This is a genomic window from Streptomyces sp. NPDC046977, from assembly GCF_040644455.1.
Lineage (GTDB): Bacteria > Actinomycetota > Actinomycetes > Streptomycetales > Streptomycetaceae > Actinacidiphila.
Genome location: NZ_JBEYWO010000046.1, coordinates 1 through 47894 on the forward strand (window position 1 = coordinate 1; position 47894 = coordinate 47894).

Genomic DNA, 47894 nt, shown 5'->3' on the forward strand with positions numbered 1-47894 from the left:
TCGACACACCCCGACCAACGCCATACGACCGGCCCAGGACACTCCCGGACCGGTCACACCATACGAATCAACGACCCGCGAAGTACGGGTCTAGAGTGCGTGCGGTAGTAGGCCACAGATCTTTGGAGGGTTCGCTCGTCATGTCCGCTGAGATCCACGAGTTCCAGGTGGAAGCGCGTCAGCTGCTGCAGTTGATGATCCATTCGATGTATTCGAACAAGGATGTCTTTCTGCGGGAACTGGTTTCCAACGCCTCCGACGCGCTGGACAAGCTGCGCCTGGAGTCGTTGCAGAACGACGCACTCGGCGCGGACGTCTCCGACCTGCACATCGCCCTGGACGCGGACGTTCAGGCGCGGACGCTGACGGTCCGCGACAACGGGGTGGGCATGTCCCGCGACGAGGTCGTGTCCCTCATCGGCACGATCGCCAGTTCCGGGACGGCGAGGCTGCTGCAGGAGCTGAAGGACACCAAGGACGCGGATGCCGCGGCCGGCCTGATCGGCCAGTTCGGCGTCGGGTTCTACTCGGCCTTCATGGTCGCCGACGAGGTCACCGTGGTGACCCGGAGGGCGGGGGAGAGCCGGGGAACCCGCTGGACCTCGCGCGGTGAGGGAACGTACACGGTCGAGGCCGCCGACGACGCGCCGCAGGGGACGGCCGTGACGCTGCACCTCAAGCCCGTCGACGCGGAGAACCAGCTGCACGACTACACCGACGGCTGGAAACTCCGGGAGATCGTCAAGCGGTACTCGGACTTCATCACCTGGCCCATCCGCATGCCGGCACAGGCCCCGGCGGCGGCCGCCGACCCGGAGGACGACGGAGGCGAGCAGGCTGCCGCGCCGGAGACCGTGAACTCGATGAAGGCGCTGTGGGCACGCTCGAAGGAGGAGGTGACCGAGGAGGAGTACCACGAGCTGTACAAGCACCTGGCCCACGACTGGCTGGACCCGGCCGAGACCATCCTGCTGCGGGCCGAGGGCACCTTCGAGTACCAGGCGCTGCTGTTCATCCCCTCCCACGCCCCGCACGACCTGTTCACCGCCGATCAGCGGCGCGGCCTGCAGCTGTATGTGAAGCGCGTCCACATCATGGACGACTGCGAGGAACTGCTGCCGCCCTATCTGCGCTTCGTCAAGGGCGTCGTGGACGCGCAGGACCTCTCGCTCAACGTCTCCCGCGAGATCTTGCAGCAGGACCGGCAGATCCAGATGATCCACCGGCGTCTGACCAAGAAGGTCCTGTCCACCCTCAAGGACCTGATGACCGGCGCACCCGACCGCTACGCCACCGTGTGGCGCGAGTTCGGCTCCGTGCTGAAGGAGGGCCTGCTCAGCGACTTCGACAACCGGGACACCCTGCTGTCGCTGTGCTCCTTCGCCTCCACGCACGACGCGGAAGCGCCGACCACGCTGGCGCAGTACGTGGAGCGCATGAAGGAGGGCCAGGAGGAGATCTACTACCTGACCGGCGACTCCCGGGAGGCCGTCGAGAACTCCCCGCACATGGAGGCCTTCCGCGCGAAGGGCATCGAGGTACTGCTGCTGACCGACTCCGTCGACGAGGTGTGGGTCACCGCGGTGCCCGCCTTCGACGGCAAGCAGCTGCGCTCGGTGGCGAAGGGCGAGGTCAACCTGGACGCCGGCGAGCAGGACACGCAGACCGTCAGCGATCGCGAGAACCAGCAGAAGGAGTACACCGGCCTGCTGTCCTGGATGACCGAGGTACTCACCCAGGACGTGAAGGAGGTCCGGCTGTCCACCCGCCTGACCGTCTCCCCGGCCTGCCTCGTCTCCGACACGCACGACATCACCCCGGCGCTGGAGAACATGTACCGGGCCATGGGCCAGGACGTCCCGCACACCAAGCGCATCCTCGAACTCAACCCGGGCCACCCGCTGGTCGGCAGCCTCAACAAGGCCCACGCCGAACATGGCGGGGACCCGGCCGACGCCGGCCTCGGCGACATCGCGGAACTCCTCTACGGCATGGCCCTCATCGCCGAAGGCGGCGCGCTGAAGGACCCGGCGCGCTTCGCCAAGCTCATGGCCGATCGCCTCACCGTCTGACCCGACCCGCCCTGCGTGGGCCTTTCGGACCGGTGGGGTCGCTGCCCACCGGGCCGAAAGGCCTAGCGCATTCACGTCTGCCCGAACTCCGATGAGTTCCGGCAAGTTTTGAGGTCTTCAGGACATCCCTTTGCGCGCGAAAACCGGAGGAACCTTGAAGCTCTTGCTCACGTCAGGCGGCGTCACGAACCCGAGCATCCGCACGGCGCTCGTGAAGCTTCTCGGCAAGCCGATCGCCGAATCCCACGCCCTCTGCGTCCCGACAGCACAATGGGGTCACCCGATGTGCGGTCCGACGTCGGTGCGGGGCCTCTTGGCCGCCGAGCCCACGTGGCAGCACCTGACCGGCCTGGGCTGGGCGTCGCTCGGCGTCCTCGAGCTCACCGCACTCCCCACCATCGGCGCCGAGCGGTACGTCCCCTGGATCCGGGAGGCCGACGTGCTCCTGGTCGACGGCGGCGACGCGACGTACCTGTGCCACTGGATGCGCGAGTCCGGAGTGGCCGACCTGCTGCCCGCACTGCCCGACACGGTCTGGGTGGGAGTCAGCGCCGGAAGCATGGTGATGACACCGCGGATCGGTGCGTACTTCGTCGAGTGGGCGTCCGCGCCGGACGACCGCACCCTGGGAGTCGTCGACTTCTCGATCTTCCCGCACCTGGACGCCTTCCCGGGCAACACCATGGCCGACGCGGAGCGGTGGGCCGCCGACATCGGCGTCCCGGCCTACGCCATCGACGAACAGACGGCCATCAAGGTGGTCGACGGCGTCGTCGAGGTGGTCTCCGAAGGCCGATGGACCAAGTTCGGGTCATAGCCGCCCGGCATCAGCTGCGCGCCCGCAGGGCCTGTGCCAGCCAGTGGTGGTCGGGGTTCGCCGCGGGCCCGGGCTCCTCACCCCGGATGACCGCCAGGAGGTGTTCGTACCTGTCGGCCTGCGTGTCCAGGGCGGCCTCGATCCGTTCCAGGACGTCGCTACGGCGAGGCGACCCGGGCCCCGTACCCAAGAGGTCGTCGAGCACGGTGGCGGCCTCGTCGGACGCTGGATCCGTGCCGTTCTCTCGGGCCGGGGTGACGAGCAGGGCGATCTTCTGGGCGAAGAACAGGAAGGCGCCGGGCTGCCGGGCTGGCCCGTTCCGGTCTCCTCGCCCCTGGGCGTGGCGCTCCATCATGTGCCGCATGCGGGTGCGGAAAGCGGGGTCGGCGACCAGTTCGGCCAGTTCGATCCATGCGTCGACCTGTTGCGGGGTCGGGTCGTCGGGAAGCTGCGGGGGCAGGCTGCGTACCCGGGCCTGAAGGAGAGGATCGGCATCGAGGCCGTCGAAGACCTCACGGGCGAAGTCCTCGATGATCGCTGTTCGCTCCTGGGCGGAGAGCCGTGCGAGGTGGTTCATGAGTTCCATTTCCTCCGTGTCGGACTGCCGTCCGGCCACCGTGGCAAGGACGGCCCGGTTCAGCCGCAGGGCGCGGATCTGTACGTCCAGGGCCTGCACATGTGCGGCGGCGACCTCGGCGACGGTGGCCTCCCGCTCCACGACCTGGCGCACCTCTTCCAGCCCGAGCCCCAGCTCACGCAAGGTGCGCACGAGCTGGAGGCGGGCCACGCCCTCGGCGTCGTAGAGTCGGTAGCCGCCGCCGGACCGGTCGGCCGGGGGCACGACGCCGAGGTCGGACCAGTAGCGGATCGTGCGTACCGGCATGCCGGTACGCCGGGCCAGCTGCCCGATGGTCAGCAGCGGAAGGCTGTCGTCGTTCACGTCAGGAGTGTGGGCCTTCCAGTCGGTGGAGACTCAAGAGCCGCCGGCCGTGCTCACCCGGGCCGGCTGAACAGGTCAGCCGTCATGCCGGCTGGGCCGTCGCACACTGCCCTGCGGCCAACGTGTCACAGACCGGAGCGCCGTCCGGTCTAGTACCCCGACAGACAAATACCTCAGGTCGTCGGCAATCAGGGCTGTGCGACGGACGCCCGTGGTCCGCCTGCCGCCCCGGCAGCGGATGTCGGGGCACGTGCAGCCCACGACAAGGCTCATCGACCACGAGGACCGTACCGCCGCGGTGGCCGTACGTCTGTGACTCCGGCGGCTCGGGTGCTCCCAGTCCACGTACCAATTGAAGGGTCCGACCATGTCGAATCGTCCGGCAGTCGACTTCACCGGCCGAGTGGTGATCGTGACCGGCGCGAGCTCGGGAATCGGCCGTGCAGCGGCCATGTCCTTCGCCGATGCCGGGGCAGCCGTCCTCGGGACCGGCCGCAATGCACAGGCTCTCGCCGAGCTCTCCGACGCACACCCCTCGATCGAGACCATCCGCTGCGACATCAGCGAGCAGGACGTACCCCAGTCGATCATCCGAACTGCCATGGACCGCTGGGGCCGCCTGGACGTCCTGGTCAACAACGCCGGCGTCTTCATGTCCATGCCGCTGCGCGAGGTGGCGGCCGACCGCGTCAGGCAGATCTTCGACACCAACGTCGTCGCCCCCAGCCTGCTCGCCGGCGCCGCACTGCCGTACCTGGCCCAGTCCCGCGGGTCGATCATCAACATCGCGAGCACCTTCGGGCACCGTCCCCTTGCCGTCGCGAGTCACTACGGTGCGTCGAAGGCGGCGATCGAGCACCTGACCCGTAGCTGGGCGCTCGAACTCGCCCCGGAGGGCATACGGGTGAACGCCGTCGCCCCTGGGCCCGTTGAGTCCGGCGCACTGGCCTCTTCCGGCTTCTCCCCGGCCGAAGTCCAGGAGATCAAGGACGCCGAGGCCGCCCGCATCCCCCTCGGCCGCCGCGGCCGGCCGGAGGAGGTCGCCGTGTGGGTGCTCCGGCTCGCCGACCCCGCGGTGGAATGGGTCACCGGCCAGGTCCTCACCGTCGACGGCGGCCTGGAGAACACCTGACGCGCCCGCCCGCAGAAGCTTGGTCCGCAGGCCCACTCACGTGTGGTCTCCCAGCCAGTCCGCGAGGAGTGGGCCGACGATTTCGGGTGCTTCCACCTGGGGGAAGTGGCCGACTGCCGGAGCCTTGTCCAGGACGGTGAGCGCCGCGTGGGGCACGACCTCGAGGATACGGGGAATCACGTGTGCGCCGCTGACGGGGTCGGCCGGTCCCCAGATGAAGTGCTGGTCGCCCTGGTAGGTGCACAGTGTCCCGGTCCAGCGGGTGCTGTTCTCCCTGCGTTCTTGCATGTAATTCAGGAGCGACGGCAGGATTCTGAAGCCGTCACGTGAGCGTGCGCCGAGCCACATGTCGTGCAGCAGGTCGGCCGGCAGGGGCCGTTCGCCGGTGAGGCGCTTGATGGCTGCGGTGAACTTTTCCTCGTCCACGTGGCGTGCTGCCTCCGTACCGCCTGGGCCGGCAAGGAGGTTCTGCTCGGGGATCGGATGATGCAAATCGGGCCAGATGCCTCCGTTGAACCACATCATGGACGTCACCCTGGCCGGTTCCCGGGCCAGCAGTTCCTGCGCGACGGACACCCCGTAGTCGTGGGCGACCAGGGCAGTCGTCTCACGGCCGGTGAGCCGCCAGAGGGCTTCGACGAGGTCGGCCTGCTCACATACCGAATAGTCATGGGGGTACGGCTTGTCGCTCTCACCGAAACCTAGGAAGTCCGCTGTTGTCACCCGGCACCCGGCAGCCACGAGGTAGGGGACTACGGCACCCCAGTCGTGCGAGGAGGTGGGAAAACCGTGCAACAGGGTCACGGGACGGCCGGACACGGGCCCGTCCTGTCGCACGAATACCGCATGCGGGAATCCGGGGAGGGGTCGGCGGCTGCCCCCGGCGATCCACTCCTCGCGGGATGGAAAAGTTTCGGTCATGCTCATTCCTGAATTCTGGCGGGATATGATTCTGCGCTCTCTCCCTCCGTGTCTGTGTGAACTGGCGCTCTTTCGGTAAATCATGGTAGGCCGCTCATCGCGGCGCATCCTGAGACGTTCCGTGAGTGCGCCAACTCGGTCCGGAACAGTCCCGTCCGCCCGTCGTGCTCGGTTGCGTGGAGTCGTTCACCTGCTTCCAACGGCGTAATCGACGACACCGAACCGGCGTTGTGCGGCCCCGAGGGCTCAGCCCGCCGCCACCGACCAAAACAGGCCGACCGCATCGTGGGACGGCAGGGGCGGTGACCGGGGTGCAGCAACGCACCGATGCGGAACGCCCCGAGATGGTGCAGGGTGGGGAGGAGGGCCGAGTGGCCGGGAAAGCGCCCCCCAGGGCCTGCATCCCGAGGTGAGCGCGGAACTCGAGTGCTGTCGCTTGGTGTCGTAACAATCCGCACCGGACAAGGAAGAGACATCGTCTTTCCGGACCGGAATGTGCTTCGGCAGGACACCCCGCGATACCGGAATATTCGTCACACCAGTGGTGCGTATCGCGTGAGGAGCACAGGTGGAAATCTCGAAGACCGACACGGCCGTTGTGTTCATCGACCCGCAGAACGACGTGCTGAGCGAGGACGGAGCTGCCTGGGACGCGGTGGGGGCGAGCGTCACGGAGAACAGGACCGTCGAAAACATGGAGAGAATCTTCGAGGCGGCGAAGGCGGGCGGATACGAGGTCTTCATCTCGCCCCATTACTTCTATCCGACCGACAGCGGATGGCGAATGAACGGCCCCCTCGAGACCAGCGAGCTGGAGAACCACACGTTCGCACGTGCGGGACAGCTCGATCTGACGGGTTTCCGGAACTCCGGTGCGGACTGGGTGGAGCGCTTCAAGCCCTATATCGAAGACGGAAGAACGGTCGTTGCCAGCCCGCACAAGGTGTTCGGGCCGGAAAGCAACGACTTGGTACTGCAACTGCGCAAGCGGGGAATGCAGCGCATCATTCTCGGCGGCATGCTGGCGAACATGTGCGTCGAGTCCCATATGCGTCACCTCATCGAGGAGGGATTCGAGGTCACCGTGGTCAGGGATGCAACAGCCGGACCCCGCCACCCGGTCTGGGGCGACGGATATCAGGCGGCGATCATCAACTACCGCTTCTTCGCCCATGCATTGCTGTCGACCGACGAAGTCCTCGATGCCATGCGATGAGGCGCCTGCCGGCGGAACTCGTACGTGCCCGCCGGCTGTGCACTGACGCCGTCCGGTGCCGCAGGGCGAGGATCCGCCGATCATCGCTGCGGCTCGATGCCCAGCCGGACGGGTACCGCTGATCTTCGAACGCCGGTCCTTCGGCAACGGGCCGGGGCGGAGTCACCCGGCCCTGCGGCGCGACCGACGGTCCGCGGCTCGGCTTCGTCCATCCACTGCTGGTGCGCCGCCGCGTCAACGACCCTTCCCCGATCTCCTCCCTCGCCTTCCACGCTCACCGTGTCATGAGCCTGATCGGCCCGACTCAGCCGAGGACGACTCCGGGTATGAGCGCAGGCAGCCTTGTTGGCTGCCTGCGGGCCTGGTGCCAAGTCCCGCTGAGACATGGCGAATTCGCCTCGCCCACTGTTCCGCCGCCCGGTGCCGTCCCGACACCGGTAGCTCGTGGCGGCACATCCGCATGCCTGCGTCCTGACACAGTCCATCTTGACAGCGATTTCCATTTTTATTAGGACTGGCTTCGGCGAAACTCGCTTCGTCGCCGGTGGGGCACCTCCGCATCGGCACATGAACGACTCTTCCGGAGACCGCATTGCACCCCCCGAGGACCTCCTGGTCCACCAGGCGCGGACTGTCCGCCCTCCTGGCCGTGCTCAGCGCGGCCGCACTGGTCGTGCTGGGAGTGCAGACTCCCGCACAGGCGACGCCGCATCAGCCGGCACCACTCGCCGCCCCGGCAGCAGGAGGACACTCCGACGCCCGTAACAGTCCGCTGACCGTCATCGTCGCGAAGGACGGCTACCAGCCGACGGTCGCGAAGGGCGACGCCCTGGTGAATGACTTCACGCTCAAGAAGGCCTGACTCAGGGCGCTCGCGCCGAAGCCCGGACGGACCGTCGTGCCGACGGCTCGTCCGGGCTTCGGCGTCGTCGCGTGACCGTCTGCTGCGACCTGCGGGGCATGGCACCATCGATAACTTTATTGATCAATCCAGAATCGTGTTAGCCTTCCCCGTGAGGCGGAGCGAACGCTTGACCCTGATCGTGGTCGGCTGGGGCGGGCCCGCGTTCCGGACGTCTCGCGGTGGGGATGGGCGTCGCCCGGCGGGCGGCCATGGTCGGGCTCCGGCTTGTGCGGCGCATGCCGGGTTCCGCCTGCCGTAATTCTGTATTGATCAATCCACAATGGAGCTTCATGGAACTGCACTCCGAAAGCAAGGCCGGGGTCGTCGCCGACACCGGTGCGACCGCCGGCCCGACGGCCGGCGATGCGATCACCCCCGAGCCGATCCTGCAGCTGGGCCTGGGATTCATGGCGTCGAAAACGCTGCTGAGCGCGGTGGAACTGGGGGTGTTCACGACCCTTGCGCGGGGCGGTAGGGACCGCGCGTCGCTTGCCGGGGAAGTGGGCCTTCACCCCAGGTCGTCGGCGGACTTCCTCGACGCCCTGGTGTCGCTGGGCATGCTGGAACGCGACGATGACGGCGTGTACCGCAACAGCCCCGCGTCGGACGTGTTCCTGGACCGGGCCAAGCCCTCGTACGTCGGTGGAATCCTGGAGATGGCCAATGCCCGCCTCTTCGGTTTCTGGGACAACCTCACCGATGCCCTGCGAACCGGCACCCAGCAGAACGAGGTCACGCTCACCGGGGCCCCCTTCTTCGCCACGCTGAGCCAAGACCCCGTTGCCTGGCGCAACTTCCTCAACGGCATGAACGGAGTCAGCACCCCCCTCGCCGGTGCACTCGCCGCCGACTTCGACTGGACCGGCCGCCGGCACGTGGTCGACCTCGGCGGCGCTCTGGGGGCGGTACCCGCGGCCGTACTGCGATCGCACCCCGAGATGACCGGAACGGTCTTCGAACTGCCCCAGGTGCGGCCGGTGTTCGAGGAATCCGCGCATGCGCGCGAGCTGGGCGACCGCCTCTCCTTCCACAGTGGCGACTTCTTCGCCGACCCCCTTCCTCCGGCCGATGTCTACGTCATGGGGCAGATCCTGCACGACTGGGCCCCCGAGCAACGGCAGTTCCTGCTCCGCAAGGCGTACGAGGCCCTGCCGGCGGGAGGCACGCTCATCGTCTACGACGCCATGATCGACGACGGCAGGCGGCACAACACCTACGGTTTGCTGGTGTCGCTGAACATGCTCATCGACACGGAAGCCGGCTCCGAGTACACCGTCGCCGATGCCACTCATTGGCTGGAGGCGGCGGGCTTCTCCACGACGGTGGCCCGTCCCCTCATCGGGGGCTACACGGCTGTCTACGCCACCAAGTGATCTGACGGTGGGGCCCGTCGTGCCACCACCCCGTGGTGGGGATGTGCGGGTTGGGCGTCATCGGCTTCGTCGGCGGGCCCGCCGGCAGTGCGCGGGCAGGGTCCGCCGGTGTCCGTGTGCACAGGGGCGCGTTCCGGGTTCGGTGGTCGGCGCGGGGCCACGGCGGCCGGTGGGGGAGGGGGGCGACGCGGTCCGGGTGCAGCCGTGACCGCGGTGGCGGGCCGTCTTGGGGCGGGGCTGCACTTCACGTACGCCCGCCCCTTTCCCCCGTATGAGCCATGTCTCACCCGCTGCGGCGCCTGGCCCGGGGCCTGAGAACGAGAGTCTGAACACCATGTATGGTTTCTCTCCAGTGACGCCTGGACCGAAGCGGGGAGTGATCTCACCGGCCGGGCAAGGAACCAGTTCTTGTGAAGGCAGGGCACAGCTATGACGCTCATCACCACGCCGTTCGGCATGCGGGCCACCGCTGCTGAGGTACTCGACGGAGTCGACCTCAGTGGGCGCCGGATGATCGTCACCGGGGGGTCGTCCGGTCTCGGTGTCGAGACGGTGCGCGCGCTTTCCGGTGCCGGGGCGCAGGTCACGATCGCCACACGGAACCCCGCTGACGCCGAGCCGCTGGTCAAGGAGCTGCCGGGCACGCGGGCCGTCGCACTCGACCTGGCCGACCTGGCTTCCGTCCGCGCCTTCTGCGACGACTGGAGTGGGCCGCTCGACGGCCTCATCGCCAACGCCGGCGTGATGATGCTCCCGACTCATCAGCTCAATGCGCAGGGATGGGAGATGCAGCTCGCCACCAACTACCTCGGCCACTTCGCCCTGGCGGTCGGCCTGCACTCCGCCTTGCGAGCCGCCGAGAAGCCGCGTGTGGTCGTGGTCAGTTCCGGCGCCCAACTGCGGGCGGGGTTCGACTTCGACGACCCGCAGTTCGAACGGCACGCCTACAACCCGTTCGTCGCCTACGCGCAGTCCAAGACCGCGGACGTGCTGCTCGCCGTCGGGATCAGCAGTCGGTGGGCAGAGGACGGCATTGCCGCCAACGCTTGCGCGCCGGGGGTGATCCACACCAACCTGGCCCGCCACATGGACCAGGCGACCATGCAGGCCCTGGGTGCCATGGACGAGGACGGCAACCTGGTCACTCCCGACCACTTCAAGACCCCGGCCCAGGGAGCCGCCACCACCGTGCTGCTGGCCGCTTCGCCGCTCCTGGACAACGTGACAGGGCGGTACTTCGAGGACAATCAGGAGTCGGAGGTCGTCGACGGGGGCCCCGACGTGATGGTGGGTGTCGCGAAGTGGTCGGTGGACCCCGCCGCCGCGGACCGGCTGTGGGACTACGCCCTTCCCGTGGTGCGCTGACCCGGGAACGCCCGTGCACAATGGGGGGGCCGGCCCCACGGCCGTACGAAGCCGCAGGCCGGCCCCCATCGGGCGTGCGGCCGTTTCCACGCCGGGGAAGATGGAGCGAGCCCCTGCGCAGGGACACTGCGGCACGGGTCGGTTCGAGGCACGACATACACCGGAGGACGCCTGATGCGACCCGTGACCCGCCGCCAGGCAGACAGCTATGCCGCGCGGTCGGCCGCGACCCGGTCGCAAGTGACGTCCACCCTGGAGCGGCTGCTCGATTCCGGCACGGCCTTCTCCGACATCAGTGTCCAGCAGCTTCTCGAGGAAGCGGGCGTCTCCCGGGCCACGTTCTACGCGCACTTCCAGAGCAAGTCGGACGTCCTGGTACGGCTCACCGAGGGCCTGCGGGAGTCGCTGCTGGCGCTCGCACGCCAGTGGGACCCTGCCGCAGGCGAGGACGGAGCAGACCGCTTCGCCCGGTTCTTCGAGGAAGTGATCAGGATCCACCGTGCCAACCAAGGGGTGCTCACGGCGGTCCGGGAGGCGGCGTCGTACGACTCCGCTGTGAGCGATTTCTACACCGCCAACCTCGAAGGCTTCGAGGAGACGACGCTGCGCACCGTACTGTCCGAGCAGGCCGCCGGCATGACGACGGCCGACCTCGACGCCGTTGCCGCCAGCCGGATCATCGTGTGGGGCGGCGCCCAGGCGATCGCGCACCACATCGAAGTCGACGACGGCAGTCATGACGCCGTCCTCGCCCGTGAACTCGCCCGGATCTGGTGGTACGGCGCCTACCGTCGCCCCGCCCATGGCGAACAGGACACGAAGCCCGCCTGAGCGGGTGGGCTGCCCCTCCCCAGTAATGCCACCAGTGGTAGCATTGCCACCATGAAGCCGTCATCGGAGAAGAAGGCGATGAGCCTCCGGTTCCCCGACCCGGAGCAGTACGACGCCATCGCCGCGGCCGCGAAGGCCGCCGACATGAGCCTGCAGGAGTACGTGCTGTCCGCGGCCTACGACCGTGCCACGGCCGTTGAGCGGGTCTTCCTCGACGCCGCCCGGCAGGCCTCGGAGTACACCCGTGAGGCCTTCGCCGAACTCGGCGACGACCGGCCCGACACGGACCGCCGTGCTGCGGCCCAGGCCGCGCGCAACCGCCTGGCCGAGCTGGACGGCGCCGAGGCCGGCCACGGGAACGCCGCGTGATCCACCGCATCGACGTGCCGTTCCTGCTGCACGTCGCCGAGCAGATCGACGGCGACCCGCAGGTGCACGAACTGGGGGTGCTGTACGCCGCGGTGGCCCGCGTCCACTCCAGCGCCATGGACCGCGACTGCTACGGCTCGGACCACCTCAAGGCGGCCGCGCTCCTGCACCAACTCGCCCGCATCCATTGCCTGGAGCACTCCAACCTGCAGTTCGCCTGGGTCAGCACCTTTGGGTTCCTGGCCCTGCAGGGCCACCGCCTGGAGTACCCGCCCAAGGAGGCCGCCGCTCTCGTCCGCGACACGGAGGCCGGCCGGGTCACCGTGGAGGAGATCGCTGTGACGCTGCGCGGGTGGACCGTCCGATAAGTCGTATCGCGGCTCCGGACGTGGCTCGGCCCGCCCTCGCTCTCGGCGGCGTCCGGGTCGGGTACGGATGCAGACCTTGGTCCCGTGGATGTTCTGGCTGTCGAGGATGCCGGTGACCTTGGTGCTTCCACGGCTTGCTGTCGTGGCGGGTCATCCCGGCGATCCCGCGCCCGCTGAGGATGCGCTCCGCCGGCAACTCCTGTTCTGCAGCGGCAGGTCGGCAAGCCCACTTTCATCACCACCGACCGTGCCGCACTCGCAGGCCTCTTTCACCGCCTGACGGCAGTTCCTGGATGTCCGCGCCCGATCTTGTGAGCGGTGTCAGCCCAGTCCGAGCCGGGGTATTTCGCGTCCCGGGGAGCGGTCCATGACCATGAGCAGACCGGCTTCGCGGGTTCTGTCGTAGGCGGCCGTGTCTGTGACGCCGAGTTGGAACCAGACTGCTTTGGCGCCGATGGCCACGGCCTGGTCTGCGATGGTCCCGGCGAGGGCCGAGTTGACGAAGACGTCGACGACATCGACCGCGAAGGGGATCTCGGCAAGGGAGGCGTAGCCCTGCTCGCCGTGCACTGACTCGGCCTTCGGGTGTACGGGCACCACCCTTTTGCCGATGCGTTGAAGCTTCTCGGCCACGCGGTAGGCGGCTCGTTCGGGGTTGTCGGACAGGCCCACCAGGGCCCAGGTGTCTCCCGCAGCGGTGAGGATCCGCCTCATTGTCGCGTCGTCGCCATAGGTCGCCATGCTCAGCTCCGCCGTGCGCTGGTCATGGGGAGTGTCGGGTCGGTGCACTTGGTCAGCAGCATGAGTAGACGTTAGCCTGACAGGATACTGTATGCAATACCTCCGGTGCCTATGGTGCCCGGTCCAGCTGGCGCCCCAAACGTCGCGGTGCGGATTTTCCAGCCCCCCAGGCCCGCACCGGCGATCCGGAAGGACAGCCCAGAGCGGCCTTCCCCCGACAGCGGTGGGCGGCTGGTGACCATGCACCGCGCCGGCCGCACAAGGGAATGCGCGGACGGAGGGTCGAGAAGTGCGGCTTTCACCGCACTTCATGTGATTTATGCAAGGATTTGTTCATGAATGGGGTCGGTGGTGCGGAAAGGGGCGGGGACGGTGGTGTGCGGTTTCCGTTGGATCCGGGCCTGCAGAGGATCTCGGCGGAATTGCGTGACCTGGGGAGGGCGCAGCGGCGTTTGCAGGTGCTGATGGCGGCGATGCTCGCGGTCAGCCGGGAGCTGGATCTGGGGGTCGTGCTCTCGCGGGTGGTGTCGGCCGCGGTGGAGGTGACACGTTCCAGATACGGGGCGTTGGGTGTCCTCGACGAGGACGGGGTGGGGCTGGCGGACTTCATCACGGCGGGGCTGGACAAGGAGGAGCAGGAGCGGCTTGAGGGGACGGAGCTGCCGCGAGGGCGGGGGTTGCTGGGGTATCTGATCCGGCATCCGGAGCCGTTGCGGGTGGACGACATCGCGCGTCATCCGCAGTCGGTGGGTTTCCCGGAAGGGCATCCGGCGATGAGGACGCTGCTGGGGGTGGCGGTCCGGGTGCAGGAGCGGGTGTACGGGAATCTGTATCTGTCCGAGCGTCGGGACGGTCTGCCGTTCGACGAGGAGGACGAGGCGATGCTGGTGGCGCTGGCCGGCGCGGCGGGGGTGGCGATTGAGAACGCCCGGCTGTTCGAGCGGGTACGGGACAGGAGTGAGGAGTTCCAGCGTCTGTTCCTGCCGCGCCTGCCGGATCTTCGGCCGTTCGAGGCTGCCGCGGTGTATCGGCCGGCGGGCCGGCCTCAACGTATCGGTGGTGACTGGTACGACGTGTTCGTTCTTCCGGACGGCGCCTGTGCCGCGATCATCGGTGATGTCGCGGGGCACGACCTGCATGCCGCGGCGGCCATGGCGCAGACCCGCAGCATGCTCCGCGCGCTGCTCTGCGACCGTCCGGTGCCGCCCAGTTCCATCCTGAAGCGGCTGGACGCCACCGAGGACACACTCGACGTGCAGTGCCTGACCACCGCGTGCCTCGCCCGGATCGAGCCCGCTGGGCCGGACGAATGGACGCTCACCTGGAGCACGGCCGGCCATCCCCCGCCCCTGCTGGTCACCCCGGACGGGCAGGCCCGTTACCTGGCCCTCGAACCGGATCTGCCCCTGGGCGTCGACCCGCTGGGACACCGGTGCGATCACACGCGCCGGCTGCCGCCCGGTACCACCGTGGTGCTCTACACCGACGGGCTGGTGGAGCACCATCAGCGGCCCATCGACGCCGGCATGCGCACGCTGGCCGAACTTGCCGCGGCACACGTGGGTCTTCCGCTGGCGGAGTTGTGCGACGTCCTGGCGGACCGGCATCCCAGCGACGGCCACGACGACCTGGCGGTTCTCGCCCTGCGCACGCCTCCCGCCCGCTGACGCGGAGATATCCGGCGGAGCCCCCGGTCTCCGGAGGACCTTATGTGCGGCACCGTCACTCGGAAGTGTCCTGCGGTGCAGCGGGGCTGCCGAGGCCCTGCCGGTCGGGCTGGGACGCGATGTGGTGGAGGAGCGGGTCGGGCAGGCGTGCGGCGGCGAGACGTTCCAGGGCCTCGGTGCGGTCGGTGATCGGTGGCCGGCGGCCCGGGGGTGCCGCTGAGAGCAGGCTGCGGAGAAGGGCATTGAGGCGCCGGACGGTTTGCGGGGTGGAGGAGCCGTACAGGAGGGTCTCGTCGAGTGCGAGGGAGACGAGGTCGTCCCATCGAGGCGCGTGCAGTCTGACACGGGGTGTGGCGTGCGCGTCGACGAGCCAGACGGGGCCGAGGGGCCGGTCCGCGAGTCGCAGCAGGGCGTTCTCGATCTGGTCGAGTGCCTGGACCGCGGTGGTGGGGTCGTTGATCCCGGGGGACAGGGCTCGGATGGCGATGTCGGCCAGGAGCCGCAGTCCGTATGCGGGGTCCTGCTGAAGGCTGCGGCTGGGACCGTAGCGGACGCAGGCGCTGACCCGACGCGCCAGGCGCGGATCGGTGTCTGTTCCTTCCGCCTCCACGTCGGCCACGACCTGGCCCGTCCCGACGAAGTCGCCCACGGCGTGGGTGAGGCGGATGCGGAGGTGGTGGCGGGTGGCGAGCCGGGTGATGCGTTCTTCGTCGATCCACGTGATCATGGAGGGCCGCCCCCGATGAACGGCGGGAAACGAGTTCACCTGGTCCTCGTGGAACGGACCTGGTTCCGGACCGGTCTCGGCGGCCGCGGGATGGGCCAGATCGACGGCCGCGCGCAGACGTTCCCCGACGGCTCGGGAGAGACCGCCGCCGGTGACGGCGTGACGGAGCGAGGCCAGGAGGCGCAGGACGATGACAGCGTCCAGGAGTACCAGGACAACGGCCAGCGTCACGCTCAGGCGCGGGACGCTGTCGCCACGGACATGGCTGAGCGTGACCAGCGCGTAGAGAGCCGTGCCGATCAGCAATCCGAACAGTACGAGGTAGCGGCTGAAGTGCCCCAGGGCCGCGACGAGCCGTGGCGACATGGCCTGGACGGTCTGCACGATGAGGGTGATGGCGGTGACGATGAAGCCCGCCAGCGTGATCATGCTGCCCGCGACAGAGGCGAGTGTCGCCTGCGCCGTACTGGTGTCGAATCCCAGACCTGGTGTCGGCAGATGCCGTTCCCACAGCGGCAGGAACCACCCCAGCAACCCGCCTCCCACGACCAGGATCAGCGCGACGCTTCGACCGTGCAGGCGCCGGGCATGGTGGATACCCCGGGAATGAACAGGGCGTCGGGTTGTCACCTGGGCCGCCATGAGCACATCGCCGAACCGGTGCTTTCGGCGTCACTGGGGCCGGCTCCCATGATCCGGCGGTTCCGGGCCAGGGAGGAGCGCGGCCTGCCGCACGCGTGCCACCCGGTCACGGGCCGACCTCCTCGCTTCTCAACCCTGGGACCATGGAACCTCGATCCTTCAGCGCGGTCGGCCGTCGTGCGAGCCGGCCCGGTCCGCTCGGATGAGGCCTCGCGGGCGGCAGGGCTGCGTCAGGCCCCCCGACAGCGCAGCACCGCTGGTGGAGCCGCAGATCCCGGGCGAGGATTCGAGGCGTCACGACACATGCCGCGGTCGCCGATCGTGCTCCGGGCCTGCGAGGGAGACTGCCTTGTCCCAGCACAGCGGAGCCAAGCCCGTCCAGCCCGCCGTCGCCCGGGCCAACGAGCAGGTGAGATCGCGCTTCCCGTTCGACGACACCCAGGACCTGGCCGATGCCCGGCGCGGATTCCTGGGCACCGCCTCGGACGACGTCATCCGCGACCGTGCGGGGCGCTCGGTGTGGGATCTGGGCGCCTACGGCTTCCTCGACCAGGACTGCCCGGACACCGCCAACCCGAGCCTGTGGCGGCAGAGCCGGCTCTGCGCGGACCACGGCCTGTTCCAAGTGACCAAGGGCATCTACCAGATCCGCGGCTTCGACCTGTCGAACATGACGCTGGTGGAGGGCGACCGCGGGGTTTTCGTGATCGACCCCTTGCTGTGCGCGGAGACCGCGGCAGCCGGCCTGGCGCTGTATCGCAGCCACCGCGGTCAGCGGCCTGTCACGGGAGTGCTGTACACGCACAGTCATGCCGACCACTTCGGCGGCGTGCGCGGGGTGGTCGGCGAGCAGGACCTCACCGACGGCGTGCCGGTGCTGGCCCCACAAGGATTCCTGGAGCACGCCGTCAGCGAGAACGTGTACGCGGGTACCGCCATGGGCCGCCGCGCCGCCTACATGTACGGAGCGGCACTGCCCAAGGGCGGCAGTGGGCAGATCGGCGCCGGTCTGGGTCTGACAACGTCGACCGGAGCTGTCGGCCTGATCCCGCCGACTGTCGACATCACCCGCACCGGACAAGCAGAGACCGTCGACGGCATTCGCATGGTCTTCCAGCTCACCCCGGGTACGGAGGCACCGGCAGAGCTGAACATCCACTTCCCCGACCACGCGGCACTGTGCATGGCCGAGAACGCCACCCACAACCTGCACAACTTGCTGACGCTCCGGGGCGCCGAAGTACGCAACCCGCGAGTGTGGGCCCGCTACCTCACACAGGCCGTCGAGTTGTTCGCGGGGGCCAGCGATGTCGTCTTCGCCTCGCACCACTGGCCGACCTGGGGCCGCGAACGCCTCACCGTGTTCCTCACCCAGCAGCGCGACCTGTATGCCTACCTTCACGACCAGACCCTGCGCATGCTGAACCAGGGGATGACCGCACTGGAGATCGCCGAGACCATCCAGATGCCCCCCGCCCTGTCACTCGCCTGGCACACCCACGGCTACTACGGCTCGGTCAGCCACAACACCAAGGCCGTCTACCAGCGCTACCTCGGCTGGTTCGACGGCAACCCAGCCCACCTGTGGGAACACCCCCCGGTCGAAGCCGCCCGCCGCTACGTCGACTTCATGGGCGGCGCCGACGACGTCGTACGCCGCGCCCGCGAGTCGTTCGACGCCGGCGACCACCGCTGGGTCGCCCAAGTCCTCAACCACGTCCTGTTCGCCGAGCCCGACCACGCCGACGCCCGCGCGCTCCAGGCCGACGCCCTGGAACAACTCGGATACGGGAGCGAGAACGGCACCTGGCGAAACCTCTACCTCACCGGTGCCCTCGAACTCCGTCACGGCTCCGTCGGCACCCCCACCGTCACCGCCTCGCCCGACGTCCTTGCCGCACTGACACTGGACCAGCTCTTCGACGCCCTCGCCATCCGCATCGACGGCCCCCGCTGCTGGGACGCGAGCATCACCGTCCGCTGGAACATCAACGGCAAGGACCCGATCACGCTCGCACTCCACAACGGAGTCCTCACCCACACCTCCGCGAACGGACCCGCCACGCCGCACCCGCACCTCGACATCACCCTGGAGGAAGCCGACCTGCGCGACCTTCTCCTCGGCACGAGCAGCCCTACCGACCTCCAAGCACGCCCAGGCATCCGCATCACCGGCGATCCGGGCAAACTGGAGGAACTCCTCGGCTACCTCGCGGCCCCGGACCCCGACTTCGCCATCGTCACACCCTGACCGCCACGACGAACCGCGACATGGGCGACTGCGACATCGCGCCCAGGACACAGGTTCGGCCAGTCCTGCTTGTGGCGGTTCCGGAGCGGAGGGGGAGGGTGTCGCGTCGGGATGCGGCGGATGGTCCGCGAATGGCCTGGCCACACCCGCCGGGCAGCCCGTGATTGCCACGCGGGTGGTGCTGCGGGGCGCTCGCGCCGATACGTTCGGGCTCTCACGAACCGGCCTTCAAAATCGCGGGCTACCTCGCCGCCTACGAGGCTTTGGAGCGTGCGGGATGCCCGCGGCTTTGAGTGCTGCCCCTGGCGACTGCGGGCAGTTCCGTCCTCGCTGCCCGACGGCCGCGGTTGCGCAGGGCACGGACGCCGGTGCCGCGAAGCCGGAATCCGGCGTCGCGTTCGGGGTCCGGCCCGGGTGCACCATCGCGCAGCTCCAGCTGCACCTGTCGCCGCACTACTCCGCGCCGTCCGCCGACAGGCGCTCCGGCAGCCCGAGCCGCGGGAACCGGTCGGCATGGAAGATGACGATCTCGGTGATCATCCCGCCGGCGACGCGGAGGACGTCGAGCGTCAACGGCAGGTAGGCGCCCTCTCGCTCGTTCCAGAGGTAGAAGGCGACGGCGGGCTGCCGGTTCACCGACGTGGGGACGCCGCGCAGTCCCTGCATGCCCTCGAAACCGTCCTCGACCCAGTCGGTCACCACCGCGTCCCGGCCGAGGGACAGGCCCGGCGTCGGCGGCATCGAGCAGCGGGCGTCGTCACGGAGCATGCCGGCGAGCCGGGCGACGTCCGTGGCCACGCTCGCTTCGGTGAAGCGACGCACCAGCTCGCGCGTCCCGGAGTCCTCGGCGCCGCCGCTCCAGTCCTGCCGCTCGGCGGGCAGGTGCTCCCGCATGCCGGCGCGGGCCCGTTGCAGCGCGCTGTTGACGGAGTTGACGGAGTCGCCGAGGAGCGCCGCGACCTCCTTCGCCGGCCAGCCGAGCACGTCGCGCAGGATGAGCACCGCGCGGGGGCGCGGGGCGAGGTGCTGGACGGCGACGAGGTACGCCAACTCGATCGTCTCCCGCGCGACGGCGACGGTCTCCGGTTCGTCGGCGTCGGCCGCGGGCAGCTCGTCGAGCAGCCGGTCCGGGTAGGGCTGCAACCACGGCACCTCGCCTCCGGTCGCGGGCTCCGGGCGGCGCTTGGCGAGTAGATCGAGGCAGGCGTTGGTGGCGATCCGGTACAGCCAGGCCCGGAGGGTCGACCGCCCCTCGAAGGTCTCCCGCCGCCGCCAGGCCCGCAGGAACGTCTCCTGCACCGTGTCCTCGGCGTCCTCGAACGACCCGAGCATCCGGTAGCAGTGCACGTGCAGCTCCCGCCGGTGCCGCTCCGCCAGCCCGGAGAACACCGGCTCGTCGCCCTTGCCAAGGCCGCCCCCGCCCCGTTCCGCCGGCCATGTGTCCGCACTCGTCACGTCGTCGTCCTTCCGTCCTGTCGTGTCCCGCTGCAGGTGTGACGGCCGCGGGCGCGAGAAGTCATCACCGGGATCGGTCGGCACGGCTGAGCGCTCTCATCCCGGGCCCACGGCGCGGACGGCGAAATAAGCTGCTTCCATGTCGCTGTCGGAAGTTCACCTGCCAACGGCCCTCGTCGCGCGATATCGGGCGGTCGATCGCGAGATCGTCGGCTCGGCGATCGTGGACACCCCCCGTCATCTGGAAGCGCTCACGGTCAGCATCGGAGCACACGGTATCCGCACGCCGCTCCGACTCGGCTTCAATGAGGAGTTCGCGACGCTGGACGGAAATCACAGGGTCGCCGTAGCGATTCGACTCGGCCTGAAGGCCGTCCCGGTCTTTTTGTTCGCGGTACCGCTGACCCCGCGGCCGGGACACGCGCAGCCCATGCGTCCCACGGACCTGGTCGTCCTCCGGGAAGCGGCAGGTGCGTGATGGCAGTGGAGATCGTCTACGAGACGCACGCGACCACCACGGACAACGAGGCAGGCATCGCGACCGGTTGGCTACCGGGACGGCTCTCGGAACCGGGGCGCCGACAGGCCCGGGAGCTGGGTGAGCGCCGAGCGGCCGACGGCCTCGCGGCCGTGTTCACCTCCGACCTGCACCGCGCCGTGGAGACGGCCCGCATCGCGTTCCCCCACGGCCGGCCCCCGATCCACCAGGACAGTCGACTGCGGGAGTGCAACTACGGGGAACTCAACGGCGACGCGGTCTCCGTCATCGCCGGTCAGCGAAACCTGCGCATTGACGACCCGTTCCCCGCGGGCCAGAGCTACCGCCAGGTCGTCGCGGCCACCCGCGCCTTCCTCCAGGACCTCGCCGCCGACTGGGACGGCAGCACGGTCCTGGTGATCGCCCACTCGGCCAACCGATGGGCACTCGATCACCTGCTCGTGGGCACGCCGCTGGAAGACCTGCTCCGAACGCCACCCGCTTGGCGGCCCGGCCGGCACTTCACGCTGCCCGGCGACCGGGCCGGGAACTGAGTCGTCGGTCGCGACCGGGACCGTGCGCGCGGAGTCCGCGCTCGGGCAGGATGGGCGCATGCATCTCGATGTCCTGCGAATCCGTGACGACTTCCCCGCGCTGGCGGAGAAGGTGGCCCACTTCGACGGGCCGGGCGGCTCACAGGTGCCTCGCCAGGTTGCCGAGGCGATGGCTGCGGTGATGTGCTCGGGCATCTCCAACCGGGGCTCGGTGACAGCCGCCGAGCGCCGCGCCGAGCACGTCGTCACGGAGGCGCGGCAGGCCATGGCCGACCTTCTGGGCTGTGAGTCGCGTGGCGTTGTCTTCACACGGTCGGCGACGCAAGCGGCGTACGACGTTTCCCGGTCCCTGGCGCGGCAGTGGACAGCCGGTGACGAGGTGGTCGTGACCCGGCTGGACCACGATGCCAACATCCGGCCGTGGATCCAGGCGGCGGAATCCGTCGGCGGGGTGGTGCGGTGGGCCGCGTTCGACCCCGTGAGCGGTGAGTTGAGCGTCGACGCCGTCCGGGAGCAGTTGTCCGGCCGGACCCGGCTGGTGGCGGTGACCGGTGGGTCGAACGTGCTGGGCACGCGCCCCGACATCGCGGCGATCGCGGCGGCCGTTCACGAGGTCGGAGCCTTGCTCTACGTGGACGGGGTGCACCTGACGCCGCACGCGCCGATCGACCTGGCCGACCTGGGCGCCGACTTCTTCTCGTGCTCGCCCTACAAGTTCTTCGGCCCCCACCACGGTGTCGTGGTCGCCGATCCCGGACTGTGGGAGCAACTGCACCCGGACAAACTGCTGCCCTCCAGTGATGACGTGCCGGAACGCTTCGAGTTGGGCACCCTGCCGTACGAGATGCTGGCCGGCACCACCGCGGCCGTGGAGTACATCGCCTCGCTGGCTTCTTCCTCGGGCGACCGGCGCAGCCGGGTGCTGGAGTCGATGCGAGCGGTCGAGGCATACGAGGAGCGGCTGCTGGGACGCCTGGTGGACGGGCTGTCGGGCATCGGCGGGGTGCGGCTGTACGGCGCGCCGGCACGCCGTACGCCGACGGTGTTCTTCTCCGTGGCGGGAGTGCCCGGCCGGGAGGTCTACGAGCGGCTGGCGCGGCGCGGTGTGAACGCCCCCGCGGGCAACTTCTACGCGCTGGAGGCGTCGCGGCTGCTGGGGCTCGGTGACACGGGCGCGGTGCGTGCCGGGCTCGCTCCGTACGTCGACGGCGAGGACGTGCAGCGGCTGATCGACGGTGTCGCGGAGGTGGCCGGGTAATCCGCGGGGTGCTGCTGCGTTGGTTCCGGGTGAGGGCCACGTGACCGTTCGGGCGGACCCGGGCACAGCGATCCGTCCCCGGGGGAGGAACCAGCGCCTGCCACTCGGCCGTTTCCGAGCGGAGGTCTGCGCCAACAGGGCGGACAGGGCGGTGACCACCGTTCCTCCGTCCGCTCCGAATCCTGACGCGACCCTTGATACGGGGTGTCGGCCGTCAACGGCGGAGGCCACCGCGTCAACCCGCCGACACCGGGTTGCACTGCGCCCGGCTTAAACCGATTCATTGATCTCTTTGCATCCGTCGCATCAAATCTGTCCAACTCATTGCCATGGAGGGGTAGTCACCGCCAGGGTGTGATTGAAGCGTTTCAATGACTCTTCTTGAGGAGCGCCCGTGCGTCAGCAGATCGCCGCGGTGGTCGCTGCATCAGTCCTCGTCGCGGTGGGACCCGCGACGGCGACGGCAGCAAGTCCACCCGTGACCTCCACCGCCCCCGCCGCCGCTGCAACGAGCGTCAGCCATTTGACGGTCAACGCCCTTGACGACCCGCTCGGCATCCCGTTGACGGCGCCCACCCTGGGCTGGCAGCTCGGCTCCGAACGCCGCGGCGTCACGCAGCGGGCCTACGAGATACGCGTCGCCTCCTCGGCCGGCCGCATCGAGAGACCCGACGTCTGGGACAGCGGAAAGGTCACCTCACGCCAGTCGGTCGACGTCCGCTACGGCGGCCCCGCGCTGCAGCCGCACACCGACTACGTCTGGTCCGTCCGGGTGTGGGACGACCGGGGCACCGCCTCCCAGTGGAGCAAGCCCGCCACGTTCGGTACCGCTCTGGGCGACCAGCCGTGGACCGCCGCGTGGATCGGTGCGGACACACCGGCGCTGGGTGCCAAGTGGAAGGACTACACGGTCGAGTTCACCGCTTCCGACATCAACGGGGCGCTCGGTGTCTACTTCCGCGGTCAGGACACCGAGAACGCCTACATGTGGCAGATCAGCGAGACCGACGACGCCTTGCGCCCCCACGTGAAGCGCAACAGCAACTACTCGGTCCTCAAGGCGACACCGTTCCCGGCCGGCTTCGACTTCGCCGCCGAGCACGACTACGCGATCGCCGTCGACGGCGCCACGATCACCACCACCGTCGACGGCAAGCAGCTGGACCAGCGCACCGATACGACGTTCGGCGGCCCCGGCACGATGGGCTTCCGCACCAGCGGCGCGGAGCGCGGTCTGGTCCACGACGTCACGGTCACCGGCGCCGACGGCACCGTCCTGGTCGACACCGCCTTCCCGGCGGGCGACCGCACCTTCGCGTCGGGCACCGTGACCGGCGGCGGCCTGCGCGTCGACAGCGCCGGCGGCGAGGCCTGGCTGCGCCGCGACGAGCCGGTACCGCTGCTGCGCAAGGAGTTCGATCTCGGCGGCAAGAAGGTCGCCCGGGCACGCGTCTACGCATCGGCGCGCGGCGTGTACGAACTGCGCCTCAACGGCGCACGGGTGGGCGACGCCGAACTCGCACCCGGCCTGACGGCGTACGACAAGCGCATCGACTACCAGACCTACGACGTGACCCGGCAGGTCCGCGCCGGCGCCAACGTCCTCGGCGCCGAGGTCGCACCCGGCTGGTACAGCGGCAAGGTCGCCATGTTCGGCACCGACGTCTACGGGCAGGACGACTCGGTGATCGCGCAGATGCTGGTCGAGTTCACCGACGGCACCAGCACCACCGTCCGTACCGACGGCACCTGGACCACCACCTCCGGCCCGACCCGCGAGGCCGACCTGCTCGACGGCGAGTCCTACGACGCACGGGTGGCGAAGCAGGTCGCCGGCTGGGACAAGCCCGGCTTCGACGCCGCGAACTGGGCCGCGGCGCACGTCCGCGACGAGCCGGTGAACGTACTCGAACCGCAGACCGCGGTCGACGTACGGGTCACCCAGGAACTCAGGACCGCGAAGCGCATCGCCTCGCCGACCGACGGCGTCTACCTCTACGACCTCGGGCAGAACATGGTCGGCCACGTCCGCCTCAGCCTCAAGGGCGAGCCGGGCCGGACGGTGACGATCCGGCACGGCGAGGTGCTCAACCCCGACGGCACGCTCTACACCGCGAACCTGCGTACCGCGAAGGCGACCGACCACTACACCTTCGCCACCGACCAGCCGGAGACGTTCGAGCCGTCGTTCACCTTCCACGGCTTCCGGTACGTCGAGATATCCGGTGTCGACCAGGCCCCTGAGGCCAAGGACCTGGTCGGTGTCGTCGTCGGCACCGACGGCGACCTCACCAGCAGCCTCGACACCAACTCCGCCCTGGTCAACCAGTTGCAGAGCAACATCGTCTGGGGCATGCGGGGCAACTTCCTGTCGATCCCCACGGACACCCCGGCGCGCGACGAGCGGATGGGCTGGACCGGCGACATCGATGTCTTCGCCCGCACCGCCGTCTACAACATGGACGCTCAGTCCTTCCTGAGCAAGTGGCTGCAGGACCTGCGGGACACCCAGCGGCCCAACGGCTCGCTGCCCGGCGTCGCCCCCGTCGTCCCCGGCCGTTTCGACGGCGGCTACGAGTCGGCGGGCTGGATGGACGCCGGCGTGCACGTGCCGTGGACGGTGTGGCAGGCGTACGGCGACACCGACGTCATCCGCGAGAACTACGACATGATGAAGGCCTACGTCGACTTCCTCGACGCCGACTCCACCGACCACATCCGCTCCGCCGGCGGCTATCTCGACTGGCTCAACCTCGACGACGCGACCCCGGCCGACGTACTCGACACCGCCTTCGTCGCCAAGAGCACACGGGAGTTCGCGCAGATGGCGGCCGCCGTCGGCCGGGACGGCGACGCGGCGGCGTACCAGCAGCGCTACGAGGCGATCAGGTCGGCGTACCAGGCGGCGTTCATCGGCGCCGACGGCACCGTCAAGGGCGACAGCCAGACCTCGTACATCCTGACGCTGACCAACGACCTCGCCCCCGCCGACCGGCGCGACGCGATCGTCGCCAAGTTCGTCAAGACCCTCGAGCGCCGCGACTACCACCTGTCGACCGGCTTCCTCGGAGTCGACGGACTGCTGCCGGCACTCACCGAGGCGGGCCGCTCCGACATCGCCTACCGGCTGCTGCAGCACACCGACTACCCGTCCTGGGGCTACGAGATCGGGAAGGGCGCGACCACCGTCTGGGAACGGTGGAACTCCATCAACCCCGACGGCACCTTCAACGACGTCGGCATGAACTCGTTCAACCACTACGCCTACGGCGCGGTGGGCGAGTGGATGTACCGCACCATGGCGGGCGTCTCGGCGGCGGAACCGGGCTACCGCAAGGTGCTCATCGCCCCCGAGCCCGGTGAGGGCATCGACCACGTCGACTTCAGCCACCAGACGCCGTACGGCACTGTGCGCAGCGCGTGGGACACGACCGGCGGCGCGATGAAGCTCGACGTCACCGTGCCGGCGAACACCACCGCCGAGGTGCGCATCCCGGCGGCGAACCGCTGGGCGGTCACCGAGGGCGGCACGCCGATCGGCGACGTCCATGACGTGACCTACGTCGAGCAGGCCGGCGGGGACGTGGTGCTCCAGGTCGGCTCGGGGCACTACGCGTTCGCGGTCGACCCGGTGCTCGGGGACCTGGGGGCGGCCCGGGCCCAGGCAGAGTCGTTCGCCGACGATGTCGACGCGCTGCAGGTGCACGGTCTCGGCACGATCGCCAAGGGGCACCTGCAGCTTCGCACCGCCCTGACGCGGAAGGAACTCGACGCCGCGTGGCGCCTGCAGGCCCAGGACGCGGACAAGCGGCTGACCGCCGCAGCGGTGCACCGTGCGCTCGCCGGCGTGGCCGACCTCGACCGGTGGACGCAGACGTACGCCGAGCAGGGCGCGATCGACAAGGCGGCGGCCACGAAGCTGCGTGACTCACTGGCCGGCCTCGAGAAGATCCTTTCGCGGGCATCGTCCCGCCTGGTCGGCGCGGTGGCGACGCTGGACGTGCCGGCCGGCGAGATCCTCCCGGGCGACGTCGTCCGCGTGAACGTGGCGTTGAAGAACACCGGCAAGCAGCCTCTGACCGGCGTCGATTCGACACTGCGGGCACCCAGCGGCTGGACGGTGAAGTCCGTGGGGCGGCACACGTCCACCACGGGTGCGGGCAGTACGGTCGAGCACGCCTACGACGTCACGGTGGCGACCGACGCTCAGGCTTCGGTGGCCGACCTCACCGGTTCGGTGTCGTACCGGTACGCGGGGGGAACGGCGACGCTACCGGTGTCCGCGGGCCTGGTGGTCGCCCCCGGTGTCGCCATCGAGGGCGTGTCCACCGCGCCCGATCCGGTCGGCCCGGGTGAACGGGCCACCGTCGCCGCCGTGCTGGCCAACCGCACCAAGGTGGTGCAGTCCGGCGAGCTCACACTCGCCCTCCCCGACGGCTGGACGGCGCCGGACCCGGTCGCGTACCACCTGGAGCCGGGGGAGCGGGCAACGGCCGAAGCCGTCGTGACGGTGCCGCTGACCGTCGTCGGGCAGAAGGCCACGGTCACCGCGGCGACGGGCTCGACGGCGGCGGAGCAGGCGACCGGCACGATCGCGGTCTCGTTGCCCACCCCACCGGCGAAGTCGAGCGACCACATCGACCTCGGTGACGGGCCGTCGGAGTCCGCCCACCGGCTGACGGCGTCGGAACACTCGGGGACGAACACCGAGGCCGGGCTGACACGCCGGTACACCCACTCCTCTTACCCGGGCGGCTGGTTCGAGTTCGATGCCGCCGTACCGACCACCGGCCGCTTCGTGGTCCGCATGGTCGAGACCTTCGACGGTGCCCGGCGCAAGACCTATGACGTCCAGGTCGACGGCAAGGTCGTGCACAGCGTCGACCTGAGGCGAAGCGAGAGCGGCCAGGGCACGATCACCCACCAGTTCGTGGTCGAACCCTCCGCCGCCACGTCGGACGGCACCGTGCGGATCCGCTTCCAGGACACCGACGCCGACTACGACCCCTCGATCGCCGACGTGTGGGTGATGCCGGTCGACTGAGTCACCGACGACCGTTGTGTGCCTGAGCACGCCCTGCGAGGGGGTGCTCAGGCACACGACCCGATATCCGGGAAAGCCATGGGACCCCCGCGGCCTCAGGGACGCAGCCCGCGCAGAACGGTCCCGATGGTGGCGATGCCCTCCTCGATGTCGTGGGCGGAGCCCGCCGCGTAGCCGAGTACCAGGCCGGGCGGCCCGGGGGCGATGCGATGCCAGGAGAGCGGATGCACCTTCACGCCCCGGTCGAGCGCCGCCGCGGCGAGGGCGCCGTCGGACAGGTCGGGACCGCGGGCGCCGTCCGGCGGGCCGCCGAACGTGACCATGAGGTGCAGGCCGGCCGCCGTCCCGTGCACGCGGGCACCGGGGACGTGCTCCTGGATGGCCTTCAGCATCACGTCCCGGCGCCGACGGTGGCGCCCCCGGACGTGGCGCAGATGTCGTTCCAGCTCGCCGGAGTCCATCAGCCGGGCGAGGACCAGCTGGGTGAGGACGCCGTTGCCCAGGTCGGCGTACCGCTTGGCGGCCACGACGGCGTCCAGCCGGTCCGGTGGTACGAGGAGCCATCCGATGCGGAGCGCGGGCGCGAGCAGTTTGGAGACGCTGCCCGCGTAGCAGACCCCCTCGGGCATCAACGAGCGCAGCGCCGGCACCGGTGGCCGGTCGTAGCGGTGCTCGGCGTCGTAGTCGTCCTCGATCACCACCCCGCCCTCGGCGGCCCAGCCCAGCAGCTCTCTGCGGCGTTCCCCGTCGAGGACGACACCGGTCGGGAACTGGTGGGCCGGGGTCAGCAGCACCGCCCGGGCGCCGCTGGCACGCAGCGCACCGACGTCGAGGCCACCCGCGTCCACACGGACGGGCACGACCGAGTGGCCTCCGTACTCCAACTGCTGGCGCGCCCCGAGGGATCCGGGGTCCTCGACGGCGACACGGCGGATGCCGTCCGCCCATAGGAGTCGCGCGAGCAGGCTCAGAGCCTGCGCCACCCCCGCGACCACCACGACCTCCTCGGGGTCGGCGCGGATGCCGCGGTTGCGCGCCAACCAGCCCACGACCGCTCGGCGCAGGGCGGGTGCGCCCCTGGGATCGCCGTAGCCGAAGTCGGCCGGGGCGGCGTCCGCGAGGACGGCACGCTCGGCGCGCAGCCACCCGGGGCGCGGGAAGGCGGCGAGGTCGGGGACACCCGGTGACAGGTCGATGCGGCAGGGCATGGCCCGGAGCACGTCGACGACGCCGTCGCGGTCCTCCGAGGAGAAGATCGCGGCCCCGGATCCGGCTCCGGTCCCCGGCACGTCGTGTGCGCGCCCGGGCGGAGCGGCGGGAGCCGCCACGACCACCGTCCCGAGCCGCCCGCGACCGGCGATCTGTCCCGACTCGGCGAGCCGCCGGTAGGCCTCGGTGACCACGCCCCTGGTGACGTGCAGCTCCTCCGCCAGGACGCGGCTGGCGGGCAGCCGTGCTCCGACACGCAGCCGGCCGTCGGCGATGGCGGACCGCAGCCGGTCCGTGAGCCAGGCGGTGCGCCCGCCTGCGGGTACGTGGCCGATCTCCAGTTGCAGGAAGTCCGAGCCCGGTGAACTGCCGGGGCCCGGCGCCTTGTCGGCTGGATCCTCCGCCTGATTGGACCCCTCCACCGACGCCTTTGTGGACCTGTCCATGACGTCCATTGTGCGGGCAGCGTGAGTGGTATGCGCACATCTTTCGCTTCCTTCACCCCACTCGTGCCCGGCATGTTCGGGATGGCGCTGGTCGGCAGCAGCGTCACCGTTTCGCACACCCTCGTGGACGCCCCGCTGTTCACCCCGCAGGCGGTTCGCTATGCGATGGCCACGGTGATCCTGCTGGTCGTCGCCCAGTTCGCCGGTACGCGGCCGGTGCGGCCACGAGGACGGGAGTGGCTGTGGTTCGCCGGGATCGCTGTCACCGGTCTGCTGTTGTTCAACGTGGCCGTGGTCCGGGGCGTCGCCCATGCCGAGCCCGCGGTGGTCGCCGTCGCGGTCGCGTCCGTACCGGTGGTCCTTGCGGCGGTGGGCCCGGCGTTGGAGAGGCGCCGGCCCAGCCGGCAGATCTTGTTGGCGGCCCCCGTGGTCGTGACGGGAGCGGTACTGGTGGAGGGAACGGGTCGCACAGACGCCGTCGGGGTGGCCTGGGCGGCGCTGGCCCTGGCGTGCGAGGCCGCCTTCACCCTTCTCGCGGTACCGGTCCTGCGCAGGCACTCCCCGTGGGGGGTGTCCGTGCACGCGATGTGGATGGCCGCCGTACTCCTGGCCGTTCTCGGCGCGACCTGCGAAGGGCCCACGGCGGTGCGGGAGTTGTCCGGTCCCGAGTGGGCCGCCATCGGCTACCTGGCGTTGATGGTGACGGCGGTCGCCTTCGTCCTGTGGTACTCGACGGTCCGCGCCGTCGGCTCCGGGCGGGCCGGGCTGCTCACCGGCATCGCGCCGCTGGCCGCGGCGGCCGTCGGCGGCATCTCGGGCAGCGGCACGCCGAGCCCGTCGGTATGGCTGGGGATCACCGTGCTCATCCTCGGCCTGGTGCTGGGCCTGCGCCCGCAAAGCGTTCCTGCCGTCGAGGTCGCCCGCGTGGATCCGCCCACCTCCGCACGGACCAGTAGCGTCGCCGGACGTCGGCGACGCCCGGGCTCGTGACGTCACGCGATCCGGCGGAACCGCCCGATGTCCCGGCGCATCAGCTCTGCGCCGGGAACGGCCGAAGGGCCCTCGCCGGGCGAGTCGGCCGTCCCGGCATCTCGTAATGAATCCCGAGGAGATCCCAGCCCACGGGGACCGAGTGTCAGTGGTGCGGGTTCAGCGACCTCACGATGGGCACGGACACATGGTGTTGGCGACCACCTACCTGAATGCTCCGCGAAGATGTCGTGAGCCCCTCTGCCAGGGGCTTCACCCGTCCGTCACGGCAACTCGCTGCCTGCCGGGGCGGGCTGAAAAGGCTCACTGTTTCGGAACGCCTCGCGTGAGAGGCAGTGAACCCAATTTTCATCGAGTAAAAGTCTTTTGCGCACCCGGTGATTCCTGGACAACGTGCGGAGTGTCTGGTTCCGATTGTAAAATGGAAGGGGGTGGGCGCCAGGTACTCCATCTGTTCATGCCGTGCGGCCTTCTAGGCTGCTTTGACCGAAGTGAGGGAATCCGATTAACGCTCAGGATTACAGCGACGTGTTGAACGTGGTGCACCAGGACTTTCAACTCGGCGACGCCAAGGATTTCAGCGGCGAGCGGTCACTGTGGGCCGACGAACTCACAGTCGACTTCGGGGGTGTCAATCCGGAGGCTGAGGGCGTCGTTGCCGCCGACACGCTGAAGGACATCTGGGAGCGTCAGCTCGGGCCCCTGGAGGTCGTTGTTCACATGCTGTCCAGTCAGATCGTCACCGTTGACGGTGACGAGGCATCCGTCACGTACTACCTGCAGGCGTTGCATTACCACTCGGCTCTGGGTGAAAGCGAAGACGTGAACACCTGGACTCACTACGGCCGGGGTACGCACGGGCTGCGCCGCATTGACGGAAGCTGGAAAATGGTCTCCGTGAACTACAAGGTTCTTCACAGCGTGGGAAACGCCGCGATGATCCCCCAGGTCATCGCTCTGAACGCGTCGTCGGGTCACTGAGCTGGTTCCAACCCGATGGGTTGTTGGAGCGGTGACCCTGGAGGCGGGCATGAAGAAAGCCGGCGATCGGTGGGTCACCGTCCTGTGACAGCAAGGGTCGAGTTGCTGAGCCGGCACGGAGGTCCTCAGCCGAGGTAGTTCGCGCGTCCTTCGTCGTCGAGCTCGAAAGCGCCCTCAGGGATGATGCAGAACTCATTGCCCTCGGGGTCCGCCATCACCAGGAAACCCCCGTCGTCGTACTGCTCCAGTCTGCGCCCGCCGAGCGTCTCCACCCGCTGCTGCTCGGCTGCGGGGACGGGCGAGGTGATGTCGAAGTGCATACGGTTCTTCCCCGACTTGGCCTCGCTGGTCCGCTGGAAGCCCAGGCCGAGTCCGTTCTCCCGCCGAAGCCATACGTACGGGCCCATGCGGCCCACGACCGGCCTGCCGAGCAGCTCTGACCAGAACGCGGCGAGCCGTTCGGGGTCAGTGGCATCGACAATGAGCGCATTGACCTGCATGCGGGAATCCGTCATGCACCTGATCTTCTCACGGCGGCGTTGAGGACAACGAGCACGGCGTGGGTGGTGACACCCTGTCTCAATCATTCCGGTCCGCCCAGGTCACGGGCTTCCAGCCGACCAACTTCGTTGGGACAAGGCACGGGCGGACCGCCTTCGGTGTTCTCCTCGGGCGCGTGGAGTGTGCTCGCATCGGTCGCCCGCTGAACCGGCGGGAGAGCCGCTGACGCCCCCACAGCCCGGGCCGGGCGCGGCCCACCGCTCGTCCACGCCCGGTAGGCTCTTGGGAGGGCCTACACCTTGTCCGCCCAGATCTCCCGGGACGCGGACTCGGGGTCGGCCACGACCGAGACGGGCACGTCCCAGATCCGCGTGAGCGCCTCACCCTTCCGGTACTGCGGCCAGCCGGGGTCGCCGGTGGCGGCGAAGGCCGTCAACGACCTGCGGACCTCCTCGGCCAGGCCGACAGCCTCCGGCGGGATTGCGTCACCGAAGAGGAGGCCCGCCATCGGGCCGTGGAAGTTGCCGAACGTCAGCGGCACGTCGAGCAGGTGGCAGGCGCCGAGCGCCCCGCCGAACACGGGTGTCGGACAGGCCACTTGGTAGCACCAGCTGCGGCCGGAGTGCTCCTGTGCGCACCACATCGACGGGATGCGGAAGAACGCGTCGGACTGGATGAGCAGGTACAGATCGGCGTCGGAGGCGCCCGGGTACGCGGCCCGGTAGGCGTCGAGCGGAACAGCGTGCATCGCCGCGACACCGGAGACGTCGACGGCGGACAGGTCCTCGCCCATCGCCATGGCGAAGAACCGGTACTCGTCGCTGGTGTACCCGGTCATGAGGTCGACCTCCGCACGCAGGTCGCGCCAGGGCTGGTTGCGCACCAGATCCCCGTCCACCACCGGTCCGTAGGGAGTGACCTCGCCCTCCCTGGACTGCACGGCGTGGATCTCCTCGGGCGCCACGCCCGCGAAGGCCTCGGAAGTGAGCGGAACACCGAGCGCCGCCGCGATCCGCTCTGCCGTGTCGCGCGCCCGTTCTTCCGGCAGAAAGGCCGCTGCGACACTCTGCCCAATGGCCCGGCGGAACAGCCCGCGGCCGGACTCGGCGGCCGTCAGCGCCGCCACGGCGCTGCCACCCGCCGACTGCCCGAAGATCGTCACGTTGTCCGGGGCTCCGCCGAAACCCGCTATGTTCTCCTGCACCCAGCGCAGAGCCGCGAGTTGGTCGAGCAGCGCCCGGTTGTGCGGCGCGTCCGGCAGCCAGCCCAGGCCCTCGAAGCCGGTGCGGTAGTTCAAGGTCACCAGCACGACTCCCGAGAGGGCCAGGTTCGTGCCGTCGAACTCGGGCTGGCTCGCGGAGCCGAAGATGAACGCTCCCCCATAGAGCCAGACCATCACCGGGAGACCGGCCGCCCCGGGCCGCCGCGGGCATGCGGGCCTTTCGGGCCGGTGGAACGTCGCCGTTCGCACCGGGCCCGGAAGGCCCACTCCGGCTCGCCGTCCCTCAGTCGTGTCCAGGCCGGCCGGCCGCCACTGCCGGCGCGGACGGCGCCGTCAGCCGTACACCTGCATCTCGTAGAGCGAGTAGCCCCATTGCCCGGACAGTTGACTGCCCTGCATGCGGACGTACCGGGCCTGGCCGCTGACGGGGACCTTCTCGGTGCCTCCTGACGAGTTGGTTCGGGTGGAGAGGTCGCGCCAGGTGGAGCCGTCCGTGGAGCCCTGCACCTTGTAGGACTTCGCGTACGACGCCTCCCACAGCAGGTCCACCTCGGAGAGGTTGTACGTGCCGCCGAGGTCGACCTGGATCCAGCTGTTCGGGTCCTGTCCCGCGCTCCACCGGGTGTTCAGGTCCCCGTCGAAGGCCTTGGCGGCCGACTGGCCGTCGCTGGACTGGGACGAGGCCGTCGCGGACTTGCCCTGTGCCAGGTTGGTCCGCGGGGCGTTCGTGGTGAGGTTGACGGTGACGGTCCTGCCGGCCTGGAGCGGCAGCACGCGTGCGATGTTGCCCAGCGGGGAGCTCTGGACGGTGACGCCGTCCCCGGTGATCGAGGCGATGCCGGATCGCTGGATCAGTGTCAGGTTCTGGTCGGTCTTCGAGGTGAGTGTCACCTTCGCGGTGTGCGCGGTGGTGTCCCAGGTCAGGTTGTCGATGGTGAACCGGCTCTTGCCGAGCATCCCGGAGATGGAGCCCTTGTCCAGGCCCTTCGGCAGCCCTGGCAGCAGCTCCAGAGTGCCGGGCTTGGTGGCGGCCAGCATTTCCATCATCACCGTGGGCACGGAGTTGACGACGTCCGTGGCGAAGGTGTTGTGGTTGTTGTAGTGGGAGGTCGCCATGCTGCTGTAGTAGTAGTCGTCCTTGGCGAAGCGCAGCAGCTTCGCGCCCACCGAGTCCGGCATGCCGAGGTCGGCGGCGATCAGAGCCCCGTGCAGCAGGCCGTGTCCGGCGTTCTCGTACGAGCCCTGGTCCTTCTTCTGCAGGAAGACCTGTGCGGCCTTGAACTGCGCGGGATCGGTCTCCGGAGTGACCTCGCGGTAGGGCCATACCGGCATCAGACCGCTGGAGTGCCGGTGCTGGTAGTTGTTCTTGTTCTCCAGGTCGGGCCATGCCCATTCGGCCAGCGCACCGTCGTTGTTGATCAGGTAGGGCGGCAGGTGGTCCAGCTTCTCCTGCCAGACCGGGATCTTGTCGGCGTCGCGGCCGAGGGTCTTGGCGGTCTGGATCAGCGTCGTCAGTGCGAACTTGGCGCCGGAGATGTCGTAGACGGAGTTGACGGCGAGCGGCACGCCGCCCGGCGGGGTGTTCTCCGGCGAGACGGAGCCGGCGAGGATGTAGTCGCCGTTGCCGTCCTTCCTGGTGAGGAAGTCCTCGTAGAAGTCGCCCATGTCGCGGATCAGCGGGTAGTACGTGTCGGCCAGGAAACTGGTGTCCCCGGTGACCTGGTAGTGCTCCCAGAACGGTTCGAGCAGCCAGGACTCCCCGCCCGTCACGTACTGGTAGGGGTAGTCGAAGTTGATGTTGGAGATCAGGCCTTCGCCGTTGGGCGTGTTGCCGCCGGTCAGCATGCCGCGGGTGCCGAGGAGCTTCTTCGCGTTGGTCTCGAAGTCCTTCTGCCACTGCTGGTTGAGCCAGAAGTATCCCGCCATGGCCTCCGGCATGTTGCCGATGTTGCCGCTGGAGATCTGCAGGTTGAGGTTGGCGTCCAGGTGGTAGTAGCCGTCCCAGCCGACGTTGCTGTCACCCGTCCAGTTGCCGAGCAGGTCCGGGGCCTGGGTGGGCCCGCTGGAGCCGAGCAGGTGGTAGCGGCCGGCGTAGAACATCCGCTCGTACAGTGCCGGGACCGGTGTCGAGGAGGACTTCTGCTCGGCGAGCAGCTGCTCCGTGGACTTCGCGCGGTCGGCGGGAGAGGCGCCGAAGTCGATCGAGACCCGGCCGAAGATGGAACTGTGTGCGCTGGTGTGCCGGTCGAGCAGGACGCGGTAGTCGGTGGTGAGCCCGGCGAGTTTCTGCTGGAGGAGGTTCTTGCTCCACTCCTGTTCGGCCGGGACCCCGCCGTTGTACGTGCCGTTGTAGCGCTGGGTCAGTGACAGCAGCATCACGTAGCTGGCGTTCGAGACGGTCACCTGGCCGTTGCTGAGGGACTTGGTGCCGTCGGTGACGATGCGGGTGACGCCCTCGTACCCTGCGTTGTAGCTGCCGCCGGGGTACTTGGCCCTCAGGTTCAGATAGTCGGCGGTGGAGTTGCCGGTGTACGTGACGCCCTTGTTGAGGAGGTTCATGCCCGGGTCGATGGACAGGCCCAGGGTCATGGTCTCCTTCTGGCCCGCGGGCGCCGCCTGGTACTGGACGGTGGCGCCGTCGGCGCGGGAGACGAAGGTGTCCCGCTCCCACGAGCCCTTGCTGTCCGTCCAGTTGACCTTCACCACGCCCTGCGCGTAGTCGGTCGAGCGGACGTAGTTGCTGATCGCCCCGCTGTCCGGCATCCCGATGGTCATCTTGTAGCCGGGGTGCTTGCTGCCCTCGCCGCCGCCCTGGTAGCCCTGCACGTCGGCGGCGAGTTGGTTGGCCTGCTGGTACTGGCCGGAGACCAGCTGGTCGCGGATCTTGCTGATGTTGTCCTGGCTGACGGTGTTGAAGGTCCGGTGCGGACGGGCCTCGGTCCGCGCCATGAAGAAGTCCTTGTCGTCGAAGACGACGGTGTCGTTGCGCGGATTGCCGAAGACGATGACGCCCTGCTTGCCGTTGCCGGCCAGCAGTCCGTCCTGCCAGTTGCCGTACGCCGTCGGGTAGGTCGTGGACGGCGCGACGGTCGGTGAGCCGGCGGAGGGGTCGCCGGAGCTGCCGTAGACCGCGAACTCCCACAGGGAGTAGCCGTATTGCGTGGCGGGTGTGACGCCTTGCATCCGTATGTACTGCGCGGCCTTGTTGACGGTGACGCTCTCGGTGCCGCCGTTGCCGGTCGTCGTGGAGTAGGCGTCGCTCCAGTGCGCAGAGTCGTCGGATGTCTGGATCCTGTACGCCTTCGCGTATGCGGCTTCCCAGGCCAGCGTCACGGACGAGACCGTGTACTGCGCGCCGAGGTCGACCTGGATCCAGGCGCCCGGGTCGTTGCTGTGGTCGCTGGACCAGCGGGTGCCGGTGTTGCCGTCGATGGCGTTGGACGCGACGTAGGTGCCGTCCTGGTAGGAGGCGACGGCGTGGGCGCCCGGGTTGCGGGCGAGGTTCACGGGGGCGCCGGCGGCGATCGACGGGGACGCCTGCGATGCGAGGGTGAGCAGCAGGAAGAGGGTCACGGCGACGCCGAGCAGCCTTCTTCCCGTGCGTCGGGGTGCGGGGGATGGGATGAGGATCATGGTGACTCGCCCCTCAGGTGCCGTTGGCTGTGACGCGCAGCGATGAGATGGCGTCGTTGTTGCCTGTGGTGGTCAGGTTCGGTGCGTCGCCGGTGAAGTTCCAGGCGGTGCCGGAGAAGCCCGCGTCCGCGTAGCCGGTCACGGTCCAGCCTGCCGGGACGCGGACCGAGGAGATGGAGTCGTTGGCGATGCCCTTGGCCTGGAGTGCCGGCAGGTCGTAGGCGCCGGGCGGGAAGGCGGCCGAGGTACCGCTGTAGCCGGCGTCGCTGTAGACGGTGGCACTGCTGCCGCCGGTGCCGTCGACGGGGGTGCCGTAGATCGCGAACTCGTAGAGCGAATAGCCGTATCCGGTCGCGGGTGTGATGCCCTGCATGCGTACGTAGCGGGCGTTCCTGCCCACGTTCACCGTTTCGGTGCCGCCCTGGCCGCCTGCCGTGGAGTAGGCGTCCGTCCAGGAGGAGGCGTTGTCCGACACCTGGATCCGGTAGGCCTTGCCGTAGGCGGCCTCCCAGTCGAGGGTGACGGTGGACACCGCGTACTGCGCGCCGAGGTCGACCTGGATCCAGGCGCCCGGGTCGTTGCTGTGGTCGCTGGACCAGCGGGTGCCGGTGTTGCCGTCGATGGCGTTGGACGCGACATAGCCGCCGTCCTGGTAGGAGGCGGCCGCCTTGGCGTCCGCACCGAGCGAGAGGTTCACGGGGGTGCCGCTGGGCGGGGGCGGCGGGGTGGGCACGGTCTGGCCGGCCGGGGGCCACAGCGTGAGGGAGTTGCTGCCGCCCCGCGCGGTGGCGAACGGGCCGGCCATGGTGTTGGTGGTGCTGACCGGGCGGCCGAAGAAGTCCGTGGTGACGTCGGCCTGGATGGTCTGGTTGGCCAGCGGTATCGTGCCGACCCTGGCCTGCGTGACGGGGGTGTTGCCGCGGATGCCGGAGGTGTCCAGGTCGAAGTTCAGCGACATCTGGGTGTTCGTCGCCGTGTAGTGCACGTTCGAGATCGTGCCGGTGGAATTGCCTTCCTTGACCTGGGTCTTGTCGGTGGCGTTGTCCGGCAGGGTCGAGCCGTGGACGAGGTTGTTGTACCAGAGGAATCTCTGCGGCGAGGTGAGCGCGGTGGTCTGGTTCATCGTGCCCGGCTGGAAGTAGTACGCGTTCCGGCCGCTCCCGTCGGAGTGGATGTTCGCGTTGTTGAGGAAGAGGTTGTTGGCGAAGACGATGCCGGTGGCGTCCAGGGTGCGGATGTCGCTGTTGCCGATGAAGACGTTGTTGTCCACCAGGATGGGGCCGAAGACGGCTTCGGCGTAGTAGCCCCAAGGGCTGTTCATCACGATGTTGCCCGTGATGCGGACGTTCTGGTTGCCCCAGTCGGTCCAGATGCCGGCCGAGTTGCCGCCCTTGGAGTTCTTGATGTAATTGCCTTTGATCAGGCCCTCGTTCATGTAGTGGACCTTGATCGGGGCGGTTTCCGCGCCGCTGAACTCATTGCGGTAGTTGGTGTCCTCGATCATGTTGTAGAGGATCTGCGAGTGCCAGGAGAAGACCCCCGCTATACCCGACTGGCCGCATTTCGCGATGTAGTTGTTGCGCACGATGTGCGAGCCGTAGGCGCCGGTGTTGTGGAAGTCCGTGCGCGGGGTGCCGGGGCGGTTTCCGGCCCAGGTGTCGTTGCTCAGGCCGATGTCGATGCCGATGGTCCTGGCGTTGATGACGATGTTGTTCTCGATGATCCACTTCAGCCCGCCGTAGACGCTGATCGCGCCGGCCTGCCGACGGTCGGGACTGTCGGGGAAGTCCGAGTAGGTGTTCGCCGCCTGCTTGATCGTGAAGCCGTTCACGGTGATGTAGCCGAGTCCCCAGACGTCGGGTGCGAAGACCTGGCGGCGGACGTTGATCTCGGCCAGACGGGCGTTGGGGTCGGCGCCGTTGAAGTTGGCCCAGATGGTGGTGGTGGACGAACCGACCTCGGAGTACCAGGTGTTGGCCGCGCTCTGCACGGTGCCGAGCGACGGCTTCTCGTTGTACGCGGTCTCGTCCAGATAGACGTCACCGGCGGTGTAGCCGGCGAAGGTTCCCCCACCGCCGCCGTTCGGTTGCCCCTGGGCGTAGGGGTTCCAGGTGCCGAAGGAGCTGTTGGGCAGCGTGACGCTCCAGACGGTGCCGCTGCCGCGGGTCCAGGAGTTGATCTCTTCGGAGCCCTTGACGGTCACCGTGCCGTCGCCGGCGTTGGTGTACGTGATGCGGTGCTGGTCGTCGGTGCCGCCGCGCGCGGGTTTGACCGTCTCGCGGTAGAGGCCGGCGTGTACCACCACGGTGTCGCCGGGCTGTGCCGCCTGGGCGGCCTGGTTGATCGTCAGATACGGAGAGGCCTGGGTACCGGCGTTGCCGTCGTTGCCGTTCTTCGCCACGTGGATGACGCGCGGGGCGTCCGCTGCGTGGGCCGGTGCGGCCGCGGGCAGCGCCAGCACGGCGAGCGCGACAGCGGCGGCTGCGGCGCGGAGCGTGCGGAGGGCGGCGGCAAGGTGCGGGGTTCGGCGGTTGGGGCCGGGCGCGGCTGCGGGGGGCGGGCTGGTGGGGTGTCTCATCGGGCTCCTTGGAGAGGGGGGGAGGGGCGCCGTGGAGGCCACGTCGGCGCGGGGCCTCAAAGACTTCGAGGCTTACTTTCTTAATTAATCTATGAAAGTGCGGGCGCGTCGTGGCCCGCACGTGCCAGCGGTCGAGCAACGTACCCGTGCGCCGGCTCGGCATCAATACATCGGACCAAAGTGACGGCCGGCGAACGGAAGCCGAGCCTGCGTCAGGGGAGCCGTACGAGCCCGCAGACGGGCGTCCGGGGCCTCATGGGCTAGCCGCGGGCGGCCAGTTCGGGACCGTGGCCCGGGGCGACCGAGCCCTGGAGCACCAGCGCCGCACCACCGATCGCCGCCGCGTCCCGCGGATTGCTCGACAGCTCCACCCGCACGCTGTGCACGTCGCGGGTGTACGAGTGCTCCGCGAGCCGCCGTCTGACCTCGCTGACGTAGATCGACCCGGCGACCACGAAACCCGGCCCGGCCAGCACCAATGTGTCGAGGTCCCACAGGTTCACCAGCGTCACCGCGCCCTCCGCGAGCAACGCCGCCGACTCGGCGACCAGCGCGCGGGCCTGCTCGTCACCGTAGAGCGCGGCACGCGCCAGCACGTCGAAGGCCCGGGCGTCCGGGTCGCCGGGGCTGATCCGCAGCCGGTCCGCGAGCCCCGGTACCGCACGGGCCCGGTGCACCACCGCGCGTGGCGCCGCGTACATCTCCAGGCAGCCGCGGTTGCCGCACGGGCAGGACTCGCCGTCGCGGATCACGGCCACATGTCCGATCTTTCCCGCGTTGGAGCTGGAGCCGCGGTGCAGGGAGCCGTCGAGGACGATGCCCGAGCCGATGCCGGAATTCATGTACAGGCAGCCGAAGGTGCGGTCCCGGGAGACCTGCCGACTCCAGAACTCGCCGACCGTCGCGGCCGCCGCGTCGCTGTCCACCAGCACCGGAACGTCAAGACGTGCGGCCAGGGCGTCCGCGAGGCCGAGCCCGGCCCACTGCGGCAGTCCCGGCGGGGCGAGAAAGCCGCCCCGCGCCAGGTCCACCGGCCCGGGGCCGACCACCGCGAGCCCGGCGACGCTCTGCCTGTCCAGACCAAGGCCCTCGGTCACGTCCCGGTAGAGCGCGGCGAGTTGTTCGACAGCGTCCCCGGTGGCACCGGAGCCCGTCGCGCCCGGTGCCGGACCGGGACTCGAACCCGTGCCGCCGCCCGGAGCCGGACCGCCGAGGGCGGTGCCCGCGTTCGGGCCCGCGACGAGGGAGCGGCCCACCGTGCCGCCGCGGGTGTCGGTGACCACGCACGTCAGCGCATCCGAGCCGAGGTGGATGCCGACGCCGTAGGCCGCCCGCGAGTTGATGATCAGCATGGTGCGGGGCTTGCCCCCGGTGGCCACCGTGTCGCCGGTCTCGCGCACCACCCCGTCGTCGATCAGGCGCCGCACGATGGTGGAGATCGTCGGCTGGGTCAGCCCCGTCGCGTCGACCAGCTCCACCCGGCTGATCGGCCCGGAGGACCGGATGAGGTCGACGATGAGTGCGCGGCTGCCGGGTCCCGCTGCCGTGGACTCCCGTCGGGCCATCCTCATCCACCTTCCGCTTCGCCGTACGCTGTCGTACGACTACGTCAAAGCACGAGGTTAGACGAGACCCGCGACGGGGAGGCCGCCATGTCCGCGACGAGCGACGAGGTGCGCCCACGGCCCGGCAACCCGGTCGGGCTCGCCCTGGTGCGGGATGCCGAGGTGCTGGGCGCGGAGCCGTTCTTCCACGATTTCATCGCCGGCATGGAGAGCGTCCTCGTGCCGCTCGGGGTGCCGGTGCTGCTCCAGGTCGTGGCCACGGTGGCACAGGCGGCGGACCGGATGCGGGCCTGGGCGCGACTGGGCCAGGTGCAGGGCGTGATCCTGATCGACCTGCTGCCCGGCGACGAGCGGGTGGCACTGGTCAAGGAGCTGGGCATGCCGGCCGTGGTGATCGGCGACCCGGTGACTGCGGGCGGGCTGCCGGCCGTGTGGACGCAGGACGATGTGGCGATGCGCGACGTGGTGGACAAGCTGGTCGCCGCAGGGCACACGCACCTGGGGCACGTTGCGGGCCCGGCGCAGATGGCCCACACGATCATCCGCCGGCGTACGTTCCTGGAGGCGGCCGCCGGGCACGGGGTGCGCACCACGACCTTCGAGGGGGACTACTCGGAAGCCGCGGGTGTGCGGGCGCTGTCGGCGCTGGGTGCGCTGGAGGACCGGCCGACCGCGGTGGTCTTCGACAACGACGTGATGGCGCTGGGCGCCCTGCACGAGGCGGGCCGGCTCGGTCTCGCGGTCCCGGCCGACCTGTCGCTGGTGGCCTGGGACGATTCGGCACTGTGCCAGCTCGCGGCTCCGCCGCTCGGTGCGGTCAGTCACGACGTCCAGGAGTTGGGCGAGTTGGCCGGGCACACCCTGGCGGGCGCCCTCGTCGCCGCTCCCGTCGCCACGGTCAACGCTCCTCCGGCCCGCCTGGTGTTGCGCGGCAGCGTCTGAGGCCTGCCCGCCTCCCGCACCGGGTCCCGGCCGCCTCACCGTCATACCCGAGCCGCCCGGCATGTCGCGCAACTGCGGCGTCACGCATGCCGATTGGGCTTTCATAGATTACTAATCTTTCTTATTGACTTCCGCTGACGGCTCGTGGACGCTGTGTCGCGTTCGAAGCCGTTTCAAGCAAAGGAAGCCCTATGGACCACCGCACCAGGCCCTGGGCCGTGCGCGTCATGGCCGGGTCCGTCGTCAGCGCCCTCGCGCTCGCCCTGGGCGGTTGCGGCACGAGCGGCGACTCGGTGAGCGGCACCGGCGGCAGCAATTCGATCGACGTCGTCACCCGCTGGTCGGCGGGCAACACCGCGGCGTCGGCCCAGGAGCGCGTCTTCAAGGCCTTCACCAAGGAGACCGGCGTCAAGGTCAACGCCACCGACGGCCTGGAGACCATCGACGACCAGGTCGAGAACGCCGTCGCGGCCGGCAAGTCCCCCGACGTGGTGATCGTCAACCTCTACGACAAGACGCTCGGCTGGCAGGACGCCGGTGTCACCGTCCCGGTCGACAACTACCTCAAGGAGTGGGGCCTGGCCGACAAACTGAAGCCCAGCGCCGTCGACGAGTGGCGGGTCGGCGGCAAACCCGACGGCACACTCCAAGGGCTGCCGTTCTCCGGCTTCAGCTGGCCCGTCTGGTACAACACCGACCTGCTCAAGACCGCCGGCGTGGATACGATCCCGACCACCACCGACGAGCTGATCGCCGCCTCCAAGAAGCTGCGCGCCGCCCACATCCAGCCCCTCACGGTCGGCGGCAACGACTGGACCGGGCAGAAGCTATTCTACCAGATCGCGCAGTCCTACACCGACGCCGCGACCATGGAGAAGGTCATGCAGAGCGGCGGCTACTGCGCCACCCCGTCCGTGATGCAGGGCATCAAGCTCTTCACCCAGCTGCGTGATGGTGGCGTCTTCGCCGACAACGCGGCCGGCCTGAACGCCGACGCGATGTACGCGGCCTACTACTCCGGCAAGGCCGCCATGATGTCCGCCGGCTCCTGGGCGTACACCGACGCCAAGAAGTCGGGCACCGGCGTCGAGAGCCACACCACGCTCGCCGGCCTGCCGCTTGCCTCCGGCTCGCTCTCCAAGAAGCCCACCGCCTTCCAGGGCTTCACCGGCGTCGGCTTCATGATCACCAAGCGTGGCGCGTCGAAGGACCGTATCGACAACGTGCGCAAGTTCATCACCTCCTTCTACAAGGACGCCACCGTGGGCGACTTCGTGAAGGACGCCGGCATCCTGCCGCCCACCGAAGGCGACTTCTCGGCGTACGCCACCGACCCGCTGCTGTCCCAGTCGCTCGAACTCGACAAGACGGTGGACTACGCCGTGGTGCCCGACGTGTGGATCGGCTCGGCGTCCGACCCGATCATCCAGGTCCTCACCGGGGCGTACGGCAAGTCCTCCGCCGACACCATCTGCAAGGGCCTCGACGACGCCACCACCAGCGCCAGGAGCTGACGTCGCCCGACCGCGCGGCTCCCAGGGGGCCGCCGCACCGCGGCGTCCCCCGCCGCCTGTGCCCGTGACCGCGGCCCCGACCGCGCGGACCCTTCACCGCAACCGACCGCCCGGCCCCCGCGCGTACCGCCAGCCCTTCCCCGGCCGAAAGAAGCAGTTCCATGTCATCGACCAGCACACTGGCCGGCGCCCGCACCGCGCCCGAGCCCGCACTGCCGGCCGCGCGCCCGCACCGCCGGCCCCGCGGCGGCCTGGACACCCCGCGCCTGCTGTGGCTGACGGTCCCGTCCCTGGTGTGGTTCGCCGTCTTCTCGGTGGGGCCGCTGGTGGCGATGTTCGTCATCGCCACCCTGCGCTGGAAGGGCCTCATCTACGACCCGGCCTTCGTCGGCGCCGACAACATCCGGTACGTCCTCGGCGACCCGGTCTTCCACGACGCGCTGCGCAACAGCGCCGTGCAGGTCGCCGTGGTCATTCCGGTGATGATCCCGCTGGCCTTCATGCTGGGCTACCACCTGAGCACCAAACCGCGCGGCTACCGACTGCTGTCCGTGCTGTACTTCTCGCCAGGCCTGATCTCCATCTCCATCACCGGGATGATCTTCTACGGGGTGCTGTCACCGAACGGCGGCGCCAACGGCCTGCTCCAGGCAGCGGGTCTGGACTCGCTCGCGCACTCCTGGCTCGCCGACCCCGCCACCGCCCTGCCCAGCCTGATCGCCATCGACCTGTGGCGCGGCATCGGCTGGACCGCCGTACTGTTCGCCTCCCGCCTGGCCGCCGTCCCCGGCGACGTGATCGAAGCGGCCAGGATCGACGGCGCCGGACGCCTGCGCATCATGTGGCAGATCGCGTACCCGATGGTGAAGGACTACCTCCGCACCCTCACGATGCTCCAGTTCCTCTGGACCCTGTTCACCTCCGCCGCGTTGATTCTGCTGCTCACCAAGGGCGGACCCGGCACCTCGTCCACCACGCTGTCGTACCTGGTGTACGAGAAGGCCTTCTCGCAGAGCGACCTCGGCTACAGCCAGGTCGTCGGCGTCGTCCTGCTGCTGGCCGGCGTTGCCGGGATGCTGCTGATCCGCGCCCTGCTGCGCAGCCCCGAGGAGACGATCCGATGACCGCCCCCGCCCCCTCGCGCTCCCGCACCGACAGGCGGGGCCCCGACCGCGCCCGTCGCGTACGGCGCTCCCGCCGGCGCGACGCCGGACCGCTCGCCGCCGCGCTGTCCTGGCTCTACGCGCTGCTGCTTGCCGCACCGCTCTACTACCTGGCGGTGAGCGCGCTCAAGACCAACATCGAGATCTTCAACCGTCCCTTCGCGCTGCCCGGGCACTGGCTGTGGCACAACTTCCGCACCGCCTGGCAGACCGCGGACCTCGGACAGGCACTGCTCAACTCGCTGCTGATCTCCGCCGTCGCGATCGTGCTGACACTGTCCCTCGCGCTGCCCGCGTCCTTCGCACTGGCCCGCATGGACAACCGGCTCTCGCGGCTGGTCACCGGCACCTTCTCGGTGGGCTTCCTCATCCCGCCGTTCGCGGCGCTGATCCCCACCGTGATCCTCGCGATCAAGATCCACCTGTTCTACACGCGCGAGTTCCAGATGCTCTTCCTGCCGGCGAGCGCGCTGCCGCTGTCGGTACTGCTGCTCACGCAGTTCATGAAGACCGTACCGCCGGCCCTCGTGGAGTCCGCGGCGCTGGACGGCGCGGGCAACTGGCGGCTGCTGGTCAACGTGTTCACCCCGATCGCCATGCCCGGCGTGGTGAGCGTGGCGATCCTGCAACTGCTCACCTTCTGGAACGAGTACCTCTTCTCACTGACCATCACCGGCACCGCACCCGACGTCCGCACCGCGCAGGTCGCACTGCCCACCCTGATCTCCGACTCGACCGACTTCGGCGTGCTCACCGCCGGCACCGTGCTGACCCTCCTGCCGGTGTACGTCGCCTACTCGCTCGCCAACCGCCGTATGCAGGAAGCACTCACCGCAGGAGCAGTCAAGGGATGACACTCAGCACTGAAGTCAGCACGGGCTCCGGCACCGGCACCGCCGCCTCGATCGCCTCGATGCCGCCCGCGACACGCCACGACCTCGGTGGCGCATGGCAGCTGACCTGGCTGGCGGGCCCTGAGGGCACGCCCGCCGCGATCCGTGACGCCGTACTGCCCGCCCAGGTGCCCGGCGAGGTGCACACCGCGCTCCTCGCCGCGGGCCACCTGGCCGACCCGGACGTGGGGCCCGGTGAGACGGCACAGGACTGGGTGGGCCGCTCCCAGTGGTCGTACCGCCGCACCTTCCACTTCACGCCCGTGCCCGGCACCCGCACCGACCTGGTCGCCGACGGGCTGGACACGATCGCCGAGGTGTACGTCAACGGCCGACACGTCGGCGCCGCCCGCGACCAGCACCTCGCCTACCGCTGGCCGGTGGACGACGTGCTGGAGCCCGGCGACAACACCATCGAAGTGCGCTTCGCCTCCGCCTGGGACGCCGCCCTCGCCCACGAACGCGCACACGGCCCGCTGCCCTCGCCGTACGACGAGCCCTACGCGCACGTCCGCAAGACGGCCGCCAACTTCGGCTGGGACTGGGGACCGCACTGCGTCACCGCCGGCATCTGGCGGGCCGTCAGGCTGGAGACGTACGCCGGCCGCATCGACCGCGTACGGCCACTGGTCCACCTCGCCGCCGACCACCGCTCCGCCGAGGTCACCGCGCACATACGCGTCGAAGCCCCCGCAGGCACCTCCGTCCTGGTCCGGCTCGCCGGCCCGGACGGCCGCCCGTCCGCAAGCGCCACCGGCCAGGTCACGGGGGAGGAGACGACGGTGACGCTCACCGTTGCCGACCCGGAACTGTGGTGGCCCGTCGGCCTGGGATCCCAGCCCCTCTACCGGCTGAGCACCCGCCTCGACGCCGCGGACGGCACGGTACTGGACGAGGCGGCGGTACGCCTCGGGATGCGCTCGGTCGCCGTGGACGAGGAACCGGACGCGCTCGGTACCCGCTGGGCCCTGGTCGTCAACGGCCGCACCGTACGGGTCCGCGGCTACAACTGGATCCCCGACGACACCCTGCCCAGCCGTGAGACACCACAACGCGTCGTCACCCGCATCGACCAGGCCCTGGCGGGCAACGCCAACCTGCTGCGCGTGTGGGGAGGCGGTCACTTCGTGGACGAGCACTTCCTGGACGCCTGCGACGAGCGCGGCCTCCTGGTGTGGCACGACTTCCTCTTCGCCTGCGCCGCCTACTGCGAGGACGAGGAGACCGCGGCGCTGGTCACCGCGGAGGCCGAGCAGGCGGTCGCCAGGATGTCCCCCCACCCGAGCCTGGTGGTGTGGTGCGGCGGCAACGAGACGGTGCTCGGCCGCCACCACTGGGGATGGGAGGACCAGATCGGCGAACGCGGCTGGGGTGCCCGCTACTACCTGGAGGTGCTGCCCGCCGTGCTGGCCCGGCTCGACCCGACCCGCCCGTACGTTCCCAACTCGCCCTGGTCCGGAACCCTCGACGCCGACCCGGCAGCCGACTCCCACGGCCTGAGCCATCTGTGGGACGCCTGGAACGAGGCGGACTACGCGCACTACCGGGACCACGACCCTTCGTTCGTCGCCGAGATGGGATGGTGCGGGCCCGCCGCCTGGACGACCCTCGAACGGGTCCTCGGCGGGGAGACCCCCGGCCCCGCCTCCCCGCTGACCAGGCATCACCTGCGCGCCATCGACGGCATGCACAAGCTGACCCGCGGCCTCCAGCCGCACGTGCCGACACCTGCCGAAGGCGCGGACTGGCACTTCGCCACACAGCTGGTCCAGGCCCGGGCGGTCGCCGCGGGGGTGGAGTGGCTGCGGTCGCGTGAGCGGTGCGCGGGTGCGGTGGTGTGGCAGCTCAACGACTGCTGGCCCGCGATCAGCTGGTCGGCGGTCGACGCGGCCGGCATCGAGAAGCCGCTGTGGTACGCCCTCAGGCACTCCTTCGCGCCGCGGCTCGCGACCGTACAGCCCGTGAACCCCGGCCCGACGCACGACCCGACCGGTACCGCGGGTCTCGCTCTGACCCTCGTCAACGACTCCGCGACGGACTGGACGCCCCAAGTGTCGGTGTTCCGCCTCTCCCTGACCGGCCACGAACTGGCCCGCACCCGGGTCGAGGTGAGCTGCCCCGCGAACAGCCTGCTCACCCTGCCGCTGGACCCGGCGACAGCGGCGCCGGTCGACCCGCACGCCGAACTGCTGATCGTGGACGCCGACGGGGCGCGAACCACCTGGGCCTACCGCCCGAGCCGCGTCCTGACCTCGCCTCCGCCCGGCCGCACGGTGACCCCGTCCTACCAGGACGGAGCTCTGGCCCTGACGGTGACCGCGGAGTCGGTACTGCGTGACATCTGCGTCTTCCCCGACCGGCTGGCCGGTGTGCTGGGGCTGCCCCCGCACGCCCTGACGTCCGACTCGTCCCTGGTGACCCTGCTCCCCGGCGAGACCCACACCTTCCACCTCACCACCCGGGACGGCAGCGCCCTGCGCGAGACCGCGATCCCGGAGCAGGCACTGCGGCTGGCGGTCCGCTCGGCTGACGAGCTGACCACGTGGTCCGCAACGGGTGCCTGAGGTCTGCGTCCTGGCACGGACCGCGCTCGCCACGCCGCGCGCACCGGCGGGCGCGGTCCAGCTCCGGAAGAGACGGAGGACGCTGACCGGTAGGGCTCTCGTACCCGGTGCCGCATCAGGCGGCCTGCCTCCGACGATACTGTCCTGTGGATCAGCTGCTGACGGTTGCCGAGTTGCTGGGCCGGCGGTCCCGGAGCCCGTGAAGCCCCCGGAAGCCCCGAGGATGTGACTATGGGGGAGTGCGGCGGGACGGCGATTCGCCTGTGCCGGAGCAGTGGTGACCACCGCTTCCGCGAGCAGGCGGACCGTGAGCACCGTCCGGCCGGGCCGCACGGCCAGTGCGGGACGAGGTGGCTCACGTGCTGCGCCGGCTGAGGAGACGCAGGGCCTTCCACGCGGGGCCCGGACGATCGCCGTACGGCGGGGTGTCGAGCTCGCGCGGTGGCGCTTCCGGCCGGAGCTGAGCCTGCTCGTGGGGACACCGCAGGGGCGGTGCCCCCACCCGCGGTACGGGCGCCTGCCGAGGCGGACGGCCGCGGGAGCCGGCGCGCGGACTTCTACCGATGCG

The 47894-nt window shown here is 69.6% G+C and carries 34 protein-coding genes; 23 read left to right on the plus strand and 11 right to left on the minus strand.

What is annotated here, in order from left to right; all coding sequences use genetic code 11:
* The first annotated feature begins 140 nt into the window (after positions 1-140).
* Both htpG and ABZ883_RS39325 read left to right on the plus strand, forming a co-directional pair.
* Entirely contained in the window at positions 141-2072 is a 1932-nt protein-coding gene (gene htpG, locus ABZ883_RS39320; RefSeq protein ID WP_360915757.1) for a molecular chaperone HtpG, read from the plus strand.
* Positions 2073-2226: 154 nt separating this feature from the next.
* Positions 2227-2889, plus strand: a complete 663-nt coding sequence (locus tag ABZ883_RS39325) for a Type 1 glutamine amidotransferase-like domain-containing protein (RefSeq protein WP_360915761.1) — start codon at positions 2227-2229, stop codon at positions 2887-2889.
* Positions 2890-2899: 10 nt separating this feature from the next.
* Here the strand turns inward: ABZ883_RS39325 and ABZ883_RS39330 are convergent, their stop codons facing one another.
* Positions 2900-3829, minus strand: a complete 930-nt coding sequence (locus ABZ883_RS39330; protein WP_360915765.1) for a MerR family transcriptional regulator — start codon at positions 3827-3829, stop codon at positions 2900-2902.
* A 367-nt stretch (positions 3830-4196) separates the two neighbouring features.
* Between ABZ883_RS39330 and ABZ883_RS39335 the strand changes: the two genes are divergently transcribed.
* Positions 4197-4961, plus strand: coding sequence for an SDR family oxidoreductase (locus tag ABZ883_RS39335; protein WP_360915768.1), 765 nt, complete (start codon positions 4197-4199; stop codon positions 4959-4961).
* A gap of 36 nt (positions 4962-4997) precedes the next feature.
* On the opposite strand, the gene ABZ883_RS39340 is transcribed toward ABZ883_RS39335, so the two are convergent.
* Positions 4998-5888, minus strand: coding sequence for an alpha/beta hydrolase (locus ABZ883_RS39340; protein WP_360915771.1), 891 nt, complete (start codon positions 5886-5888; stop codon positions 4998-5000).
* A gap of 562 nt (positions 5889-6450) precedes the next feature.
* Between ABZ883_RS39340 and ABZ883_RS39345 the strand changes: the two genes are divergently transcribed.
* The 7 genes from ABZ883_RS39345 to ABZ883_RS39375 all read left to right on the plus strand — a co-directional run bounded on the left by ABZ883_RS39345 (position 6451) and on the right by ABZ883_RS39375 (position 12308).
* Positions 6451-7098: a cysteine hydrolase gene (locus tag ABZ883_RS39345; protein WP_360915774.1), complete on the plus strand. Its 648-nt coding sequence runs from the start codon at positions 6451-6453 to the stop codon at positions 7096-7098.
* A gap of 592 nt (positions 7099-7690) precedes the next feature.
* Complete coding sequence (locus ABZ883_RS39350) at positions 7691-7960, plus strand: hypothetical protein (protein ID WP_360915777.1); 270 nt, start codon at positions 7691-7693, stop codon at positions 7958-7960.
* Positions 7961-8292: 332 nt separating this feature from the next.
* Positions 8293-9375, plus strand: coding sequence for a methyltransferase (locus tag ABZ883_RS39355; protein WP_360915780.1), 1083 nt, complete (start codon positions 8293-8295; stop codon positions 9373-9375).
* A gap of 429 nt (positions 9376-9804) precedes the next feature.
* Complete coding sequence (locus ABZ883_RS39360; RefSeq protein ID WP_360915783.1) at positions 9805-10740, plus strand: SDR family NAD(P)-dependent oxidoreductase; 936 nt, start codon at positions 9805-9807, stop codon at positions 10738-10740.
* Positions 10741-10914: 174 nt separating this feature from the next.
* Positions 10915-11571, plus strand: a complete 657-nt coding sequence (locus tag ABZ883_RS39365) for a TetR/AcrR family transcriptional regulator (RefSeq protein WP_360915786.1) — start codon at positions 10915-10917, stop codon at positions 11569-11571.
* Positions 11572-11622: 51 nt separating this feature from the next.
* Positions 11623-11940, plus strand: a complete 318-nt coding sequence (locus tag ABZ883_RS39370) for a hypothetical protein (protein WP_360915789.1) — start codon at positions 11623-11625, stop codon at positions 11938-11940.
* Positions 11937-12308: a fic family toxin-antitoxin system, toxin component gene (locus ABZ883_RS39375; protein WP_360915792.1), complete on the plus strand. Its 372-nt coding sequence runs from the start codon at positions 11937-11939 to the stop codon at positions 12306-12308. The genes ABZ883_RS39370 and ABZ883_RS39375 overlap by 4 nt, the downstream gene beginning before the upstream one ends.
* Positions 12309-12629: 321 nt before the next feature.
* Here the strand turns inward: ABZ883_RS39375 and ABZ883_RS39380 are convergent, their stop codons facing one another.
* Positions 12630-13049: a CoA-binding protein gene (locus ABZ883_RS39380; RefSeq protein ID WP_360915795.1), complete on the minus strand. Its 420-nt coding sequence runs from the start codon at positions 13047-13049 to the stop codon at positions 12630-12632.
* Positions 13050-13384: 335 nt separating this feature from the next.
* Here ABZ883_RS39380 and ABZ883_RS39385 point away from each other — a divergent pair, with 335 nt between their 5' ends.
* The gene (locus ABZ883_RS39385) at positions 13385-14716 is read left to right on the plus strand and encodes a GAF domain-containing SpoIIE family protein phosphatase (RefSeq protein ID WP_360915798.1); all 1332 of its coding nucleotides are present in this window, start codon (positions 13385-13387) and stop codon (positions 14714-14716) included.
* 55 nt (positions 14717-14771) lie between these two features.
* Here ABZ883_RS39385 and ABZ883_RS39390 read toward each other — a convergent pair whose 3' ends face one another.
* Positions 14772-16085, minus strand: a complete 1314-nt coding sequence (locus ABZ883_RS39390) for a DUF2254 family protein (protein ID WP_360915801.1) — start codon at positions 16083-16085, stop codon at positions 14772-14774.
* Positions 16086-16434: 349 nt separating this feature from the next.
* On the opposite strand from ABZ883_RS39390, the gene ABZ883_RS39395 reads away from it, so the two are divergent.
* Positions 16435-18336, plus strand: coding sequence for an alkyl sulfatase dimerization domain-containing protein (locus tag ABZ883_RS39395; protein WP_360915804.1), 1902 nt, complete (start codon positions 16435-16437; stop codon positions 18334-18336).
* Between the two features lie 453 nt (positions 18337-18789).
* On the opposite strand, the gene ABZ883_RS39400 is transcribed toward ABZ883_RS39395, so the two are convergent.
* The gene (locus tag ABZ883_RS39400; protein WP_360915806.1) at positions 18790-19791 is read right to left on the minus strand and encodes an RNA polymerase subunit sigma-70; all 1002 of its coding nucleotides are present in this window, start codon (positions 19789-19791) and stop codon (positions 18790-18792) included.
* Positions 19792-19930: 139 nt separating this feature from the next.
* Here ABZ883_RS39400 and ABZ883_RS39405 point away from each other — a divergent pair, with 139 nt between their 5' ends.
* The 4 genes from ABZ883_RS39405 (at position 19931) to ABZ883_RS39420 (ending at position 27125) form a co-directional block, all read left to right on the plus strand.
* Entirely contained in the window at positions 19931-20269 is a 339-nt protein-coding gene (locus ABZ883_RS39405) for a hypothetical protein (protein ID WP_360915809.1), read from the plus strand.
* Positions 20269-20823 (plus strand): histidine phosphatase family protein, encoded by a 555-nt coding sequence (locus ABZ883_RS39410; RefSeq protein WP_360915812.1) that lies wholly within the window; start codon positions 20269-20271, stop codon positions 20821-20823. Before ABZ883_RS39405 ends, ABZ883_RS39410 begins: the two co-directional genes overlap by 1 nt.
* Positions 20824-20881: 58 nt before the next feature.
* Positions 20882-22081: a cysteine desulfurase-like protein gene (locus tag ABZ883_RS39415; protein ID WP_360915815.1), complete on the plus strand. Its 1200-nt coding sequence runs from the start codon at positions 20882-20884 to the stop codon at positions 22079-22081.
* A 394-nt stretch (positions 22082-22475) separates the two neighbouring features.
* Positions 22476-27125, plus strand: a complete 4650-nt coding sequence (locus tag ABZ883_RS39420; protein WP_360915818.1) for a family 78 glycoside hydrolase catalytic domain — start codon at positions 22476-22478, stop codon at positions 27123-27125.
* Between the two features lie 95 nt (positions 27126-27220).
* Here ABZ883_RS39420 and ABZ883_RS39425 read toward each other — a convergent pair whose 3' ends face one another.
* The gene (locus tag ABZ883_RS39425; protein ID WP_360915821.1) at positions 27221-28789 is read right to left on the minus strand and encodes a PLP-dependent aminotransferase family protein; all 1569 of its coding nucleotides are present in this window, start codon (positions 28787-28789) and stop codon (positions 27221-27223) included.
* Between the two features lie 21 nt (positions 28790-28810).
* Here ABZ883_RS39425 and ABZ883_RS39430 point away from each other — a divergent pair, with 21 nt between their 5' ends.
* Both ABZ883_RS39430 and ABZ883_RS39435 read left to right on the plus strand, forming a co-directional pair.
* A complete protein-coding gene (locus ABZ883_RS39430; RefSeq protein WP_360915824.1) occupies positions 28811-29770 on the plus strand; it encodes an EamA family transporter in 960 nt (319 codons plus the stop codon).
* A gap of 504 nt (positions 29771-30274) precedes the next feature.
* Entirely contained in the window at positions 30275-30751 is a 477-nt protein-coding gene (locus ABZ883_RS39435) for a nuclear transport factor 2 family protein (protein WP_360915857.1), read from the plus strand.
* 125 nt (positions 30752-30876) lie between these two features.
* On the opposite strand, the gene ABZ883_RS39440 is transcribed toward ABZ883_RS39435, so the two are convergent.
* From ABZ883_RS39440 to ABZ883_RS39460, 5 genes are all read right to left on the minus strand, one after another.
* Positions 30877-31266 (minus strand): VOC family protein, encoded by a 390-nt coding sequence (locus ABZ883_RS39440; protein ID WP_360915827.1) that lies wholly within the window; start codon positions 31264-31266, stop codon positions 30877-30879.
* Between the two features lie 278 nt (positions 31267-31544).
* A complete protein-coding gene (locus ABZ883_RS39445; protein ID WP_360915830.1) occupies positions 31545-32741 on the minus strand; it encodes a carboxylesterase family protein in 1197 nt (398 codons plus the stop codon).
* 66 nt (positions 32742-32807) lie between these two features.
* The gene (locus ABZ883_RS39450; protein ID WP_360915833.1) at positions 32808-36107 is read right to left on the minus strand and encodes a discoidin domain-containing protein; all 3300 of its coding nucleotides are present in this window, start codon (positions 36105-36107) and stop codon (positions 32808-32810) included.
* Between the two features lie 13 nt (positions 36108-36120).
* Positions 36121-38685 carry a discoidin domain-containing protein gene (locus tag ABZ883_RS39455; RefSeq protein WP_360915836.1) on the minus strand — a complete coding sequence of 855 codons (2565 nt, stop codon included), beginning with the start codon at positions 38683-38685 and terminating at the stop codon, positions 36121-36123.
* A gap of 260 nt (positions 38686-38945) precedes the next feature.
* Positions 38946-40250, minus strand: coding sequence for an ROK family transcriptional regulator (locus ABZ883_RS39460; protein WP_360915839.1), 1305 nt, complete (start codon positions 40248-40250; stop codon positions 38946-38948).
* Positions 40251-40337: 87 nt separating this feature from the next.
* On the opposite strand from ABZ883_RS39460, the gene ABZ883_RS39465 reads away from it, so the two are divergent.
* The 5 genes from ABZ883_RS39465 (at position 40338) to ABZ883_RS39485 (ending at position 47326) form a co-directional block, all read left to right on the plus strand.
* Positions 40338-41192 (plus strand): LacI family DNA-binding transcriptional regulator, encoded by an 855-nt coding sequence (locus ABZ883_RS39465; RefSeq protein ID WP_360915842.1) that lies wholly within the window; start codon positions 40338-40340, stop codon positions 41190-41192.
* Between the two features lie 191 nt (positions 41193-41383).
* Positions 41384-42706, plus strand: coding sequence for an extracellular solute-binding protein (locus ABZ883_RS39470; RefSeq protein ID WP_360915845.1), 1323 nt, complete (start codon positions 41384-41386; stop codon positions 42704-42706).
* Positions 42707-42867: 161 nt separating this feature from the next.
* Positions 42868-43830, plus strand: a complete 963-nt coding sequence (locus tag ABZ883_RS39475; protein WP_360915848.1) for a sugar ABC transporter permease — start codon at positions 42868-42870, stop codon at positions 43828-43830.
* Complete coding sequence (locus tag ABZ883_RS39480; protein WP_360915852.1) at positions 43827-44723, plus strand: carbohydrate ABC transporter permease; 897 nt, start codon at positions 43827-43829, stop codon at positions 44721-44723. The genes ABZ883_RS39475 and ABZ883_RS39480 overlap by 4 nt, the downstream gene beginning before the upstream one ends.
* Positions 44720-47326, plus strand: coding sequence for a glycoside hydrolase family 2 TIM barrel-domain containing protein (locus ABZ883_RS39485; protein ID WP_360915854.1), 2607 nt, complete (start codon positions 44720-44722; stop codon positions 47324-47326). Before ABZ883_RS39480 ends, ABZ883_RS39485 begins: the two co-directional genes overlap by 4 nt.
* Positions 47327-47894 lie beyond the last annotated feature (568 nt).

Excerpts from the sequence above, each read along its gene's own strand:
- ABZ883_RS39390 (WP_360915801.1), bottom strand. The coding sequence starts at position 16,085 with ATGGCGGCCCAGGTGACAACCCGACGCCCTGTTCATTCCCGGGGTATC.
- ABZ883_RS39465 (WP_360915842.1), top strand. The coding sequence starts at position 40,338 with ATGTCCGCGACGAGCGACGAGGTGCGCCCACGGCCCGGCAACCCGGTC.
- ABZ883_RS39430 (WP_360915824.1), top strand. The coding sequence starts at position 28,811 with ATGCGCACATCTTTCGCTTCCTTCACCCCACTCGTGCCCGGCATGTTC.
- htpG (WP_360915757.1), top strand. The coding sequence starts at position 141 with ATGTCCGCTGAGATCCACGAGTTCCAGGTGGAAGCGCGTCAGCTGCTG.
- ABZ883_RS39385 (WP_360915798.1), top strand. The coding sequence starts at position 13,385 with ATGAATGGGGTCGGTGGTGCGGAAAGGGGCGGGGACGGTGGTGTGCGG.
- ABZ883_RS39485 (WP_360915854.1), top strand. The coding sequence starts at position 44,720 with ATGACACTCAGCACTGAAGTCAGCACGGGCTCCGGCACCGGCACCGCC.
- ABZ883_RS39455 (WP_360915836.1), bottom strand. The coding sequence starts at position 38,685 with ATGAGACACCCCACCAGCCCGCCCCCCGCAGCCGCGCCCGGCCCCAAC.
- ABZ883_RS39380 (WP_360915795.1), bottom strand. The coding sequence starts at position 13,049 with ATGGCGACCTATGGCGACGACGCGACAATGAGGCGGATCCTCACCGCT.
- ABZ883_RS39370 (WP_360915789.1), top strand. The coding sequence starts at position 11,623 with ATGAAGCCGTCATCGGAGAAGAAGGCGATGAGCCTCCGGTTCCCCGAC.
- ABZ883_RS39475 (WP_360915848.1), top strand. The coding sequence starts at position 42,868 with ATGTCATCGACCAGCACACTGGCCGGCGCCCGCACCGCGCCCGAGCCC.
- ABZ883_RS39450 (WP_360915833.1), bottom strand. The coding sequence starts at position 36,107 with ATGATCCTCATCCCATCCCCCGCACCCCGACGCACGGGAAGAAGGCTG.
- ABZ883_RS39365 (WP_360915786.1), top strand. The coding sequence starts at position 10,915 with ATGCGACCCGTGACCCGCCGCCAGGCAGACAGCTATGCCGCGCGGTCG.
- ABZ883_RS39425 (WP_360915821.1), bottom strand. The coding sequence starts at position 28,789 with ATGGACGTCATGGACAGGTCCACAAAGGCGTCGGTGGAGGGGTCCAAT.
- ABZ883_RS39440 (WP_360915827.1), bottom strand. The coding sequence starts at position 31,266 with ATGACGGATTCCCGCATGCAGGTCAATGCGCTCATTGTCGATGCCACT.
- ABZ883_RS39360 (WP_360915783.1), top strand. The coding sequence starts at position 9,805 with ATGACGCTCATCACCACGCCGTTCGGCATGCGGGCCACCGCTGCTGAG.
- ABZ883_RS39355 (WP_360915780.1), top strand. The coding sequence starts at position 8,293 with ATGGAACTGCACTCCGAAAGCAAGGCCGGGGTCGTCGCCGACACCGGT.
- ABZ883_RS39460 (WP_360915839.1), bottom strand. The coding sequence starts at position 40,250 with ATGGCCCGACGGGAGTCCACGGCAGCGGGACCCGGCAGCCGCGCACTC.
- ABZ883_RS39470 (WP_360915845.1), top strand. The coding sequence starts at position 41,384 with ATGGACCACCGCACCAGGCCCTGGGCCGTGCGCGTCATGGCCGGGTCC.
- ABZ883_RS39335 (WP_360915768.1), top strand. The coding sequence starts at position 4,197 with ATGTCGAATCGTCCGGCAGTCGACTTCACCGGCCGAGTGGTGATCGTG.
- ABZ883_RS39480 (WP_360915852.1), top strand. The coding sequence starts at position 43,827 with ATGACCGCCCCCGCCCCCTCGCGCTCCCGCACCGACAGGCGGGGCCCC.
- ABZ883_RS39340 (WP_360915771.1), bottom strand. The coding sequence starts at position 5,888 with ATGAGCATGACCGAAACTTTTCCATCCCGCGAGGAGTGGATCGCCGGG.
- ABZ883_RS39405 (WP_360915809.1), top strand. The coding sequence starts at position 19,931 with ATGTCGCTGTCGGAAGTTCACCTGCCAACGGCCCTCGTCGCGCGATAT.
- ABZ883_RS39410 (WP_360915812.1), top strand. The coding sequence starts at position 20,269 with ATGGCAGTGGAGATCGTCTACGAGACGCACGCGACCACCACGGACAAC.
- ABZ883_RS39415 (WP_360915815.1), top strand. The coding sequence starts at position 20,882 with ATGCATCTCGATGTCCTGCGAATCCGTGACGACTTCCCCGCGCTGGCG.